General features: G+C 70.4%; 58 protein-coding genes and 1 tRNA gene (2 of these 59 running past the window's edge). 44 read left to right on the forward strand and 15 right to left on the reverse strand.

From position 1 onward, the window contains the following. A protein-coding gene (locus BV453_RS06885; protein WP_249521198.1) for a flavin reductase family protein crosses the window boundary here: on the forward strand, nt 1-421 show its 3' portion. The gene continues 203 nt to the left of window position 1, outside the view; 421 of the gene's 624 nt are visible here — the last part of the coding sequence; the start codon falls outside the window, past its left edge; the stop codon is at nt 419-421. Continuing rightward, complete coding sequence (locus tag BV453_RS06890; protein WP_199399126.1) at nt 418-1,110, forward strand: helix-turn-helix transcriptional regulator; 693 nt, start codon at nt 418-420, stop codon at nt 1,108-1,110. The genes BV453_RS06885 and BV453_RS06890 overlap by 4 nt, the downstream gene beginning before the upstream one ends. 218 nt (nt 1,111-1,328) lie before the next feature. On the opposite strand, the gene BV453_RS06895 is transcribed toward BV453_RS06890, so the two are convergent. Next, nucleotides 1,329-2,543, reverse strand: a complete 1,215-nt coding sequence (locus BV453_RS06895; protein WP_249521199.1) for an ROK family protein — start codon at nt 2,541-2,543, stop codon at nt 1,329-1,331. Between the two features lie 96 nt (nt 2,544-2,639). Here BV453_RS06895 and BV453_RS06900 point away from each other — a divergent pair, with 96 nt between their 5' ends. The 17 genes from BV453_RS06900 (at nt 2,640) to BV453_RS06980 (ending at nt 18,867) form a co-directional block, all read left to right on the forward strand. After that, nucleotides 2,640-3,965 (forward strand): ABC transporter substrate-binding protein, encoded by a 1,326-nt coding sequence (locus BV453_RS06900; RefSeq protein ID WP_249521200.1) that lies wholly within the window; start codon nt 2,640-2,642, stop codon nt 3,963-3,965. After that, nucleotides 3,962-4,906 (forward strand): carbohydrate ABC transporter permease, encoded by a 945-nt coding sequence (locus BV453_RS06905; protein ID WP_172400071.1) that lies wholly within the window; start codon nt 3,962-3,964, stop codon nt 4,904-4,906. The genes BV453_RS06900 and BV453_RS06905 overlap by 4 nt, the downstream gene beginning before the upstream one ends. Further along, nucleotides 4,906-5,784 carry a carbohydrate ABC transporter permease gene (locus tag BV453_RS06910; RefSeq protein WP_085605188.1) on the forward strand — a complete coding sequence of 293 codons (879 nt, stop codon included), beginning with the start codon at nt 4,906-4,908 and terminating at the stop codon, nt 5,782-5,784. The genes BV453_RS06905 and BV453_RS06910 overlap by 1 nt, the downstream gene beginning before the upstream one ends. 37 nt (nt 5,785-5,821) lie before the next feature. After that, nucleotides 5,822-7,513, forward strand: coding sequence for a glycoside hydrolase family 13 protein (locus tag BV453_RS06915; protein WP_249521201.1), 1,692 nt, complete (start codon nt 5,822-5,824; stop codon nt 7,511-7,513). Nucleotides 7,514-7,576: 63 nt separating this feature from the next. After that, nucleotides 7,577-8,590 carry a metal ABC transporter solute-binding protein, Zn/Mn family gene (locus BV453_RS06920; RefSeq protein ID WP_249521202.1) on the forward strand — a complete coding sequence of 338 codons (1,014 nt, stop codon included), beginning with the start codon at nt 7,577-7,579 and terminating at the stop codon, nt 8,588-8,590. Then, the gene (locus BV453_RS06925; RefSeq protein ID WP_025102736.1) at nt 8,587-9,438 is read left to right on the forward strand and encodes a metal ABC transporter ATP-binding protein; all 852 of its coding nucleotides are present in this window, start codon (nt 8,587-8,589) and stop codon (nt 9,436-9,438) included. Before BV453_RS06920 ends, BV453_RS06925 begins: the two co-directional genes overlap by 4 nt. Continuing rightward, complete coding sequence (locus BV453_RS06930) at nt 9,435-10,307, forward strand: metal ABC transporter permease (RefSeq protein ID WP_370670668.1); 873 nt, start codon at nt 9,435-9,437, stop codon at nt 10,305-10,307. Before BV453_RS06925 ends, BV453_RS06930 begins: the two co-directional genes overlap by 4 nt. 119 nt (nt 10,308-10,426) lie before the next feature. Continuing rightward, nucleotides 10,427-10,843, forward strand: coding sequence for a Fur family transcriptional regulator (locus BV453_RS06935; RefSeq protein ID WP_025102734.1), 417 nt, complete (start codon nt 10,427-10,429; stop codon nt 10,841-10,843). After that, nucleotides 10,840-11,880, forward strand: a complete 1,041-nt coding sequence (locus BV453_RS06940; RefSeq protein WP_060923446.1) for a permease — start codon at nt 10,840-10,842, stop codon at nt 11,878-11,880. The genes BV453_RS06935 and BV453_RS06940 overlap by 4 nt, the downstream gene beginning before the upstream one ends. Beyond that, nucleotides 11,873-12,685 (forward strand): TIGR03943 family protein, encoded by an 813-nt coding sequence (locus tag BV453_RS06945; RefSeq protein WP_249521203.1) that lies wholly within the window; start codon nt 11,873-11,875, stop codon nt 12,683-12,685. The genes BV453_RS06940 and BV453_RS06945 overlap by 8 nt, the downstream gene beginning before the upstream one ends. Continuing rightward, complete coding sequence (locus BV453_RS06950; RefSeq protein ID WP_249521204.1) at nt 12,675-14,531, forward strand: hypothetical protein; 1,857 nt, start codon at nt 12,675-12,677, stop codon at nt 14,529-14,531. The genes BV453_RS06945 and BV453_RS06950 overlap by 11 nt, the downstream gene beginning before the upstream one ends. A gap of 1 nt (nt 14,532) precedes the next feature. Further along, nucleotides 14,533-15,255, forward strand: a complete 723-nt coding sequence (locus BV453_RS06955) for a DNA-3-methyladenine glycosylase (RefSeq protein ID WP_308195697.1) — start codon at nt 14,533-14,535, stop codon at nt 15,253-15,255. Between the two features lie 191 nt (nt 15,256-15,446). Then, nucleotides 15,447-15,683: a 50S ribosomal protein L28 gene (gene rpmB, locus BV453_RS06960; RefSeq protein WP_025102729.1), complete on the forward strand. Its 237-nt coding sequence runs from the start codon at nt 15,447-15,449 to the stop codon at nt 15,681-15,683. Beyond that, complete coding sequence (gene rpmG / locus BV453_RS06965) at nt 15,683-15,853, forward strand: 50S ribosomal protein L33 (RefSeq protein WP_017203558.1); 171 nt, start codon at nt 15,683-15,685, stop codon at nt 15,851-15,853. Before rpmB ends, rpmG begins: the two co-directional genes overlap by 1 nt. Before the next feature lie 3 nt (nt 15,854-15,856). Continuing rightward, entirely contained in the window at nt 15,857-16,162 is a 306-nt protein-coding gene (gene rpsN / locus BV453_RS06970) for a 30S ribosomal protein S14 (RefSeq protein WP_017829734.1), read from the forward strand. Nucleotides 16,163-16,484: 322 nt separating this feature from the next. Beyond that, nucleotides 16,485-16,772, forward strand: a complete 288-nt coding sequence (locus tag BV453_RS06975; RefSeq protein WP_017203554.1) for an HU family DNA-binding protein — start codon at nt 16,485-16,487, stop codon at nt 16,770-16,772. Nucleotides 16,773-16,854: 82 nt separating this feature from the next. After that, on the forward strand, nt 16,855-18,867 hold the full coding sequence (locus BV453_RS06980; protein ID WP_249521205.1) for a cytochrome c oxidase assembly protein: 2,013 nt from the start codon (nt 16,855-16,857) through the stop codon (nt 18,865-18,867). A 10-nt stretch (nt 18,868-18,877) separates the two neighbouring features. Here BV453_RS06980 and BV453_RS06985 read toward each other — a convergent pair whose 3' ends face one another. After that, a complete protein-coding gene (locus BV453_RS06985) occupies nt 18,878-19,948 on the reverse strand; it encodes a hypothetical protein (RefSeq protein ID WP_025102727.1) in 1,071 nt (356 codons plus the stop codon). Nucleotides 19,949-20,065: 117 nt separating this feature from the next. Here BV453_RS06985 and BV453_RS06990 point away from each other — a divergent pair, with 117 nt between their 5' ends. Further along, nucleotides 20,066-21,475 carry an ATP-dependent RecD-like DNA helicase gene (locus BV453_RS06990; protein ID WP_249521206.1) on the forward strand — a complete coding sequence of 470 codons (1,410 nt, stop codon included), beginning with the start codon at nt 20,066-20,068 and terminating at the stop codon, nt 21,473-21,475. 14 nt (nt 21,476-21,489) lie between these two features. On the opposite strand, the gene BV453_RS06995 is transcribed toward BV453_RS06990, so the two are convergent. Together BV453_RS06995 and BV453_RS07000 are read right to left on the reverse strand one after the other, a co-directional pair. Next, nucleotides 21,490-22,137, reverse strand: a complete 648-nt coding sequence (locus BV453_RS06995) for a heme oxygenase (biliverdin-producing) (protein ID WP_249521207.1) — start codon at nt 22,135-22,137, stop codon at nt 21,490-21,492. 56 nt (nt 22,138-22,193) lie between these two features. Beyond that, entirely contained in the window at nt 22,194-22,508 is a 315-nt protein-coding gene (locus BV453_RS07000; RefSeq protein WP_249521208.1) for a DUF2470 domain-containing protein, read from the reverse strand. A gap of 85 nt (nt 22,509-22,593) precedes the next feature. Here BV453_RS07000 and BV453_RS07005 point away from each other — a divergent pair, with 85 nt between their 5' ends. From BV453_RS07005 to BV453_RS07015, 3 genes are all read left to right on the forward strand, one after another. Beyond that, nucleotides 22,594-23,874 (forward strand): serine hydrolase, encoded by a 1,281-nt coding sequence (locus tag BV453_RS07005; protein ID WP_025102723.1) that lies wholly within the window; start codon nt 22,594-22,596, stop codon nt 23,872-23,874. Between the two features lie 26 nt (nt 23,875-23,900). Then, complete coding sequence (gene corA, locus BV453_RS07010) at nt 23,901-24,917, forward strand: magnesium/cobalt transporter CorA (RefSeq protein ID WP_025102722.1); 1,017 nt, start codon at nt 23,901-23,903, stop codon at nt 24,915-24,917. Nucleotides 24,918-24,989: 72 nt separating this feature from the next. Next, nucleotides 24,990-26,300 carry a xylulokinase gene (locus BV453_RS07015; RefSeq protein WP_249521209.1) on the forward strand — a complete coding sequence of 437 codons (1,311 nt, stop codon included), beginning with the start codon at nt 24,990-24,992 and terminating at the stop codon, nt 26,298-26,300. A 6-nt stretch (nt 26,301-26,306) separates the two neighbouring features. Here BV453_RS07015 and BV453_RS07020 read toward each other — a convergent pair whose 3' ends face one another. Both BV453_RS07020 and BV453_RS07025 read right to left on the reverse strand, forming a co-directional pair. After that, on the reverse strand, nt 26,307-26,915 hold the full coding sequence (locus BV453_RS07020; protein WP_249521210.1) for a hypothetical protein: 609 nt from the start codon (nt 26,913-26,915) through the stop codon (nt 26,307-26,309). Next, nucleotides 26,912-27,853, reverse strand: a complete 942-nt coding sequence (locus BV453_RS07025; protein WP_249521211.1) for a sugar-binding transcriptional regulator — start codon at nt 27,851-27,853, stop codon at nt 26,912-26,914. The genes BV453_RS07020 and BV453_RS07025 overlap by 4 nt, the downstream gene beginning before the upstream one ends. Before the next feature lie 147 nt (nt 27,854-28,000). Between BV453_RS07025 and BV453_RS07030 the strand changes: the two genes are divergently transcribed. From BV453_RS07030 to BV453_RS07065, 8 genes are all read left to right on the forward strand, one after another. Then, nucleotides 28,001-28,651 carry an SIS domain-containing protein gene (locus BV453_RS07030; RefSeq protein WP_249521212.1) on the forward strand — a complete coding sequence of 217 codons (651 nt, stop codon included), beginning with the start codon at nt 28,001-28,003 and terminating at the stop codon, nt 28,649-28,651. After that, complete coding sequence (locus BV453_RS07035; protein WP_249521213.1) at nt 28,648-30,105, forward strand: xylulokinase; 1,458 nt, start codon at nt 28,648-28,650, stop codon at nt 30,103-30,105. Before BV453_RS07030 ends, BV453_RS07035 begins: the two co-directional genes overlap by 4 nt. 40 nt (nt 30,106-30,145) lie before the next feature. Further along, complete coding sequence (locus BV453_RS07040; protein ID WP_249521214.1) at nt 30,146-31,201, forward strand: NAD(P)-dependent alcohol dehydrogenase; 1,056 nt, start codon at nt 30,146-30,148, stop codon at nt 31,199-31,201. Next, nucleotides 31,198-32,697, forward strand: coding sequence for a sugar ABC transporter ATP-binding protein (locus BV453_RS07045; protein WP_025102715.1), 1,500 nt, complete (start codon nt 31,198-31,200; stop codon nt 32,695-32,697). The genes BV453_RS07040 and BV453_RS07045 overlap by 4 nt, the downstream gene beginning before the upstream one ends. A gap of 2 nt (nt 32,698-32,699) precedes the next feature. Further along, nucleotides 32,700-33,737 carry an ABC transporter permease gene (locus tag BV453_RS07050; RefSeq protein WP_025102714.1) on the forward strand — a complete coding sequence of 346 codons (1,038 nt, stop codon included), beginning with the start codon at nt 32,700-32,702 and terminating at the stop codon, nt 33,735-33,737. A gap of 49 nt (nt 33,738-33,786) precedes the next feature. Then, on the forward strand, nt 33,787-34,797 hold the full coding sequence (locus BV453_RS07055) for a sugar ABC transporter substrate-binding protein (RefSeq protein WP_249521215.1): 1,011 nt from the start codon (nt 33,787-33,789) through the stop codon (nt 34,795-34,797). Between the two features lie 68 nt (nt 34,798-34,865). Continuing rightward, nucleotides 34,866-35,480: a nucleoside/nucleotide kinase family protein gene (locus BV453_RS07060; RefSeq protein WP_025102712.1), complete on the forward strand. Its 615-nt coding sequence runs from the start codon at nt 34,866-34,868 to the stop codon at nt 35,478-35,480. Beyond that, the gene (locus BV453_RS07065) at nt 35,477-36,247 is read left to right on the forward strand and encodes an SDR family NAD(P)-dependent oxidoreductase (RefSeq protein ID WP_249521216.1); all 771 of its coding nucleotides are present in this window, start codon (nt 35,477-35,479) and stop codon (nt 36,245-36,247) included. Before BV453_RS07060 ends, BV453_RS07065 begins: the two co-directional genes overlap by 4 nt. Nucleotides 36,248-36,307: 60 nt before the next feature. Here the strand turns inward: BV453_RS07065 and BV453_RS07070 are convergent, their stop codons facing one another. Next, nucleotides 36,308-36,517 carry a multidrug transporter gene (locus tag BV453_RS07070; protein WP_126893929.1) on the reverse strand — a complete coding sequence of 70 codons (210 nt, stop codon included), beginning with the start codon at nt 36,515-36,517 and terminating at the stop codon, nt 36,308-36,310. Then, nucleotides 36,504-37,859 (reverse strand): APC family permease, encoded by a 1,356-nt coding sequence (locus tag BV453_RS07075; protein WP_025102709.1) that lies wholly within the window; start codon nt 37,857-37,859, stop codon nt 36,504-36,506. The genes BV453_RS07070 and BV453_RS07075 overlap by 14 nt, the downstream gene beginning before the upstream one ends. Before the next feature lie 171 nt (nt 37,860-38,030). Between BV453_RS07075 and BV453_RS07080 the strand changes: the two genes are divergently transcribed. Further along, nucleotides 38,031-38,684: an MIP/aquaporin family protein gene (locus BV453_RS07080; protein ID WP_025102708.1), complete on the forward strand. Its 654-nt coding sequence runs from the start codon at nt 38,031-38,033 to the stop codon at nt 38,682-38,684. Between the two features lie 55 nt (nt 38,685-38,739). Here the strand turns inward: BV453_RS07080 and BV453_RS07085 are convergent, their stop codons facing one another. Beyond that, nucleotides 38,740-39,765 carry an FUSC family protein gene (locus BV453_RS07085; RefSeq protein WP_164498171.1) on the reverse strand — a complete coding sequence of 342 codons (1,026 nt, stop codon included), beginning with the start codon at nt 39,763-39,765 and terminating at the stop codon, nt 38,740-38,742. A 50-nt stretch (nt 39,766-39,815) separates the two neighbouring features. Here BV453_RS07085 and BV453_RS07090 point away from each other — a divergent pair, with 50 nt between their 5' ends. Genes BV453_RS07090 through BV453_RS07100 form a run of 3 tightly spaced genes read left to right on the forward strand, consistent with a single transcriptional unit; the run spans nt 39,816 to nt 41,837 of the window. After that, nucleotides 39,816-40,625, forward strand: a complete 810-nt coding sequence (locus tag BV453_RS07090; RefSeq protein WP_025102706.1) for a sugar nucleotide-binding protein — start codon at nt 39,816-39,818, stop codon at nt 40,623-40,625. A gap of 40 nt (nt 40,626-40,665) precedes the next feature. Continuing rightward, on the forward strand, nt 40,666-41,280 hold the full coding sequence (locus BV453_RS07095; protein ID WP_249521217.1) for a DUF1684 domain-containing protein: 615 nt from the start codon (nt 40,666-40,668) through the stop codon (nt 41,278-41,280). Next, complete coding sequence (locus BV453_RS07100) at nt 41,277-41,837, forward strand: dihydrofolate reductase family protein (protein WP_249521218.1); 561 nt, start codon at nt 41,277-41,279, stop codon at nt 41,835-41,837. Before BV453_RS07095 ends, BV453_RS07100 begins: the two co-directional genes overlap by 4 nt. A gap of 24 nt (nt 41,838-41,861) precedes the next feature. Here BV453_RS07100 and BV453_RS07105 read toward each other — a convergent pair whose 3' ends face one another. Together BV453_RS07105 and BV453_RS07110 are read right to left on the reverse strand one after the other, a co-directional pair. After that, nucleotides 41,862-43,892: an MMPL family transporter gene (locus tag BV453_RS07105; protein ID WP_249521219.1), complete on the reverse strand. Its 2,031-nt coding sequence runs from the start codon at nt 43,890-43,892 to the stop codon at nt 41,862-41,864. 184 nt (nt 43,893-44,076) lie between these two features. Further along, nucleotides 44,077-44,472, reverse strand: coding sequence for a helix-turn-helix transcriptional regulator (locus tag BV453_RS07110; protein ID WP_197426468.1), 396 nt, complete (start codon nt 44,470-44,472; stop codon nt 44,077-44,079). 26 nt (nt 44,473-44,498) lie between these two features. On the opposite strand from BV453_RS07110, the gene BV453_RS07115 reads away from it, so the two are divergent. The 5 genes from BV453_RS07115 to BV453_RS07135 all read left to right on the forward strand — a co-directional run bounded on the left by BV453_RS07115 (nt 44,499) and on the right by BV453_RS07135 (nt 49,415). Then, the gene (locus tag BV453_RS07115) at nt 44,499-45,803 is read left to right on the forward strand and encodes an NAD(P)-binding domain-containing protein (RefSeq protein WP_085605159.1); all 1,305 of its coding nucleotides are present in this window, start codon (nt 44,499-44,501) and stop codon (nt 45,801-45,803) included. 110 nt (nt 45,804-45,913) lie between these two features. Next, on the forward strand, nt 45,914-46,897 hold the full coding sequence (trxB, locus tag BV453_RS07120; protein WP_249521220.1) for a thioredoxin-disulfide reductase: 984 nt from the start codon (nt 45,914-45,916) through the stop codon (nt 46,895-46,897). After that, nucleotides 46,894-47,991: an ACR3 family arsenite efflux transporter gene (arsB, locus tag BV453_RS07125; RefSeq protein ID WP_249521221.1), complete on the forward strand. Its 1,098-nt coding sequence runs from the start codon at nt 46,894-46,896 to the stop codon at nt 47,989-47,991. Before trxB ends, arsB begins: the two co-directional genes overlap by 4 nt. Continuing rightward, nucleotides 47,988-48,977, forward strand: a complete 990-nt coding sequence (locus BV453_RS07130; protein ID WP_025102699.1) for a metalloregulator ArsR/SmtB family transcription factor — start codon at nt 47,988-47,990, stop codon at nt 48,975-48,977. The genes arsB and BV453_RS07130 overlap by 4 nt, the downstream gene beginning before the upstream one ends. Nucleotides 48,978-49,001: 24 nt before the next feature. After that, the gene (locus BV453_RS07135) at nt 49,002-49,415 is read left to right on the forward strand and encodes an arsenate reductase ArsC (protein WP_025102698.1); all 414 of its coding nucleotides are present in this window, start codon (nt 49,002-49,004) and stop codon (nt 49,413-49,415) included. Nucleotides 49,416-49,895: 480 nt separating this feature from the next. Here BV453_RS07135 and BV453_RS07140 read toward each other — a convergent pair. Then, nucleotides 49,896-49,969, reverse strand: a tRNA-Gly gene (locus tag BV453_RS07140). Nucleotides 49,970-50,055: 86 nt separating this feature from the next. Here BV453_RS07140 and dcd point away from each other — a divergent pair. After that, nucleotides 50,056-50,661, forward strand: coding sequence for a dCTP deaminase (gene dcd, locus BV453_RS07145; RefSeq protein ID WP_025102697.1), 606 nt, complete (start codon nt 50,056-50,058; stop codon nt 50,659-50,661). A gap of 1 nt (nt 50,662) precedes the next feature. Continuing rightward, nucleotides 50,663-51,136 (forward strand): hypothetical protein, encoded by a 474-nt coding sequence (locus BV453_RS07150; protein ID WP_126893932.1) that lies wholly within the window; start codon nt 50,663-50,665, stop codon nt 51,134-51,136. Here BV453_RS07150 and BV453_RS07155 read toward each other — a convergent pair. Next, nucleotides 51,069-52,070 carry an alpha/beta fold hydrolase gene (locus tag BV453_RS07155; RefSeq protein ID WP_025102695.1) on the reverse strand — a complete coding sequence of 334 codons (1,002 nt, stop codon included), beginning with the start codon at nt 52,068-52,070 and terminating at the stop codon, nt 51,069-51,071. The two genes, BV453_RS07150 and BV453_RS07155, sit on opposite strands and share 68 nt — an antisense overlap. Nucleotides 52,071-52,142: 72 nt before the next feature. Between BV453_RS07155 and BV453_RS07160 the strand changes: the two genes are divergently transcribed. Beyond that, entirely contained in the window at nt 52,143-52,790 is a 648-nt protein-coding gene (locus BV453_RS07160; protein WP_025102694.1) for a TetR/AcrR family transcriptional regulator, read from the forward strand. Between the two features lie 794 nt (nt 52,791-53,584). On the opposite strand, the gene BV453_RS07165 is transcribed toward BV453_RS07160, so the two are convergent. Next, a complete protein-coding gene (locus BV453_RS07165; protein WP_249521222.1) occupies nt 53,585-54,475 on the reverse strand; it encodes a MarR family winged helix-turn-helix transcriptional regulator in 891 nt (296 codons plus the stop codon). A gap of 126 nt (nt 54,476-54,601) precedes the next feature. Between BV453_RS07165 and BV453_RS07170 the strand changes: the two genes are divergently transcribed. Beyond that, nucleotides 54,602-55,159, forward strand: a complete 558-nt coding sequence (locus tag BV453_RS07170) for a MarR family winged helix-turn-helix transcriptional regulator (protein ID WP_240743066.1) — start codon at nt 54,602-54,604, stop codon at nt 55,157-55,159. 6 nt (nt 55,160-55,165) lie between these two features. Here BV453_RS07170 and BV453_RS07175 read toward each other — a convergent pair whose 3' ends face one another. Continuing rightward, on the reverse strand, nt 55,166-55,550 hold the end of the coding sequence (locus BV453_RS07175; RefSeq protein WP_025102690.1) for a cation diffusion facilitator family transporter. The gene runs 533 nt beyond the window's last position; only the last 385 of its 918 coding nucleotides appear in the window; the start codon falls outside the window, past its right edge — the gene reads right to left on this strand; its stop codon occupies nt 55,166-55,168.

The following is a 55,550-nucleotide window of genomic DNA, read 5'->3' on the forward strand; positions in this document are numbered from 1 at the left end:
CCTCCCCTCCGCCGACCTCGTGCACGCCGTGGAGGCGATCGCGCCGACCACCGGCCGCTCGCCGGTTCCCGCCGAGAAGGTTCCCGCGTACCGGCATGAGCCGGACAAATGGAGTCTCGGGGGCTTCACCCCTGTGCCGTCAGACGCGGTGATCCCGTTCCGGATCGCGGAATGTCCGGTGCAGATCGAAGCGCGCGTGGTGCAGATCATCCCGATCGACGACGGCGACGCGCTGGCGGTCGAAGCGGAGGTCCTTCAGGTCCACGTGCACGAGGACATCCTGAAGGCGCACGGACCGGACCGCATCGACACGGACAAGTGGGACCCTCTCTCCTACGCCTTCCGCCACTACTTCGCCCAGGGGCGTCGGGTCGGCTCCAACTTCCGCGCCCCGCTCCTCGACGACCCCGTCGTGGCGTGATCGTCGACCCCTCGTCCGTGTCCCAGCTGGGGCACGCGCTCAGCAGCCCGACGCGGGTGCAGATGTGTCTGGCACTCCTCGACGGCCGGGCGTGGACGTCCGGCGAGCTCGCGCGTGCCGCCGGGGTGTCGAGGTCGACGGCGTCGGAGCACCTGACGACGCTCCTCGACGTCCGGCTCGTCGCACTCCGCCGACAGGGGCGGCACTCCTACGTCACCCTCGCGTCTCCCGACGCCGCGCACATCATCGAGGCCGCGACGGCATACGCCGGGAAGGCGGCTCCCGTCTCGAGCCTTCGTTCGGCGACGGCGCGAGACGGCATGGCCCTGGCCCGCACCTGCTACGACCACCTCGCCGGTCGCCTGGGGGTCGCCCTCTTCGACGCGCTCGTCGAGCGGGGGCACCTCACGCCGGACCTCGCAGTGACTGCGACGGGGCGCGACCTGTTCGAGAGCATCGCGGGGCCGGACGCGTTGGTGCCGTCGTCTCGTCGTCCTCTTGTGCGGAGCTGCCTCGACTGGACCGAACGGCGCTCGCATCTCTCGGGTCACCTCGGAGCCGTCCTCCTCCGCGCCGCGCGCGACAGGGGCTGGATCCACGCTCAGCAGACCTCGCGCGCCGTGACGATCTCTCCCGCCGGCACGGCCGCCTTCCACAGCCTCTTCGGTATTCCGCCGACACTGTCCTGACCGCGACCACCCCGTCCGTGCGACGCGTGACACAGGCGTTCGCGCGGAAACAGGCTGCCAGGGGTGGGAGAGCCTGGACTCCCGCGTTCGCCTGAGTCCGCGCGGGGGCCTGTTCTCGCGACAGGCTGGCGACACAGGCATTCGCGCGGAAACAGGCTGCCAGGGGTGGGAGAGCCTGAACTCGCGTGCTTGCCTGTTCTGGCGGGGGAGGGAGAGGGTCAGGCGGTGAGACGCTGTTCCGCGAGGCGGGGGACGGCCCGTTCCCTGGCAGCCTTCCGGGCGGTCGCGATGGCCCCGGCCGACACGACCTCCGCGCCGAGCGTCGAGGCGAGGATCTCCGGCGCGGGCAGGTGCAGCTCGTCGGGGAGGATGCGGCGGGCGGCGGCCAGCACGGGTTCGATGCTCTCCGCCACGGCGCCGCAGATGATCACGCGCGCGGGGTCGTACATGCTGCCGAGCACGCCGACGACGCGGGCGAGGGTCGCGCCCACGCGCTCGGCGACGTGGAGGGCGTCGGGGTCTCCGGAGGCGGCGAGCGTCAGCACCAGTCGGGGGTCGACCGGCCCGTCCGCCACGAGCCGGCCGAGGGCGCCGTCGGCGGGGGCCTCGCCCTCCGCGACGGCGGCCCGGGCCTGCTCTTCCAGCGCGTACCGCAGCCCGACCGCCGAGCCGACGCCGATGATGTGGTCGAACACCACGCCCTCGCCGACGCCGCCGTGGGCGCCGTGCAGCACGTGCCCGTCCACGACCACGCCGCCGCCGAAGCGCTCGCTGGCGAGCAGGGCCACGTAGTCGCGGCAGTCGCCGGCGACCCCGAGCGTCCCCTCGGCGATCGCGGCGAGCTGGGCGTCGTTCTTGACTTCGACCACCGGGGCCCAGTCGCGCAGAGCCTCCGCGAGGCCGGGGTTCGTGCGCTCCCAGAAGCCGTCGGGGTGCGGGGGCGAGATGCCGTCGCGGTTCACGGGGGCGGCGACGCCGGCGCACACCGCGAGCACGCGCTCCGGGGGCACCCCGGCCTCGTCGCGCGCGGCGGCGAGGTGCCGCAGGATCGTCGCCCGGCGGTCGTCGACGCTCTGCGCGGGGTCGACCTCCACGCGATGATGCACGAGCGTGCGATCGAGCAGATCCGCGACGGTGACCGCGAGGTGGGTGTCCCCGGCATCGATGCCCATCACCACACCGAGATCCGCCGCGAGGGCGAAGCGGCGCGCGGGGCGTCCGGAGCGGTAGTCGCCGATGGCGCGGGCGTTCGGAAGCTCGCGCAGCACCTCGGCGGTGACGAGCGTGTCGATGGCGTCGATGGCCGTGGAGCGGGTGAGCGAGGTGCCGGCCATCGCCTCGGTGGCGGTGAACTCGCCGGCCGTCCAGGCGAAGTCGAGCACCGCGCTCACACTCGCGCGGCCGGTGCCGAGTCCTGTCGAGACCTCTGCCACTCCCCTTGACCTTTCTGTCGCCCAGATGAGACAGTACCTCTAGACGGACTAAATTCGCTCACTAGATTTACTCCGCGGATCTACGAAAGGACGACGGTGTCTGCCACACGATCACGGGCGGTGCGCTGGGCCGCCGGAGCGCTCGGCCTCGTGCTGACCGGCACGGCGCTCACGAGCTGCGCCGCCGGCGGGGGAGCGGAGACCATCCGCTTCACGTTCAGCAAGCGCGAGGCCATCCCGTTCATGACGGAGCTCGTCGCGGAGTACAACGCGTCGCAGGACGACGTGCGGGTGGAGATCGACACGTCCGGCGTCGACGTCGTCTCCGCGAGCTTCGTCCGGGGCAATCCGCCCGACATCATGCTCGCCAACTACAACTACGAGGTCGCCCGGTTCGTGCAGCGCTGCGCGCTCACCGATCTCTCCGACACCGAGGCCGCCGCCGGGATCCGCGAGGACCTGCAGCCGCTCATGGACCAGTACGGCTCCTGCGCGGGCCGCACCAGCGCCCTGCCCTACTCGGTCATGGCCGCCTCGGTCATCTACAACAAGCAGATCTTCGCGGAGCAGGGCCTGGAGGTGCCGCAGACCTGGGACGAGCTCCTCGCCGTCAGCGACAGCCTCCGTGAGGCCGGGATCGATCCGTTCTACGCCACCTTCAAGGACGACTGGACGGTCGGACAGGGGTGGTACGACTACGCCGTCGGCGGCTCGCTCGACGTGCTGGCGTTCTTCGACGCGCTCGCCGCCGAGGGCACCGATGTCGGGCCGGACTCGGAGGTCTCCTTCGAGAAGGACTTCGCGGAGCCGATGGACAGGATGATGGTGCTCGCGAACGAATACACGAACGAGGACGCCGCGAGCCGGGCGTACGGAGACGGGAACCTCGCCTTCGCGAAGGGCGAGGCCGCGATGTACCTGCAGGGGCCGTGGGCGTTCAGCGAGATCGCCAAGACCGACCCCGACCTCGACCTCGGCACCTTCCCGCTGCCCATGACCGACGACCCGGACGACCTCGCGGTCCGCGTGAACATGGACCTCGCGGTCATGATCCCCGAGGAGTCCCGGCACCAGGAGGCCGCACGCGACTTCCTGGAGTACCTCTACCTTCCCGAGAACATCGAGGAGTACAACGCCTCGCAGCTGGGGTTCACCCCGACGACCGACGCGGCGCCGCCGGACGACCCGCGCATCGAGGGCATGATCCCGTACTACGACGAGGGCCGGATCTACCAGGGCCCCTCGGTGCTCGTCCCGAAGACCCTGCCGATCTTCAACTACGCGCAGGCCATGGTCCTCGGCGCCTCCCCGTCGTCCATCCTCCGCACCATGGACGCCGACTGGGCCCGCATCGCCTTCCGCGCCCCCATCCCGAGCTCCGAGGATTCCGCATCGGGCGAGACAGAGGAGTCCGCGCCATGAGCACCACCACGACCACCGGCGCCGACGCCGGGACGAGCACCACCGCCATCCTCACCGGCGGGCCGCGGAAGATCCGCCGCCACACCCGCCGCGTCGAGCCGATCTACTACCTTTTCCTCCTGCCGACCCTCGTGATCTTCACGCTCGCGATCACCGTCCCCGGTGTCATCGGCATCTTCTTCAGCTTCACCGACTCCATCGGCATCGGCGAGTGGAGCTTCAACGGGCTGACGAACTACATCGCGCTGTTCAGCGACCCGGCGATCCTGCAGAGCTACCTCTTCACCTTCGGGTTCTCGATCGCGACCGTGATCGTCGTCAACGTCATCGCGTTCCTGCTGGCGGTCGGCCTCACCTCCCGCATCCGGTTCAAGACGGGGCTGCGGACGATCTTCGTGATCCCGATGGTGATCTCGGGCATCATCATCGCCTACGTCTTCAACTTCCTGTTCTCGAACTCGATCCCCGCGGCGGGCGCGGCCACCGGCATCCCATGGCTGGAGACGAGCCTGCTCGCCAACCCCGATCTCGCCTGGGTCGCGATCGTCATCGTCACCGCCTGGCAGGCGGTCCCCGGTACCCTCCTCATCTACATCGCCGGACTCCTGTCGGTGCCGGGCGAGGTGTACGAGGCGGCGAGCATCGACGGCGCCAGCCGCACGCAGCAGCTGACCCGCATCACGATCCCCCTCGTCGCCGGGTACGTCGTCATCAACGTGATCCTCGGCTTCAAGGGCTTCCTCAACGCCTACGACATCATCGTCGGCCTCACCAACGGCGGCCCGGGCACCGCCACCCGCAGCGTCGCGATGACGATCATCGCGGGCTTCAACGGCGGCGACTACGCCTACCAGATGGCCAACGCCACGATCTTCTTCATCGTGGCCGTGCTCATCTCCGTCCTCCAGCTCTCGCTGACCCGCGGAAGGAACACGTTCTGATGTCGACGGAGACCCTCACCACCATCCCCGCGGACGGACGCCGGAAGCGGCAGAAGATGGAGCGCGTCAACTGGTCGGGCACCATCATCCTGATCCTGTGCACGGCGACGATCCTCATCCCGCTGTACGTGACGATCTCGATGGCGTTCAAGACCACCGGCCAGGCGGTCGACGGCAACGCGTTCTCGCTGCCGGCGCCGTTCAGCATCGACGGCTTCGTGCAGGCGTGGACGCTCACGAAGTTCCCGGTGGGCGCCGCGATCTCGCTGCTCGTCACGGCCGGCACGGTCATCGCGACGATCGTGCTCGCGGCCTTCGCGTCATACGCGATCGTGCGCAACTGGGACCGACGGCTGTTCCGCTACTCGTTCTTCTACCTGCTCGCGGCGATGTTCATTCCGTTCCCCGTAGTGGCCCTTCCGCAGATCCAGCTCACCGGACGCGTCGGCCTCGACAACCCGTTCGGCGTGATCATCCTCGCCACGATGTTCCAGCTCAGCTTCAGCGTGCTGCTGTTCACGGCGTTCCTGCGCTCGATCCCGATCGAGCTGGAGGAGAGCGCGCGGATCGACGGCGCCACGACCTGGCAGACGTTCTGGCGGCTCATCTTCCCGCTGCTCGCGCCGATGAGCGCCACGGTCGGCATCTTCGCCTTCCTCTACGCCTGGAACGACTTCATGATGCCGTCCTTGATCATCTCCGACCCGGCGCTGCAGACGCTCCCGGTGCGGCAGAACCTCTTCCAGAACCAGTTCAGCAACAACTACAACGTCGCCTTCGCCTCGTACCTGATGGCCATGGCTCCCGCGATCGTCGCCTATCTCTTCACTCAGCGCTGGGTGATGGAGGGCGTCACGCAGGGTGCCGTCAAGGGCTGACCCGACCCCCGCAAGAAACAAGGAGAGCCTCTTCCTCATGACCGATTCGCTGCTCACCGCGACCCGCGAAGACGACAAGACCGCGACCTGGTGGCGTCAGGCCGCCGTGTACCAGATCTATCCGCGGAGCTTCGCGGACGCCGACGGCGACGGCCTGGGTGACATCCCCGGGATCGTGTCGCGCGCCGACTACCTCGCCGAGCTCGGCATCGACGCGGTGTGGCTGAGCCCGTTCTACCCGTCGGAGCTCGCCGACGGCGGGTACGACGTGGCGGACTACCGGAACGTCGACCCCCGCCTCGGCACCCTCGACGACTTCGACGCCATGGTCGAGGCGCTGCACGCGCGGGGCATCCGCGTCGTCGTCGACATCGTCCCCAACCACACCTCCGACCAGCACGCCTGGTTCCAGGAGGCGCTCGCCGCCGGCCGCGGCTCGGCCGCCAGGGAGCGCTACATCTTCCGGGAGGGCACCGGCCCCGACGGTGCGGAGCCGCCCACCGACTGGGTCTCGGTCTTCGGCGGCAGCGCCTGGGAGCGCGTCGCGGACGGTCAGTGGTACCTGCACAACTTCGCGGTCGAGCAGCCCGACCTGAACTGGGACCACCCGGAGGTGCGCGAGGACTTCCTCACGACGCTCCGCTTCTGGTCGGACCGCGGCGTGGACGGCTTCCGCATCGATGTGGCCCACATGCTGACGAAGGACCTCACCGAGCCGCTGCCGTCCCGCGCGGAGCTCGACGCGATGGACCGCACCTCCGGCACGCATCCGATGATCGACCGCGACGACGTGCACGAGATCTACGCCCAGTGGCGGGCGGTCTTCAACGAGTACGACCCGCCGCGCACCGCGGTCGCCGAGGCGTGGGTGGAGACCCCGGAGCGCCGCGCGAAGTACGCCTCCGCGGAGGGGCTCGGGCAGGCGTTCAACTTCGACCTGCTCGTCGCCGACTTCGACGCCGCCGACTTCCAGCGCATCATCGCCGACAACCTCGCTCAGGCGCAGGCCGCAGGCTCGTCGACCACCTGGGTGCTCTCGAACCACGACGTGACGCGGCACGCCACCCGTTACGGCCTGCCGCCGCTGCGCGGCCGCGCGGTCAAGCAGGGCACCGAGTGGGTGCGCGCCGGCGGCCCGGAGGAGGGCCTCGACCGCGAGGGCGGCCTGCGCCGGGCGCACGCCGCGACGCTGCTGCTGCTCGGCCTGCCCGGCAGCGCCTACCTCTATCAGGGCGAGGAGCTGGGCCTGCACGAGGTCGCGGAGATCGCGCCCGACCAGCGTCAGGACCCCGGGTTCTTCCGCGGCGCGGACTTCGACGGCCTGGGCCGCGACGGCTGCCGCGTGCCTCTGCCATGGACGGCGTCCGGCAGCTCGTACGGCTTCGGCGCCGCCGGCGCGCACCTGCCGCAGCCCGCCTGGTTCGCGGAGCATGCGGTGGAGGTGGAGGACGCCGACCCCGGCTCGACCCTCAACCTGTACCGCGAGGCGCTGCGGCTGCGACGACTGCTGCAGACCGGGGAGACGCTCGAGTGGGTCGACACGGGTCGGGAGGACGTGCTGCGGTTCCGCCGCCCGAACGGGTGGGAGGTCGTGACCAACTTCGGCACCTCGCCGTTCGAGCTGGGCGCTGCGGCCGACGACGCCGTGCTGACGACCGTCGCGTTGGACGGGTCCGCGCTGCCGGGCGAGGCCACGGTGTGGGTCGCCCCGGGGGCGCTCACGAGCTGAGGCGGCACCGACGGGCGAGGGCCGGTTTGATAATGGTTCTCATTAGCGTTTAGAGTGGGATGCATGAAGAAGCCCGCCCTCGCCCTCACGCTCGCCTCCGTCGCCGCCCTCTCCCTGGCCGGATGCTCGTCGACCTCCGGCGCGGCGGAGGACGACGGCGCGGTGACGGTCGTCGCCAGCACCAACGTCTACGGCGACATCGCCGCGCAGGTCGGCGGAGACCGGGTCGACGTCACCTCGATCATCGACTCGGTCACCCAGGACCCGCACTCCTACGAGGCGAGCGCTCGCGACCGCCTCACGCTGCAGAAGGCCGACCTCGTGGTGGAGAACGGCGGCGGCTACGATGCGTTCATCGACAGCCTCCTGCAGGATGCGCAGGACCCGCACGTCGTCACCGCGGTGGAGTTCTCGCACGACTACCCGGGCAACGAGGGTCACGACGAGGGCGAGGACCACGATCACGGCGACGACGAGGCCGCGACCGAGGAGCCGCACGATCACGAGCACGCCGAGGGCGAAGACGAGCACGCCGGCCACGACCACATCGAGGGCTTCAACGAGCACGTGTGGTTCGACCCGCACACGATGATCCACGTCGTCGAGGCGATCGCCGACGAGCTCACCGAGATCGACCCCGACGGCGCCGACATGTTCCGCACGAACGCGGACGAGCTCGTCGCGGAGCTGGAGGGCTTCGAGGGCGACCTCGAGGCGATCAAGGCGGACGCCGCCGGTGCGACGGTGTTCATGACCGAGCCGTTGCCCGGATACCTGGCCACGGCCGCCGGGCTCACCGACGTCACCCCCGAGGGCTTCGCGGAGTCGGTGGAGGAGGGCAGCGATGTCGCGCCCGCCGTGCTGCTCGAGGCGCTGCAGGTCGTCGGGTCCGGCGATGTGACCGCCGTGCTCACCAACGCCCAGACCGGCGGCGCGGAGACGGAGCGCGTGGAGAAGGCCGCGGAGGACGCCGGGGTGCCCGTGGTCGCGTTCACGGAGCTGCTCGAGGACGGATCGTCGTACTCTGAGTGGATGAGTGACGCGATCCAGAGCCTCGCCGCCGCCGTCCAGTCGTGAGCGGAGCCCGTTCACAGGCTCAGCGACCCGCGAGGGAGACCGGTCCGGTCCTCGAGATCGCCGACGGCGCCCTGCAGCGGGGCGACCGCGAGCTCTGGTCGGGGCTCGACCTCGCGGTGCAGCCCGGCGAGTTCATCGCGGTTCTCGGTCCGTCGGGCTCCGGGAAGACGACGCTCCTGCGCAGCATCCTGGGACTCCAGCCCCTGTCCCGCGGCAGCATCCGCGTGGCCGGCGAGCCCGTGCACCGCGGCAACGCCCGCATCGGGTACATCCCGCAGCAGCGTGCGCTCGCGCCCGACACGAGCATGCGGGCCCGTGACCTCGTCGCCCTCGGCGTGCAGGGCAGCCGCTTCGGCTTCCCGGTCCCGCACCGCGGCGACCGGGCGAAGGTCGACGCGCTGCTGGCCGCAGTCGGGGCGACCTCCTACGCGGACCGCCGCGTGGGCCTGCTCTCCGGCGGGGAGCAGCAGCGCCTCCGGGTCGGACAGGCGCTGGCCGACGAGCCCGCGCTGCTGCTCTGCGACGAGCCGCTGTCGAACCTCGACCTCGCCAACCAGGTCGCCGTCACCGACATCATCGACCGCCAGCGTCGGGAGCGCGGGGCCGCCGTGCTCTTCGTCACGCACGACGTCAACCCGATCCTGAACCGCGTCGACCGCATCCTCTACATCGCCGGGGGCCGGTTCCTCCTCGGGACCCCGGAGGAGGTGCTGCAGACCCGCGTGCTGACGGATCTCTACGGCACCCCGGTGTTCGTGCTCCGGGCCGGCGACCGCCTCGTCGTGGTCGGCGTCCCCGATGCGGAGCCGCACCACGACCACGACCACGAGCACGGGGGCGCCGCATGACCGCCGCGTCCGCCCTCGTCCCGATGGTCGGCTGGGACGACATCTTCTCCTTCCAGGACTACGGCGAGCTCGTCGCCCTGCTCTCGAACTCGATCATCGCGGGTGCCGTGCTCGGCCTCGTCGGCGGCCTCATCGGGGTCTTCGTCATGCAGCGCGATCTCGCCTTCGCGGTGCACGGGGTGAGCGAACTCTCCTTCGCGGGAGCGGCGGCGGCGCTGCTGTTCGGCGGCAGTGTCGTGCTCGGCTCCCTCGGCGGAGCCCTCGTGGCGGCGATCCTCATCGGGGTCCTCGGCGCCAAGGCCAGGGACCGCAACTCGATCGTGGGCGTGCTCATGCCGTTCGGGCTCGGTCTCGGCATCCTGTTCCTGTCGCTGTACGACGGTCGGAGCGCCAACCGGTTCAGCCTCCTGACGGGGCAGATCGTGTCGGTCTCGAGCCCCGACCTCGGCTGGCTCATCGGCATCAGCCTCGTGGTGCTGCTCGGCCTGCTCGTGATGTGGAATCCGCTGCGCTTCGACTCGCTCGACCCGGAGTCGGCGGCCGCCCGCGGGGTGCCCACCCGCACCGTGAGCCTGCTGTTCATGGTGCTGCTGGGGCTCATCGTCGCGGTGAGCGTGCACATCATCGGCGCGCTGCTGGTGATGGCGCTGCTGGTGACACCGGCGGCCGCCGCCATGCGGATCACGGCGGGCCCTGTCGCGGTGCCGGTGCTGGCGGCTGTGTTCGGGTTCGTGTCGGCCGTCGGCGGGATCCTCCTCGCGCTCGCCGGAACCCTCCCGGTGAGCCCCTACATCACGACCCTGTCCTTCACGATCTACGTCGTGTGCTGGATCGTGCAGCGCGTCCGGTCCCGGGTCACCCGGGTCTGACCCTGCTTCCAATCGCGCACCTGGCTCCATTTCGGCCGGAGATGCCGCCAATCGGGCGATTCGAAGCGGGGAAGGCCGCTCCCAGCCCTCGCCAACCGTCCCGGCCTAGAATCGATGGCATGGCTCAGCGGAACACCTGGCAGCGCGAACGTGTGCGCGAAGCGCTCGCCGACGCGCGCGGTTTCGTGAGCGCGCAGAGCCTCCACGCGACGCTCCGCGACGACAACACCGGGATCGGCCTGGCCACCGTCTACCGCGCTCTCGCCGGGCTCGCGGCCGCCGGCGACGCCGACTCGCTGCAGAGCCCCGAGGGAGAGGCGCTCTACCGGGCGTGCACCACCCAGGGCCACCACCACCACCTCATCTGCCGATCCTGCGGCCTCACGGTCGAGATCGAGGCGAAGGACGTGGAGCAGTGGGCGCATCGCACCGCCGCCCTGCACGGCTTCACCGAGGCCGCCCACGTCGTCGACATCTTCGGGCTCTGCACCCCCTGCGCCAACAAGCGCGACGCCGAGAGGGCTGCGACAGCGTGACCGCCCCGGCACGAACGGCCACCCGTCCGGGCCACACGCACCGTCGAGCGCCCTCACCGCGCTCGACGTGGATTGCCGTCGGAATCGGTGCCGTGATCGTCGCGGCGCTGTTCCTCATCGACGCCTTCCTCCCCACCCTCTTCCCCGCCTCGCTGCCCACCCGAGCGCAGGACGGTCTGACGCTCGCCCTCAGTGTGCTCATCGAGGCGCTGCCGTTCGTGGTGCTCGGCGTGCTCCTGTCGATCGTCGTGCAGGTCTGGCTCCCGGCGGACGTCATCCACCGCTGGCTCCCGCGCCGCGCCTGGGCCCGTCGCGCGGTGCTCTCCCTGCTCGGCATGCTCATCCCGGTCTGCGAGTGCGGCAACGTCCCGTTCGCCCGCGGGCTCATGATGCGCGGCCTCGCCCCCGCGGAGGCGCTGACCTTCCTCATCGCGGCGCCGATCGTCAATCCGATCGTGATCCTCACGACGCACGCCGCCTTCGGGTGGGACGGCGGCATCCTCGTCGCCCGCCTCGTCGGCGGCTACCTCATCGCGAACCTGATCGGCTGGATCTACAGCCGCCACCCCTCGCCGGAGTCGCTGCTCACCCAGCGCTTCGTCGATACGTGCGAGCGCGTCACGCACGAACCGGGAACCCCCGTGCGCCGCAGCCTCACGCAGTTCCTCGTGGAGCTGCGGGCCGTGATGCCGGCGCTCGTGATCGGCTCCGCGCTCGCCGGGGCCGTCCAGGTGCTCATCCCGCGCGACGTCCTGCTCACGATCGGCGCCAACCCCGTGCTGTCGATCGTCGCGATGATGCTGCTCGCGATCGTCGTGGCGATCTGCTCCAACGTCGACGCCTTCTTCGCGCTGTCGTTCGCGTCGACCTTCTCCTCGGGTGCGCTCGTGGCGTTCCTCCTGGTCGGCCCGCTCGTCGACATCAAGATGCTCGCGCTGATGCGCACGACCTTCACCACCCGCACGCTCGTGGGCATCACCGCTGTCGTGCTGGCATCGGCCTTCGCGATCGGGATCGGGGTGAACGTCCTTGCCTGAGCTCTCCGCCCGCTCCCGCGCCCTCGCCACCCGGTGGCTGGGGATCGGCCTGGCATCCGTCGTCGCGGTCGTCACCCTCGGCCTCGCGGTGACCGACCGTCTCAGCCTCTACATCAGCCCGGAGTCGGTGTGGTTCGCGTGCGCGGCCGCCGTCGTGACGCTCGCCGGGGCGATCTGGTCGTGCGCGCTGCCGCTGGGGGCCGAGGAGGACCACGGACACGACCACGGTCCCGCGGCCTCGCGCTCCGACGAGCCGGCGGCGTCCGCGGACGACGAAGCCGACCGCCCCTCCGGGCTGTCGCGCCGGCGTCTCGCGGGCGTCGGTGCGCTGGCCGGCGGCGTCGTCGCGACCGGGGTCGTCGTCTCCGCGCTCGTCCTCCCGCCCGCTTCGCTCTCGGTGGAGCTCGCGATGTCCCGCGCCGGAGAGGAGACCGCGCTGTTCGCCGGGGCCGACACCGTCGCCCTCGGGGTCGCGGACACCTCGACCTTCGGCGTGGGTGACTGGGCGAGCGTCTTCGCCGCCGCGACGAACACCGCGGCCTACGACGGGGCCGACGTCACGCTGCAGGGCTTCGTCACGCCCGGTGAGGGAGACGGCGTCAACCTCACGCGCCTCGTCATCACGCACTGCGTCATCGACGCCCAGACCGCCGCCTTGCCGGTGAGCGTCGACGCCGACGCCTACAAGACCGGACAATGGGTCGAGATCACGGGGAAGGTCCGCGCCGACGACGACGGTTCCCTGCACATCGAGCCGACCGATGTGGTGGCGATCGACGAGCCGAAGGACCCGTATGAGTACTGACGACGAGCGGCCGGAGCCGCCCGCCGTCCCGCGGACCCGCGCCGAGCTGCGCGCCGCCCGGGAAGCGGAGGAGCGCGCCGCAGAGGAGCAGACCGCGGCCGAGCGCGCCGCCGTCGAGCAGGCCGAGGCGGAGCAGGTCGCCGAGGAGCGTGCGGCCGTGGAGCGCATGGCGGCGGAGGTCGCGGCCGAGCAGGCAGCCGTCGACCGGGAAGCCGCGGAGCGTGAAGCCGCGGAGCGTGCTGCGGCCGAGCATGCTGCGGCCGAGCGTGCCGCGGAGCGCGAAGCCGCCGAGCAGGCGGCAGGGGCGTCGGCCGCTGGCATCCCCGCGATCCCGCAGGCACCCGAACCGGTGTTCGCCCCCGCGGGCCCGACGCCCGCCTCCCGAGCAGACGGTGCCCCGGACGACGCGGCGGAGCCGGGCTGGACGCCCACGACCGACCTCCCCGCCGACGACGAGGCGCCGCGGAGCGCCCCGTGGTCCCGCCGCCGGTTCCTCGTCACGATCGGCGCCGTCGTCGGAGTGCTCGTACTCGTCGGCACGGGACTCGGAATCGTGAGCCTCCTCCAGGGCCCGCGGGTCACCGACGTGCAGGTCGACGCCGCGCAGGCCATCGAATCGTCCGGAAGCCGCGTCATCCTCACCGCGAACCAGCCCCTCTCCGCCATCGACCCCGAGCAGGTCACCGTCGAGCCCTCCGTGCCGTTCACGGTCGATGCCGCCGGCCGCGGGGTGGGCGTGCGTTTCACCGTGCCCCTCGACGACGACACGACCTACACGGTCACCGTGGCCGGGGTGACGGGAGCCGGGGGCGGCCCCGCCGCGGACCTCACGACGTCCTTCGAGACCCCGCCGTCGTCGATCTTCCTGCTGCGGCGTGACCCCGACGGCGACGACATCATCTTCCGCACCGATCTGAGCGGGGAGAACGCGCAGCCGGTGTTCTCCCACCCGCGCATCGACGACTTCCGGGCCACGTCCACGCAGCTCGTGGCCGCCGTCGAGGACGACGACCAGTCGCGGCTGCTCGTGATGGACAGGGACGGCTCTGATCAGCGCGAACTCCCGCTGCCCGGCGAGGGCTACGTGGGCGCGATCCAGGTGTCCGAGCGCGGCAACCTCGTCGGCTACAGCTACTCCGATCGCGAGCTCAGCGACACCGAGGGGCGCGCGAGCGTGCTCGTCACCCAGTCGCTGAGCGGCGACGACGAGCCCCGCATCATCGAGGTCGGCGACGAGGAGGTGAGCGTCTTCGTGTGGCAGTTCGTGCCCGACAGCGCCGCCGTGCTGTTCATCGACTTCGACGGGGCGCTCTCGCTCGTCGATCAGTCCGCCGACACCGGCGTGCAGTCCCTCGGGCTCGCGACGACCATCCAGGGCATCTCCCGCGGCACGTACACCGCCATCGTCGAGCGGTTGGACGGGTCGGTCGTCGAGCTCGACCTCGCGGACGGCTCCGAGGAGCCGCTGGCCCCCTCCGAGCCGGACTACGGCAGCGCCACCTCCATCACCCCGTTCCCCGGGGGGACCCTGCGACACGTCGTCGCCCGGGACGAGGGCGGTCTCCCGGTGGGCCAGGCCGTGATCCGCGTCGACGACTCCGGTGCGGCCACCCCGCTCGTGGAGGTGAGTGCCGCCGATTCGATCCTCCAGGCCTGCGCGTCGCCGAGCGGCCAGTACGCCGCCGTCGTGATCGCCCCCGACATGGCCGACAACGCCTATGACGGGATGCTGCTGCCCCTCCCGGAGGAGCTCGAGACGCACCTGATCGACATGAAGTCCGGGGATGAGCTCGTGGCGCTGACCGGCTTCGACGCGTCCTGGTGCCAGACGGCGCCGCGGTTCTGACGTGACGGAGCCGGAGGCCCTGCGCCGCGCCACCCGTGAGGACGTGATGCGTTCCGCCGTGGACGTCGCGCCGACGCTGCTCGGCGCGGAGCTGCGGACCGTCGTCATCGAGGACGGCCTCCCCGTCGAGGTGCGCGTGCGCATCACCGAGGTCGAGGCGTATCACGGGCAGGGCACGGGGGCGGTGGCCGACCCCGGTTCGCACGCCCGCATGGGGCGCACGGCTCGGAACGCCACGATGTGGGGAGAGCCCGGGCATCTGTACGTGTACCTGAGTCACGGCATCCACTCCTGCGTCAATGTGGCCTGTGGCCCCGAGGGGCAGGGCGACGGCGTCCTGCTGCGTGCCGGGGAGATCGTGTCCGGCGTGGAGGCGGCGGCCCGACGACGACGAGCGGTCCCGCCGCTCGGCCGCACCGCCCTCCGTGACCTCGCGCGCGGACCAGGGCGGCTGGGACAGGCGGCGGGGCTGCGGCACTCCCTGCACGACGGCATCGACGCCATCACGGGCGACGAGCAGAACGGTGCCAGGGCGGAGCTGTGGCTCGGCCTTCCCGTGGTCGACGTGGCCCAGGGCCCGCGGGTGGGGGTGGCGGGTGTCGCCGGGACGGACGCGTTCCCCTGGCGCTTCTGGATCCCCGGCGACCCCACGGTCTCCCCGTTCCGCTGGGGGCGGGGTGCCGCCGACGCTTCGAATCGCGCGAATGGCGGCTTTTCGGCCTGAGATGGGGCCATTCAGGCGATTCGAACGGCCGACCGAGGCCGTGCTAGACTGACTCTTCGTCTGCGCACGCTCCTGTGCGCAGTTCGTGTGCTCCCCCTTCTTCCGCCGAGAGATCGGCATGCGGGGCGGCGTGCAGACAAGGGATCTTGGGTGAGGCCGTCCGGTCTCACGGTAATGAAGGAGTCATCATCATGGCAGCAGTGTGCCAGGTGACCGGAGCTGTTCCCGGCTTCGGTCACAACGTCTCGCACTCGCACCGCCGGACGAAGCGTCGCTTCGACCCGAACGTGCAGAAGAAGACCTATTTCGTGCCCTCGCTCGGTCGTAAGATCACGCTCAACGTGTCCGCCAAGGGCATCAAGGTGATCGACGCGCGCGGCATCGAGAACGTCGTCAAGGACCTCCAGGCGAAGGGTGTGAAGCTCTAATGGCCAAGAAGGCTCAGGACGTCCGTCCGATCATCAAGCTGCGTTCGACGGCGGGTACGGGTTACACGTACGTGACCAAGAAGAACCGCCGCAACACCCCCGACCGCCTCGTTCTCAAGAAGTACGACCCGGTCATCCGTCAGCACGTCGAATTCCGAGAGGAGCGTTGATCCATGGCTAAGAAGAGCAAGATCGCGCGCAACGAGCAGCGCAAGGTCATCGTCGAGCGCTACGCCGAGCGTCGTGCCGAGCTGAAGAAGACCCTGGTCGACCCGAACGCCACCGACGAGGCCCGCGAGGCCGCCCGCGTCGGCCTGCAGAAGCTGCCGCGCAACGCGTCGCCGGCTCGCGTGCGTTCGCGCGACGTCATCGACGGCCGCCCCCGTGGTGTCCTCACGAAGTTCGGCATCTCGCGTGTCCGCTTCCGTGACATGGCGCACCGTGGCGAGCTGCCCGGCGTGACCAAGTCGAGCTGGTAAGCACCAGCGAAGAAGGGCGAGGATCTCGGATCCTCGCCCTTTTTGCATGCCCGGCGGCGCAGGCGATCGCGCGGGATCAGGCGCGTACGCGGGGGAGCGCCTGTTGTCGCGCGGGGGCCTGAACCGGCGAGAGGGCGACCGAAAACCTGTGACGCGAGTGGCCAATGTGACGCGACACGCCGGGAAATCGGTCGAAACCCGCGAAATGACGCGGAAATCCGGGTGGCCGTTGGTACATTCGAGGCGGTCACACGACCAACGGGGAGCACCCGCTCCTCGCACCCACACACGATGCGACGGTCCTTCGTCGCTGGAGGATGACATGGCTGACAAGTCCATCACCAAGACCGAGCTCGTCGCGAGCATCGCTTCCGCCACCGGCCAGAGCCAGGCCACCGTCTCCGGTGTCCTCGACTCGCTGTTCGCCACGGTCTCCGACGCTGTCGCCAAGGGCAGCAAGGTCTCCATCCCGGGCTGGATCTCGTTCGAGCAGGTCGACACGGCCGCCCGCACGGGTCGCAACCCGCAGACCGGCGCCGAGATCAAGATCCCGGCCGGCAAGCGCGTCAAGGTGACCGCCGGTTCCAAGCTCAAGGCTGCCGTCAAGTAAGACCGCACCCTTTCGAAGGCCGCCCCCGCTCCGGGGGCGGCCTTCGTGCATCCTCCCTGCTGGGCGCGCCTAGGCTGGAGGGGTGAGTTCCCGCACCGAGACGCCGCGCTCGACGTCGGCGTACCGTCTCGCCGGCATCGTCATCCTCCTCGCCGCCGCCGGCGTCGCCCTCGTCTGGGCGCTGCTCGTCGGGGGAGGGGCGAACCCGCCGCTGCTGCAGGACCCCGGACCCGTGGTGCTGTGGGGCACACCGCTCGCGAAGCTCGTCATGAACCTCGCCGGTGCGCTCATGCTCGGATCGCTCGTGCTGGCCCTGTTCGGACTGCGAGCGGGAGAGCGCACGTTCGACACGGCCCTGAACATCGCCTCGGTCGGCGCCGCCGTCTTCACCGTCTCCGCGGGTCTCGCCGGCTTCTTCTCCTTCATGGCGGCCTTCAACCCGCAGCTCAGCATCGAGCGCGAGTTCGGCTCGCAGCTCGGGCGCTTCCTGCTGGAGCTCCCGCTGGGGCAGTCGTGGTTGATCACGACCATCCTCGGTGCGGTCATCACGGTGCTCGCGTTCGCCTGGCGCACCTGGACGCCCACGCTGCTCACCGCCCTGCTGGCCGCGGTGTCGTTCCTGCCGCTCGCCACGCAGGGACACGCCGGCGACCTCGACGGACACAACATGGCCGTCAACTCCATCCTCCTGCACACGATCGGCGCGGCCGTGTGGCTGGGCGGACTGCTCCTCCTCGTGCTCCTCCGCGGGCAGCAGGGTCTCGATCTGAGCACGCTCGTCGGCCGGTACTCCTCCCTCGCGATCGCGGCCTTCGCGGTCGTCGCCGTCTCCGGCTTCACCCGCTCCATCGTCGCCGTCGGAAGCTGGGAGGCCGTGTGGACCACCCCCTACGGACTCATCGTCGTCGTCAAGGCCGCTCTGCTCGTCGGGATGGGGCTGCTCGGCGCCTGGTACCGCACGCGTCTGATCCCGAAGCTGAGCGGGGACCGCGCGTCCCGGTGGTTCTGGGCGCTCGTCCTCGGTGAGGTGGCGCTGATGGGACTCGCCTCCGGCGCCGCGGCCGCGCTCGCGCGCACGCCCCCGCCCACCGGCGAGGTCGCGGCGTTCGCGCAGACCCCGGCGCAGATCCTCACCGGATCGCTGCTGCCGCCCGAGCTCACCCTGGAGCGCTGGTTCACGGCGTGGGACGTCGACGTGCTGTGGCTCGTCGCGGCGGGTTTCGGACTCTTCCTCTATCTCGCGGGCGTGCGCCGGCTCCGGCTCCGCGGCGACCGCTGGCCGATCCACCGCACCGTCTTCTGGGTGCTCGGCCTGCTGCTGCTGGTGTGGGTCACGGGTGGCCCCATCAACGCCTACCAGGAGTACCTCTTCAGCGTGCACATGCTCGGGCACATGATGCTCTCGATGGCGATCCCGCTGCTGCTGGTCTCCGGGGCGCCGATCACCCTCGCCCTGCGCGCCATCCACAAGCGCGACGACGGCACGCGCGGCGGCAGGGAGTGGATCATGTGGGCCGTGCACTCGCCGTTCGCGCGGGTCGTCACGCACCCCATCGTGGCGGCGGCGATCTTCATCCTGTCGCTCTGGGCGTTCTACTTCACCGACCTCGTGCGCTGGTCGATGTACGAGCACCTCGGGCACGAGTGGATGGTCATCCACTTCCTGATCTCGGGCTACCTGTTCGTGATGAGCCTGATCGGCGCCGACCCCGTGCCGTACCGCCTGCCGTACCCCGGCCGGCTCATCACCCTCATCGCGGTGATGGCGATGCACGCGTTCTTCGGCATGGCGATCATGATGCAGGAAGGGCTGATGGTCGCGGACTGGTTCGGCGCGATGGGCCGCGACTGGGGCGCCGACCCGATGACCGACCAGTACGTGGGCGGCGGCATCGCGTGGTCGATCGGGGAGATCCCCACGCTCATCCTCGCCATCACGGTCGCGATCCAGTGGAGCCGGAGCGACACCAAGCTCCAGCGCCGTCGCGATCGGCATGCCGACCGCACGGGCGACGCCGAGCTGGAGGAGTACAACGCCCGGCTGGCCGACCTCGCGGCCCGCGACCAGCGCGCCGCGGAGCGTCAGCGCCGCTGACGCGACGGCCTCACTGCCCGAGGTCGTCCGGCGATCCGACGCGGATCGAGGCGGAGCCGTCGGGGAGGATCGCGATCGATCCGTTCACGCGGAACGGCACGTCTTCGGAGACCGGCTCGACGGAGCCGTCGAACAGCGACTGGATCTCGACCTCGACGTGCGCCACGGCGGTCGTGGGCGGGATCTGCCAGTGGCCGTCGTCGGAGGGCGCGACCATGATCTCGGGCTGCTGGGCGATCGACCACTTCGGGGGCGACGCGATCCGGTTCTCGACGCGGAGCCCGAACGGGCAGGCCGTGGGCTGGAGCACCTCCTGCGTGGTGCAGCCGGTGAGGAACTCCTCGACGCGCTCCTGGACGACCTCGACGAACTCCTCCGTCGGCTCCGACTGCACGTCCAACGGGGTCACGGCGAGCGGCTTGTCGGCGAGGACGCCGTGGCCGGACGACTCCGAGATCGCGGTGTCCACGGTGACGGAGTAGACACCGGGGGTGAAGACCAGCAGGGGCAGCGGCTCGAGCGGAGCGGCGGCGGCGCCGGCGGCGGAGACCTGGCGACGGTCGACCTCGAAGCCGTTCACGGCGAAGCTGTCGGAGCCGCGCACCGTGAGCTCGACCACCGCCAGGGGGCTCGTCGTGAAGCGCCAGTTCGGGGTGACCCCCGCCCAGCCGTCCTGCGTGACGTGGAAGGTGGTCGTCCCGGAATGGCCGCCCGCCCGGTAGCTGACCGTGACCGCGGTGTCGTCGCCGGAGGTCTCTTCCGACTCGACCTCGATGTCGGTGAGCGGGCCGAGGGCGGAGCGGCGCAGCATCGCCTCGGATGCGGCGGGGTCGATCCCGGCCTCGTCGAGGGTCTCCCGATCGATCGCGACGCCGGGGACCCGGAGGGCGTCGGCCGCGCGCCCCTCGGCGAGCAGATCGAGATAGCGGACCACGAAGGCCGACGGACCGTAGAACTGCCGGTAGAGGGTCGCACCCCCGGCGCCGATCGCGGCCAGCAGGAGGACGCCGATGAGCCCGAGGATCGCCAGATCGGCGCCCAGGCGCGACCGCCGGGGCGCGCGCGTCCCGGCCCGCTCCATGCCGGTCAGTCTAGGAGGGCGTCCTGAGGGGACGCCGAGCGTCGGCGAGCCCCCACCGGACGGGGCACGTACCATGGGGGAGCGTCCCGTGTCCGACCCGCCAGCCCTGTGAGAACCGTGTCCCTTCCCGCCCTGTCCGAGGAGCAGCAGGAGTTGTTCCGGCTCATCGAGGACACCAGGGAGCACGTCTTCATCACGGGACGCGCGGGCACCGGCAAGTCCACGCTGCTGCAGCATTTCGCCTGGAACACGAAGAAGCAGATCGCGATCTGCGCCCCCACCGGCGTCGCGGCCCTGAACGTCGAGGGGCAGACGATCCACTCTCTCTTCCGGCTGCCGATCGGGCTGATCGGGGACGGGGACATCGACCAGAACGATGCGACCCGCCGCATCCTCAACGCGATCGAGACCCTCGTCATCGACGAGATCTCCATGGTCAACGCCGACCTCATGGACGCGATCGACCGCTCCCTCCGGCAGGCCAGGGGCCGACGGGGCGAGCCCTTCGGCGGCGTGCAGATCGTCATGTTCGGCGACCCGTACCAGCTCGCCCCCGTCCCCCCGCGCGGGGACGAGGCCCGGTACGTGAAGGATCACTACCGCTCTTTCTGGTTCTTCGACGCGAAGGTGTGGGCGGGCCCTTCGACAGGCCCTTCGACAGGCTCGGGGACCCAGGGGGGCCAGGGGGCGCTGTTCGAGGTGGACACCCGGGCCGAGCTGCACGTGCGGGAGCTCGTGCAGATCCACCGCCAGTCGGACGACGGCTTCAAGTCCATGCTCAACGCGGTCCGCTACGGCCGGGTGACGGCGGAGATCGCCGGGATCCTCAACGCCCAGGGCGCGCGCATCCCTCCGGACCCCGAGCCGGGCGAGGTGCCGATGATCACCCTCGCCACCCGCAACGACATCGTGAACAGCATCAACAGCCGGCATCTGGCCGCGCTCCCCGGCAAGGAGCAGACCGCGCGGGCGGAGGTCAGCGGCGACTTCGGACGCGGAGAGGCCTCCCTCCCCGCCGAGTCCGAGCTCAAGCTCAAGGTGGGGGCGCAGGTGATGTTCCTGCGCAACGACACCGCGATGACCGGAGAGCCGCCGCGCTGGGTCAACGGCACCATCGGGACGGTGACCCGCATCCTCGGCGGGACCGTGCGCGTGGAGATCGACGGCGAGGAGGTCGACGTCGAGCCGGCCGTCTGGGAGCGGTTCCGGTACGCCTACGACCCGAACACGAAGAAGCTCTCCCGGGACGTCGTGGCCGAGTTCACCCAGTTCCCGTTGCGCCTGGCCTGGGCCGTGACGATCCACAAGTCGCAGGGCAAGACCTACGACCGGGCCGTGATCGACCTGGGCTCCGGGGCGTTCGCGCCGGGGCAGACCTACGTCGCCCTCAGCCGTCTCACGTCGCTGGACGGCCTCTACCTCTCCCGACCCCTGCGGCCGAGCGACATCCGCGTGGACGAGGACGTGCGGCGGTTCATGCGCGATGCGTGGCTCGCCGCCTCGACGCCCGAGCTGCCGCGGACCTGACGGCGACCGCCGGGTCAGGCGGCGGCGCGGGCGCGGTCGAGGTCTTCGAACAGCTCGGTGTTGAAGCGGTACGCGAGGAGCACCTCGTCGATGACGCGCTCGCGCTCGGCCTCGTCCCACGGAGCGGCGTCGAGCTGCTCGCGATACACGTCCTTGAAGGCGGAGGGGTCGGCGATGTCGTCGAAGAGGTAGAAGCCGATGCCGTTCGTCTCGAAGCCGAAGCGCCGCGCCATCACCCGGCCGATGAAGATGCCGCCGGAGAGGTCGCCGAGGTAGCGGGTGTAGTGGTGGGCGACGAAACCGCCCGCCCACGTCGCGCCGACCTGACGGATGCGCTCGACGTAGCGCTCCGTGGTGGGCAGCGGGGCGATCCGCTCGCGCCACTCGGGCCCGAGGAGGAAGGCGAGGTCGGCCTCGAGCGCGGGGAGGCGCGTGAGCTTGTCGCTCAGGAACACCGACGCCACCGGGTCCTGGCGCATCCGCTCGCCGGCGCCCTCGAGCGCGTCGTAGATGAAGTAGTGCTGCGCGACGAGCGCGATGTAGTCCTCGCGCGACCCCTCGCCCTTGAGGAGATCGGACATGAAGCCCGCCGTCTCGCTGCGGGAATGCGAACCGGAGGAGCGCTCCCGGAGGGCGGCGGAGAAGGAGAGGATCTCGGGCATGGCTTCAGTGTAAGGGCAGCCTAACCTTGGAGGGAAGCCCGGGGCGCCGCCGGCGGTCAGTCGTGAGGTCGGGGCTCCACGCCGAGGCGGGCGCAGGCGTCGTCGTACAGCGCCACGATCTCCCGGCGGACCTCCCGGCGCTCGGTGATGGGACCGCCCGGCCACGGCACCCGGAGCTCCGACGCCGCGCCGCCACGCGAGACCTCCCACACTCCGGCCTCCCCGTCGAAGCCCGTCATCACGGCGCCGTCGACGTCGTCCACGGGCGGTGCGGAGAAGGCGCGGGCTATGAGCAGGTTGTCGTCGGTGTGGTCGTCGTTCATGTGGCGGAGGACGGCGGCGATCACGTCGGCAGTGAAGTCATGGGGCACAGGGACACCCTACGACGGCTCGCGGGGCCGACTTTCAGCATCCGCGCTCTAGACTCAGGAGACACGTCTTCGGGGGTTCCCACACATGCAGCTTCTCTCGTCGCGCCGGTGGCGCGCCGCAGCGGCCACGGCGGCCGTCCTCGGTCTCGTCCTCACCGGATGCTCCTCTGAGGAGACCTTCAGCTATACACCGCCCGAGCAGGTCGACGCGACCCTGCCCGACGAGACCGTCGCCGCGCTCCAGGGCGCCGTCGACAACGCGATCGCGGCCTCCGGTGCAAGCGGCGCGATCGTCGGCGTCTGGGTGCCGTGGAGCGGGACCTGGGTCGCCGCCACGGGCACGCAGAGCAAGGCGGACGGCGGCGAGCTCTCCACCGACATGTCGTTCCGCATCGCCGACGTGACCCGCCTGATGACCTGCGACGTGCTCTACGCGCTCGCCGACGAGGGCACGGTCGAGCTGGACGCGAAGGTGCCGGAGTACGTCTCCGGCGTCGCCGACATGGACGACATCACCCTGCTCGACCTCTGCAACGGGACCAGTGGAGCCGGCTCCTCGGAGAAGACGGTCAAGGCGGCGTGGAAGAACACCCCCGACCGTGTGTGGGCGCCGCTCGAGCTCGCCGGGTACGGCCTCGGTCGCACCCGCGTGGCTCCGCACACGACGTTCCGCGACTCCGACGCCGGGTACCTCCTGCTCGGGCTCGCCCTCGAGCGCGCGTCCGGGATGAGCGCGCGTGAGCTCATCGCGGAGTACGTCACCGAGCCGCTCGAGCTGGCCGAGACGTCGCTTCCGCCCGCGGCCGCCGCGCCGCCCTCGGACGGCCCCGTGCTCGAGGGGCACTACATGAACAAGGGCGAGGGCGGGTACGACTGCGCCGCCCCCGTCGACATCACCACGCTGTCGTCGAGCACCGGCTTCACCGACTCCGGGGCCGTGTCGACCATCACCGATCTCGGTCGCTACATCCAGGCCGAGGCCACGCAGGCCCTGCGCACGAAGGACGATCCCGACCGGTTCGCCACTCCGCTGCCCGTGGCCGAGGACGCGCCGACCTGGTACCAGGCGACCGGGGGAGCGTACATCGCCGGGTCGATGATCGGTCAGCACGGGTGGACGCCCGGGTACGCGACCGCGGCCTACTCCGATCCGACCACGGGGTTCACGGTCGCGGTCGTGCTGAACGACTCCACCGCCGGAGCGGTGTTCGCTCAGCAGCTCTCGTGGGAGCTCGCGGCGATCGCCTCCAAGGCGCCGGCCGCGTCCGGGGAGACGGCACCCGAGTTCGGTCTCCCCTTCACCGCGGAGCAGTACCACGCGGCGACGGCGGAGGCGGCTCTTCCCTGCATTCCGCCGGCGGAGTGATCCCGGCCCGAGCGAGCGAGGTCCGGATGGCGATCGTCGACAACGCGATCTACGTGGACGGAGTGCGCGCCGAGAACCCGCGCAGCTTGAACGAGACGTTCGAGCGGATCCGTGAACGGCGGGGGATGGGGTGGATCGGCCTCTACCGCCCGAGCGCGGAGGAGGTCCGGGCCGTCGCCGACGAGTTCGGCATCCACGAGCTCGTGGTCGAGGACGCCCTGTCCGGCCATCAGCGCGCCAAGCTGGAGCGGTACGGCGACGTGCTGTTCATGGTGCTGCGGCCCGCGCGCTACCTCGACGAGCGCGAGGAGGTCGAGTTCGGCGAGGTGCACGTGCTGGTCGGGCCGGACTTCGTCGTGACGATCCGTCATGCGGAGTCGCCCGACCTCGGCCGCGTGCGGCGGCGGCTCGAGGCCGACCCGGCGCTGCTCGCCCACGGTCCCGAGGCGGTGCTCTACGCGATCCTCGACGAGGTGGTCGACGAGTACTCCCCGGTCCTGGCCGGTCTCGAGAACGACATCGACGAGATCGAGGGTCAGCTCTTCGAGGAGGACGCCGACGCGACCCAGCGGATCTACGACCTCGGCCGCGAGGTGATCGACTTCCAGCGGGCGACCCAGCCGCTGGCCGGCATGCTGGAGGCGCTGCTGCGCGGCTCCGAGAAGTACCGCGTGAGCGAGGAGCTCCAACGGTACCTGCGCGACGTGCTCGACCACACCCTGCGCGTGAGCGACAAGGCGGCCACCTTCCGCTCCGTGCTCGACAACGCCCTCACGGTCGAGTCGACCATCGTCGCGCGGCGCCAGAACGACGAGATGCGCCGGATGACGGAGCTGAGCATCCGCCAGAACGACGAGGTGAAGAAGATCTCCGGCTGGGCCGCGATCCTCTTCGCCCCGACGCTCGTCGGCACGGTCTACGGCATGAACTTCGACCACATGCCCGAGCTGCACTGGGTGTTCGGGTACCCGATGGCGGTGCTGCTCATGGTCGCGATGGGGGTCGGGCTGTACGCGGCCTTCAAGCGCAAGGGCTGGCTGTAAGCCGGTCCGCAGCGGGACCCGGGTCGCGGCCGTCGCGACGGGCGGTGAGGTCGGGCATGGGATGATCGCACCATGGAACTCGTGGCGGGAATCGACTCCTCGACGCAGTCCTGCAAGGTCGTCATCGTCGATGCGGTCTCCGGCCGGGTGATCCGGGAGGGTCGCGCTCCCCACCCGCCGGGGACCGAGGTCGATCCCGAGGAGTGGTGGCGTGCTCTGCAGGCGGCGATCGCAGTCGCAGGCGGCTTCGACGACGTGGAGGCCTGGGCGATCAGCGGTCAGCAGCACGGAATGGTCGCGCTGGACGCACAGGGCCGGGTCGTCCGGCCTGCTCTGCTGTGGAATGACTTGCGCTCGGCCGACGCCGCCGCCGCGCTCATCGCCGAGCACGGTGCCGCGGTTCTCGCCGCGCGTACGGGACTCGTGCCCGTGCCCTCCTTCACGCTCACCAAGGTGCGCTGGCTGCGGGAGCACGAGCCCGCGAACGCGCGCCGGGTGGCCTCGGTGGCGCTCCCGCACGACTGGCTCACGTGGCGCCTGCGCGGCTTCGGACCGGAGAGCGAGCGCGGCGCCGTGCTGGAAGAGCTCGTCACCGATCGCTCGGAGGCGTCCGGCACCGGGTACTGGACCGATGCCGGGTACGACCGCGAACTGTTCTGCGCGGCGCTCGGACAGGATGCGATCCTGCCGCGGGTGCTCGCGCACGACGCAGCCGTCGACGACGCCCGGGGGCGCCCGGTCGGTTCCGGGTCCGGGGACAACGCCGGCGCGGCGCTCGGTCTGGGCGCGGGCGTCGGCGACGTGGTGCTCTCGCTCGGCACGAGCGGCACCGTCTTCGCCACGAGTGCGCACCGCACGGTCGATCCCACCGGAACTGTGGCGGGCTTCGCGGATGCGGCCGGCGGCCATCTGCCCCTCGTCGCCACGGTGAACGCCGCCCGGGTGCTCGACGTGGTCGCGGCCCTTCTCGGCGTCGACCACGATGGGCTCGGCCGACTCGCCCTCGCCGCGGAGCCCGGCGCGGGCGGACTGATGCTCGAACCGTACTTTGAGGGAGAGCGCACGCCGAACCTCCCGGATGCGACCGGGACGCTCTTCGGCATGACACTCGGGTCGACGACGCGGGAGAACCTTGCCCGCGCGGCGTTCGAAGGGGTGCTCGGCGGTCTGCGCTACGGCCTCGACGCCATCCGGGACCTCCGGGTGCCGGCTGAACGCGGGATACTCATCGGCGGCGGTGCGCGGTCGGCGGCGGTGCGGGCGATCGCGCCGCTGATCCTCGACATCCCGATCGACGCGCCGCCGCCCGGCGAGTACGTGGCGTGGGGCATGGCCCGTCAGGCGGCGCGGGCGCTGGGGCGGGATCTGCCTCCGGCCGCCTGACCGCGATCAGGCGAGGATGTCGGCCCAGGCCGCGGTCCGGTCGCCGACGAGATCGGTGCCGACGACGACCCAGTCCGCCCCCGCCGCGGCGAGGGCTGCGGCGTCAGCCCGGCGCACGCCGCCGTCGACGCCGATGCGACGCGACGGCGAGGATTCCCGCAGGGCGGTGACCTTGGCGAGGACGGCGCGGTCGAAGGCACTGCCGGCCTGACCCGGCACGATCGACATGCAGAGCACCGCCATGTCCGCCGGCACGCTCGTCGCCGGCGTCTGCGGTGACACTGCCAGGCCGGGCGTGCCGCCGCGCCGCGCGATGCGATCGACGGCGGCCTCCCAGTCGTCGCTCTCGACGTGCACGATCACGAGGTCGCAGAAATCGGTCCACGGATCGACCTCCACCGCCGAACGCCGCGCCATGACGTGTGCCTCCGCCGTCAGACCGGTCTCAGCGGCGAGGGTCGCCGCCTCCTCGGGGCGAAAGCCGCCTGCCGCGGCGAACCGTCCGTCGGTCGTGTCCCAGTGCAGGCGGCGCAGTCCGGCCGCCCGCAGCCGCTCGGCGGTCGCCCGTCGTTCGGTCGCGGGCACCGACCACAGCGACCCGGCGACCTGGATCACGCCTCCTCCGCGAGCACGGCCTGGGCGAGCGCGTGATCGGTGAACAGCTCGGTGATGAGGCCTACCCGGGAGACCGTGCGGATCGCGTCGGCTTTGGCGGCGCCGCCCGCCACCGCGACGACGCGGGGCACCTTCTGCAGCTCGGCGTAGGAGATGTTCACGCAGCGGTCCTGGAACTCCTCGTCGACCGGGGTGCCGTCGCTGCCGATGAGGATCCCTGCGATATCGGCCACGCATCCCTTCTTCAGGGCATTCGCCAGATCGTCGATGGGGAGCACGTCCCGCACCTGCGACACGGGCGGGTCCCACGCGCCGACCGAGAGCAGGGCTGTCGTGACGGAGGGGAACAGGTCCATCGCGGAGCGGATGTCGGGGTGATTGCGCAGGCTCGCCGCGGTCTCGCGATCCCCGACGATGAGCGGCGAGAAGATCGGGTAGACCGCGCCGCCCGCGCGCCGCGAGGTCTGTCGGACAACCTCGATGGGGGAGGAGGCGAGATCGCCGGCGACCACGCCGGTGAGCTGCACGATCGACAGGCGCGGCAGATGGGCGAACTGGCTCGCGGTGGCCGTGAGCGTGCGCCCCCAGGTGACGCCCAGCACCTCGTCCTCATGGAGGGTGTCGCTGAGAGCGCGAGCCGCGGCAGCGCCGATCTGGCGGCGGACGTCGTCGTCGTCGCCATGGGAACGGACGACGAGGCAGTTCTCGAGGCCGAGCTTGTCCTGCAGGCGCTGACTGAGCTCGACGTCCGGCAGGCCCCAGTCGTGGATCTCGATCGTGACCACGCCCTCCTCCTTGGCGCGAGCGAGCAGCCGGGCCACCTTGAAGCGGGAGATACCGAGGGCATCGGAGATCTCGACCCGGGATCGATCCTCCAGATAGTGCGCCCTGGCCACCGCCGCTATCAGTGCGCGCTCGTGTTCCAGGCCCTTGGGCACATCGCTCGTTTGAGCGCTGAAATCACGAAATTGTGACATATGTGATTCTGCCTTCCTCCGGCTCCGACCGCTTTCCTATGCTCAAACGTACATCCAAGCATCACAGATGAGCGAAGTGAATCTTCACGCGCGATCAAAGGAGACGTGTTGACGGTCAATGACGACATCCTGGCGGTGGCGCGCGAGCGCTTGCGGGCCGAGGCCGATGCCGTGACGGCGCTCATCGACACGCTCGACGACACCCTCGTGACTGCCGCGTCGCTGATCCTCGCCGGTACGGGCAAGCTCTTCGTCGGCGGCTCGGGGACGTCCGGCACCGTGGCCCGTCGCATGGCGCACATCCTGTCCGTCACCGGCACTCCCGCACTGCCGTTCTCCCCGATGGACGGCCTTCACGGCGCGTCCGGAGCGATCACGGCCGACGACATCGTCCTGCTCATCTCGAACGGCGGGGCCTCCGACGAGGTCGTGCAGCTCGCCCGCATCACCCGCGGTCGCGGTGCCCGTGTCATCGCGCTCACCCGGAGCCACACGACCCCGCTGGCACAGCTCGCCGACCACAGCGTGGCCGTCGCGGTGTCGCCCTCCGCCGACATCGGCGGCATCGTGGCCACCGGCATCACCATCGCCCAGTCCGCCTGGGGCGACGCGCTCGCCGAGGTGCTCATGCGCGGCCGCGGGTACACGTGGGCGGAGTTCATGACCACGCACCCCGCCGGTGCGGTCGGTCGCCTCGAGGACCTGCCGTCGGACCCGGCGCGCATCGTCATCCCCGCTCCCGGCGGAGGTGCGCGATGATCGACGTCGTCGCCGGAGTCGACAGCTCGACGCAGTCCTGCACCGTCGAGCTCAGGGACGCCACGACTGGAGCCCTCATCGGCACCGGTCGGGCGCCGCACCCGATCACCCACCCGCCCGTGAGCGCGCAGGACCCCCAGGCGTGGTGGGAGGCGCTCGTCCTCGCCATGGCCGAGGCGCGGGCCGACCACGACGTCCGCATCGTCGGCGTCGGCGTCGGAGCGCAGTGCCACGGACTCGTCGTCTCCGATGCCGACGGAGGGGTGCTGCGTCCCGCGCGCCTGTGGAACGACACGACCTCCGCCGGTCAGGCGGCCGCGCTGGTCCAGGCCCGCCCCGCATCCTGGTGGGCCGAGGAGATCGGCATCGTGCCGTCGGCGGCGCTCACCCTGCCCAAGCTCGTCCAGCTCGCCGAGACGGATGCCGAGACGTGGGGCCGTACCCGCCACCTCGCCGTGCCGCACGACTGGCTGACCTTCCGCCTCACCGGCCGTCACGTCACGGACCGCTCCGATGCGTCGGGCACCGGCTACTACGCGGCCGCCGCAGGGCGGTGGCGCACCGACATCCTGGACGAGTTCGTAGGACCCCGCGACTGGGCGGCCCTGCTGCCCGAGGTCCTGGGACCCGACGAGGCCGCCGGACGCATCCTCCCCGAGGCCGCCGCGGCGCTGGGCATCGATCCTGCGGCCGTCGTCAGCGCGGGCGGAGGCGACCAGCACCTCGCGGCGCAGGGCATCGGTCTCGGCACCGGCGACATCGCCTACAGCCTCGGCACCTCCGGCGTGGTATTCGCCACCACGCCCGACCCGGTCGTCGACCCCCGCGGAGCCGTCGACGGCGTGGCCAACGTCACCGGCGGGTACCTGCCGCTCGTCTGCACGCTCAACGCCACCAAGGTCACCGACACGATGGCCGGGCTGCTCGCCGTCGACCATGCGACGCTGACGGCCCTCGCCCTCGACGCGCCGCTCGATCCCGAGCGTCCCGTGCTCGCCGCCTACCTCGACGGGGAGCGCTCGCCGCGGCTCCCCGCCGCGCGGGGCATGCTCGCCGGACTCACCACCGCGACGAGCCGCGAGCAGCTCGCCCTCGCCGCCTTCGAGGGCGTCGTGCTCGGCCTGGTCCGCGGCGAGCGGGCCCTCGCCGACCTCGGCATCGCGGTGACGGGGAACACCATCGCCATCGGTGGCGGCGCGCGGTCGCTCGCCTACCGGCAGGTGATCGCCGACCTCACGGGTCGCCCGGTGCACACCGTCGACGCGCCCGAGGGCACCGCCCGCGGCGCCGCCGTGCAGGCCGCGGCCGTGTGGCGCGGGACCACGGTCGCCGCCGTGACCGCGGAGTGGCGGCCGGAGGTCACCTCCGTCACCGCCCCCGCCGCCGATCGCACCGACATCGCGGACCGCTACCTCGAGCTCGCCGAGCTCCAGGCCGACGGCCAACGGTTCTAGGCGGACGCATGCCCGCTTCCACAGGAGAGAGAGGACACCCATGACGGAGATCCCCACCACCATGACCGCCAGCGTGCTGCGGGGGGTGAAGGACCTGGCGCTCGAGGAGCGCCCCGTCCCGGTCCCCGCGGCCGATGAGGTGCTGATCGAGGTCGCCAGCGTCGGCGTCTGCGGCTCCGACGTGCACTACTACGAGCACGGCCGCATCGGCCCGTACGTCGTCGACAGCCCGCTCATCCTCGGCCACGAGGTGAGCGGACGAATCGTCGCGGTGGGTGCGGACGTCGAGCCGGCGCGGATCGGCCGGCGCGTCGCCATCGAGCCGCAGCGGCCCTGTCGCCGCTGCGACTTCTGCCGGGCGGGCGACTACAACCTCTGCCCGCAGATGGCCTTCTACGCCACCCCGCCCGTGGACGGTGCGTTCTGCGACTACGTGCTCATCCAGGACGACTTCGCCTACGACGTCCCCGACTCGATCAGCGATCACGCCGCCGCCCTCATGGAGCCGCTGTCGGTCGGGATCGCGGCCGCGCAGAAGGGCGGCATCAAGGTCGGCGACACCGTGCTGATCGCCGGAGGCGGTCCCATCGGCATCATCACGGCGCAGGTCGCGAAGGCGTTCGGTGCGGTCGACGTCGTGATCGCCGACATCAACCCGGCCCGCCGCGAGCTCGCCGCGTCGTACGGTGCGCGCACGATCGATCCGGCCGCCGACTCCACGGTGGAGCTGAAGGCGAACGTGTTCATCGACGCCTCCGGCGCGACGCCCGCCATCGTCAACGGCATCCGCTCCACCCGGGCCGGCGGCACGGTCGTGCTCGTGGGCAGCGCCGACGAGTTCCCGCTGTCGGTGCCCGAGGTCGCCATGCGCGAGCTCAACGTCACCGGCATCTTCCGGTACACCGGCACGTGGCCCATCGCCCGCGCGCTCCTCGAATCCGGTCAGGTGGAGCTCGACTCGCTCGTGACCCACGTCTACGGCATCGAGCAGGTGGAGGAGGCGCTGTCGGGCGAGGGATCGATCGACTCCCTCAAGCGCATCGTCCTGCCCCGCGTCCGGCGCGTCGACGAGCCCGCCGTGAAGGCGGCGTCATGACCGAGGCCCTGCTCTCGGTCGAGGGCGTCTCGAAGTCGTTCCCCGGGGTGAAGGCCCTGGACGACGTCTCGTTCGACGTGCGTCCCGGCACCGTCCACGCCCTGTGCGGAGAGAACGGCGCCGGCAAGTCGACGCTGATGAAGATCATCAACGGCATCTACCAGCCCGACGCCGGGACCATCCGGGTGCGCGGCGAGGAGGTGCGGATCAAGAACCCCATCGACGCCCGCGCCCGCGGCATCGCGATGATCTCGCAGGAGCTCAACTACGTGCCCGGCATGACCATCGCCGAGAGCTTCTTCCTGGGCCGCTTGCCGATGAAGTTCGGCAAGGTCGACTGGCGGTTCATCCGCAGCGAGGCCCGGCGCATCCTCGCAGAGGAGGGGCTCGACTTCTCCATCAACCGCCGTCTCGGCACCCTCACCGTGTCGGAGATCCAGACGCTCGAGATCCTCCGCGCCGTGTACCACAGCGCGGACGTGCTGATCATGGACGAGCCGACCTCGGCGATCGCGCACAAGGAGGTCGAGTCGCTGTTCGCGAAGATCCGCGACCTGCGCGCCCAGGGCAAGTCGATCATCTACATCTCGCACAAGATGGACGAGGTCTTCGAGCTGGCCGACGACATCAGCGTGCTGCGGGACGGCACGGTGGTGAGCTCGCAGCCGGCCTCCGAGATCACGTCGAGCCAGGTGATCGCGCAGATGGTGGGCCGTGACCTCGACCACCAGTCCTACCCGAAGGAGCGCGTCGAGATCGGCGACACGGTCTTCCGGGCCACCGGGCTGTCCGCCGAGCACATGTTCGAGGACATCGACCTGCACATCCGCGCCGGCGAGATCGTCGGGCTCGCCGGGCTCATCGGCGCCGGGCGCAGCGAGGTCATCCGCGCCGTGTTCGGCCTCGACAAGCTGGACGCCGGGGAGATCGAGGTCGACACGCAGACCGTGAAGATCAAGAACCCGACCCAGGCGATCAAGGCGGGCGTCGCGATGCTGTCCGAGGACCGCCGGCTGGTGGGGATCGTCCCGCAGCTGAGCATCATGAAGAACGCCACCCTCGCCAGCCTCCGCAAGGTGATCCACGGCGGCTTCGCCCGGCGTCGGGAGGAGGAGGAGCTCGTCACCGAGTACTTCCGGAAGATGAACGTCAAGGCGCCGAGCCTGCAGACGCGCATCGCGAACCTCAGCGGCGGCAACCAGCAGAAGGTGCTCCTGGCCCGCTGGCTGATCGCCGATCCGAAGGTGCTCCTCCTCGACGAGCCGACGCGCGGCATCGATGTGGGCGCGAAGTTCGAGATCTACAAGATCATGACCGAGCTCGCCCGCCAGGGACGCGGCATCCTCATGATCTCGTCCGAGCTCCCCGAGCTCATCGGCATGTGCGACCGCATCTACGTGATGTCGGCCGGACGCCTCACCGCGGAGCTGACGCCCGATCAGTTCTCGCAGGAAACCATCCTCACCTACGCCATGAATGAAATCGAGGTGGCATGACAATGCTCCAGACACTGAAGAGACTCGAGGTGAACCGCTTCTCGATCTACATCATCCTGCTGGTGGTGATCGTCGCGGCGAGCTTCCTGAGCCCGAACTTCCTGAGTTCGGACAACATCTTCAACGTGCTGCGCCAGGTCGCGGTGATCACGATCCTCGCCTTCGGCGCGATGACGCTGATCATCGGCGGCATGATCGACCTGTCCGCCGGCGCCGTCATGGCGTTCGCGGGTGTCGTGTCGGTGCTGGTCTACAAGTCGACGGGCAACCTGCTGCTCGCGATCCTCGCCGGCATCCTCATCGGCATGCTGTGCAACCTGGTGAACGCCTTCCTCGTCGCGACGTTGAAGACCCCCGCGTTCATCGTGACGCTCGGGATGATGCTGATGGCCCGCGGCGCGGTGCTGGAGCTGACCCAGGGGCAGAACGTCCTCCAGCTGGGCGACTTCATCCTCATCGGCCAGGGCAACCTCGGCTGGCTGCCGATCCCGGTGCTCGTGCTGATCGGCGTGACGATCGTGATCTGGTATCTCATGAACCAGACCAGGTACGGCCGCTCGGTCTACGCGGTGGGCGGCAACGAGGAGGCGGCACGCGCCGCCGGAATCTCCGTGGAGCGCGTGAAGTACCAGGCGTTCCTCGTGAACGGCGCCCTGGTCGGCATCGCCGGTGTCATCTTCATGTCCCGCGTCAACGCCGGTCTCCCCAACGCGGGCGTCGGCTACGAGCTGCAGGCCATCACCGCCCCGATCATCGGTGGCACGAGCTTCTCCGGCGGCGTCGGCACCGTGATGGGCACCCTCGCCGGTGCGCTCATCGTCGGCATCCTCGGCAACATCATGAACCTCATCGGGATCGGCTCGTACATCCAGCAGATCGTGATGGGCGCGATCATCGTCGTCGCCGTCGCCTACGACGTGTTCAGCAAGCGCGGCAAGGCCAAGACCACGATCCTCAAGTCCGACGCGAAGGGCGATCCCTTCCCTGTCGGAGCATCCGCATCCGCATCCGACCCGGGAGGCGGCAGGACGTCGTCCTGACCGCGCCCACCCGACCGCTTCACCCCACCTAGAGAAACAGGAGAAGACAATGAAGAGTCTTACCCGCAGGATCATCGCGTTCGGCGCCGCTGCCGCCGCGGCGATCAGCCTCGCCGGCTGCGCCGTCACCACCGGGAACCCGACCGGGAACGGCGGAGGCCGTGGCTCCGAGGACAAGGACGAGTACCGCGTCGCGTACATCGCCCGTGCGCAGGCCGACTCGTTCGCCGCCTGGCTCGCGAACGAGATGAAGACGGCCGCCGGCGAGTACGACGACATCACCCTCGAGGTCTTCGACGGCCAGGCCGACGACGAGATCGAGAACAAGATGATCGAGAACGCGATCGCGAACAAGTTCGACGCGATCATCGTCCAGGCCAACAACGCCGACGCACAGCTGCCGTACATCCAGCAGGCCATCGACGCGGGCATCGTGACCATCACGACCAACCCGCGCGTGGAGGGCCTGACCGGTGGCGACTCGGTCGACGCCGACCCCTACAAGCAGGGCGCGGTCGTCGCCGAGCTCGCGGTGGAGCAGATCCCGGACGGGGCCAACGTCGTGGTGCTGAACGGCCCGGCCGGCAACTTCCACAGCACGGCTCGCCGCGACGCCTGGGAGAAGGAGTTCTTCGCCGAGCGTCCCGACGTGACCATCGTCGCCGAGGACATCGCGAACTGGAACAAGGACGAGGCGATGACCCTGATGGAGGACTGGTCGCTGGCCAACTCCGACATCGACGCGATCATCTCGATGAACGACAACATGGCCTCCGGTGCGCTGGAGGCGGTGAAGGGCAAGGGCGGCTTCGACGGCATCCTCGCCTACGGCGTCGACGGCACCCCCGAGGCCGTCCTGCTGATCGAGGCCGGCACCATGACCGCCACCTCCCTGCAGAACGCCCGCGAGCTGGCGGAGCTCAACCTCAAGGCCGTGCACGATCTCCTGACGGGCGCGGAGGACGAGGTGAACGTCGACATCGGCAACCCGCTCATCACGAAGGACGGCGTCCAGGAGTACATCGACCTGTACAAGGAAGCCGGACTGCTCGACCAGTGACACCGGCCGGGGGAGCGGGCACCCGCCCGCTCCCCCGATCCGTGCCCGACCACCGCCGAGGACCGCTGATGCACGCACTCACCGCCGCCGATGCCCTGACCCGGGTGCGGGAACTGTCCCGCGACGGGCGGCCGTTCCTGCTCGGCGTCGTCGGGCCGCCCGGGGCCGGCAAGTCCACCCTCGCCGAGCGGCTCGGGATGCCGGTCCTCCCGATGGACGGGTTCCACCTCGCTAACGACGACCTCGATCGCCGCGGACTCCGCGACCGCAAAGGGGCACCGGAGACGTTCGACGTCGCCGGTTTCGCGGCCCTCCTCGGCCGCCTCCGCGCGGGGGAGGACGTGCGCGCCCCGCGGTTCGACCGCGACATCGACGCCGCGGTCGCCGAGATGCTGCCGCTCTCCGCCCGGGATCGCGTGATCGTGGTGGAGGGCAACTACCTGCTGCACGACGCCGACGGGTGGGAGCACGTGCGCCCCCTGCTCGACGAGACCTGGTACCTCGACGTGCCCGAGGACCTGCGGCTGCGTCGTCTCGTCGCCCGCCACGAGGCGTACGGGAGGTCGCACACCGACGCCGTCGCCTGGGCGACCGACGTCGACGGCCCCAACGCCGTCCTCATCCGCGCGACCCGGCATCGGGCCGACGCCATCATCACCCTGAACGAAGGAGACGACGCATGAGCGTCATGGATGCATTCGCCCTCACCGGCAAGACCGCGCTGGTCACCGGCGCCACCCGCGGCCTCGGGCGCGAGTTCGCCCGTGCCCTCGCCGAGGCCGGCGCCGACGTGGTCGTCCACGGCCGGGACGAGGCCGCAGCGAAGGAGACCGCGGCCGAGATCGAGGCCGTCGGCCGGCGGGCCTGGGTCGTGCTCGGCGACCTCACCGAGCGCTCCTCCGTGGACCGCATCGCGGCGGAGGCGATCGAGGCTGTGGGCGGGCGTCTCGACATCCTCATCAACAACGCGGGCGCCTGCATCCACCGCCCGGCGCTCGAGGTGACGGACGACGAGTGGGCGCACGTCATCGACACGAACCTCACCGCCTTGTGGCGACTGTCGCAGACGGTCGGTGCGCACATGGTGGCGCGCGGCTCCGGGTCGATCGTGAACGTCGGCTCCATCTCGGCCCAGATCGTCAACCGCCCGCAGATGCAGCCCGCCTACAACGCCTCCAAGGCCGCGGTGCACCACCTCACCAAGTCGCTGGCGGCCGAGTGGGCGCCGGCGGGGGTGCGCGTGAACGCCGTGGCGCCCGGCTACATCAAGACCGACATGTCGCCGGTGGACGAGCCGCGCTTCCGACGGTTCTGGATCGAGGACTCCGCGCAGCAGCGCTACGCCACGCCGAGCGAGGTCAGCCCGTCGGTGGTCTTCCTCGCGTCGGATGCCGCGAGCTTCATGTCCGGCACCGTCCTGGTGGTCGACGGCGGCTACACACTGTTCTGACCCCGCACGTGCGAGCGCCCGCTTCCGGGGAGGAGAGCGGGCGCTCGTGCGTGTACGGACTCAGTCGTCGCCGTCGGCCTCGGGCATGCCAGGACCGGGGCCCGGACGCACCTCGGCATCGTCCCGGATGTCGATACGGGTGTTGCCGTCGTGCTCCGAGACGTCCACGCGCGGCGCGGCGTCGGCCTCCGTGGCGTCGGGGGCCGAGGTCAGCTGGTCGTGACGGTTCTCCTCGAACGTCTCGTCGGCGGTGTCGTCAGGCGTGCTCATGGCTCTCCTTCGTGTCGGCGGTCTTCGAGCGGTTGCGGGTCCACCGGGCGACAGCGTAGAGCACGCCGCCGACGGCGAGCAGGATGGCGCCGAAGAGCCACACCTGCGGGCGCTGCTGGGTGAGCAGCAGGATGCACGACGCGATGCCGAGCACCGGGACGAACGTCCACACGCGGAAGTGGTCGTGCTCGACCTTGTCGCGGCGCAGGACCAGCACCGAGATGTTCACGCTGAGGAACACGACGAGCAGCAGCAGCACGACGGTCTCGGCGAGCGTCGCGAGGTCTCCGACCAGCGTGAGGCCCATGGCCACGAGCGTCGTGGTGAGGATCGCCACCCACGGGGTCTTCCGCTTCGGCAGCACGCGTCCGAGCACCGACGGCAGGAGGTTCTGCTCGGCCATTCCGTAGGTGAGGCGGCTGACCATGATCATCGTCAGCAGGGCGCCGTTGGCGACGGCGATGAGCGCGATGAGGCTGAACATCCAGGACGGGACGCTGACCCCGGTGGCCTCGACGACCGCGAGCAGCGGGCCGCTGGACTCCTGCAGCTCGGAGGCCGGCAGCGCGACGGCGCTGGCGATGCCGACGAGCACGTACACGACGCCGGCGGTGAGGAGCGCGCCGAACAACGCGCGCGGGTAGGTCCGCCGGGGGTTCTTGACCTCTTCGATCATGTTGGCCGAGGTCTCGAAGCCGACGAACGAGTAGTACGCGATCACTGCGCCGGAGAGCACCGCGAGGGCGACGTTCGCCCCCTCGGGCACCTGCGTCGCCCGGGACAGATCGCCGCCTCCGCCGCCGACGAACACCGCGACGACGACGATCACGATCACGAGGCCGCTGAGTTCGATCGCCGTCATCACGAGGTTCGCGCCCATCGATTCGCGGATGCCGCGGGCGTTGAGCAGGCCGACGATCGCGAGGAAGACGATCGCGACCGGGATCGTCGGCAGGTCGATGAAGGTGCTGAGGTAGTCGCCGGCGAAGGCGATGGCGAGACCGGCCGCGCTCGTCACGCCGGCCGCGAGCATGCTGAAGCCGACGAGGAAGGAGACCAGCGGGCTGCGGAACGCCCGCTCGGCGAACACCGCGGCGCCGCCCGCGCGGGGGTACTTGGTGACGAGCTCGGCATACGACCCTGCGGTGAGCATGGCGAGGAGGAGCGCGAGGACGAGCGGTGCCCAGAGCAGGCCGCCCACGTCCTCCGAGAGCACACCCATCAGCGCGTAGATCCCCGCCCCCAGCACGTCGCCGAGGATGAACGCGAACAACAGGGGGCCGGTGATGGCGCGGCGCAGCCGGGTTGGGTTCTCGGCGCGCGGCTCGGTCTGGACGGTCATCCTTGCACGGTAGGGGCCGGGACTCCGGCGGGCGACGGGCTTGACAGTTCCGCCGCCAATGAGCCAGCGAGAGCCGACCGCGCGCTATCCTCGGTGCCGCAAGGCGGGTCGTCGCCCGGGCCGTTCCGGGGAGACGGGGGGCCGCCTGCGATCCCACAGAAGGACACCATCATGACCGGTACACCTCGAAAGGCGCTCGCAGAAGCGGTCGCCACGTTCCTCTTCGTCCTCGCCATCATCGCCGCGGTGAACAGCGGAAGCCCGCTCACCCCGCTCGCGATCGGCTTCACGCTGATGGTGCTCGTGTACTCCACGGGCCACATCTCCGGCGCCCACCTCAACCCGGCGGTCTCGCTGGGCGTGTTCCTGCGCGGTGGGCTCAGCGTCGCCGACTTCGTCTCCTACCTCGTCGCGCAGTTCGCCGGTGGGGCGCTCGCGGCTCTCGTGGCCCTCGCCGTCTGGCCGGCAGGGGAGAAGGCGATGGTCATCGAGGTCGGCCCGGCATTCCTCGTCGAGGCGCTGTTCACGCTGATCCTCGTCTGGGTCGTGCTGAACTCCGCCACCTCGAAGGACACTGCGGGCAACTCGTTCTACGGGCTCGCGATCGGTGCGACCGTCTTCGTCGGTGCGGCGACGGTCGGCTCCATCTCGGGCGGCGGATTCAACCCGGCGGTGGCCCTCGGCCTCTCGGTCAGCGGGCACTTCGCGTGGGGCTCGCTCTGGCTGTACATCGTGGCCCCCGCGGTCGGTGCCATCATCGCCGCCCTGCTGTTCCGGGTGCTCAACGCCGACGATGCGCGGAAGATCGCCGCGGACGCCGAGTAGAAGCCTCGCCTCGGAGCGCCGCATCCCTCCCGGGGTGCGGCGCTTCGTCGTCTCGTCAGCGGCGTCGGCTCCGTCGGCGCAGCGCGGCGGACGTGACGGCCACCACCGTTCCGACCACGACGCCGATGATCGTCTCCAGCACACGGTCGGTCAGCAGGTCGGCGACAGGAGTCGGCGCGGCCAGGTGCACCATCAGGAGCGCGAGCGGGGTGACGAACACCATCGCGATGCCGTAGTTGCGGCCGATGAACAGTTCGGCCGTCCCCTGCAGGACCACCACGACGGCGATCACGGCGAGCGGCGGCATGTCGAGGGCGAGGATCCCGGCGGCGACCAGCACGCCGAGCAGCGTGCCGACGAGGCGCTGGATGCCGCGGATCACGCGGGCGTTGAGCTGTGCGCCGCTGACCGCCGCGACCGCGCCGACCGCCGCCCAGTACCAGTGGGTGCCGCCGAGGAGCAGGCCGACCACACCCGCTCCGACGATCGCGGCGGCGACCGAGGCGGCCATCTCGGCGGCGACCGGCCCGACGGCCGGGCGTGCCTTCGGTGCCGCCTCCGCCGTGGTCCGGGTGACGACGGCGACCAGGGCGGTGAGCGCGAGGCCGAAGAGCACGCTCGCCCCGCCGACCAGCAGGACCGCGCCGAAGGAGGCGCCGGTGGCGGGGATGGTCGCGCACGCCCCGGTCGCGAAGACCGTGAACAGCGGACCGGGCGGGTGCCACTGGAGGACGTAGGCCAGCAGCGTCACGGCCGACGCGACGAGTGCGACGACGACGATGCTCAGCACGGCGGGGGCGGCGAGGACCGATAGGGCCGTGCCGATCAGCATCGCGCCGAGCAGCACGCCGCCGGCGCTGGCCTGCATGCGGATCCGGTCGCGGAAGACGTCGTGCCGGCCGTAGAGTGCGGCGAAGGCGCCGAAGCTCGCATAGATGCTGAGGTCGAGCCGGCCGACGGCCCACAGCACGAGGAGCGGGACGGCGACACTGACCGCGGCGCGCAGGGCGACCCGGTGATCCCCGCGGTGCGGACCGACGCGGAGGACTCCCGTCCACACCCGTCCCTGCGATTCCGTCACCGATCAAGCCTACGTCCGTCGCTCGGCGACGATGTGCGAGGGTGGGAGGGATGACCACTCCGCCTCCGCCGCGCCGCACCCTCCTGGTCGGCTTCGGGAAACTCGGCACCCGGCTCGCTCCGCTGCTCCTCGCGGACGGTGGTGAGGTCCTGGCCCTCCGCCGCAGTGACGGACCCGTGCCGGACGGGGTGACGGCGCTCGCAGCCGATCTGACCGTTCCGCTCACCACGCCGCTGCCCGAGGTCGACGCGGTTGTGATGACCCTGCCGCCCGGTCCGGACGTGTCGTCGTATCGCACGGCGCTCGCGCATCTCGCGGCGGCGTTGCCGGCCCGGCCGACGCGGACGGTCTTCGTCTCGTCCACCGGGGTGTTCGACGGCGCCGGGAGCTCCGAGCCCGTGACCGAGCGGGTCGAGCCGGCACCCACCACCGACCGGGGCCGCGGTCTGCGGGACGGCGAGAAGGCGGCCGTCGAGCTCTTCAACGCGGTGGTCGTGCGCCCCGCGGGCATCTACGGTCCCGGGCGCGAGTTCCTCCTCCGGAAGGTCAGGGAGGGGGCACCCGTCACGCACCGCCGCCGCACGAACCGGATCCACGAGACCGATCTCGTACGCATTCTCGACCTGCTGCTGCGGATGCCGGAGCCCCCGGCGCTCGTGCACGCCGTCGACCAGGCGCCCGCCCCCCTGGGAGACGTCGTGACCTTCCTCGCCGACCGCCTCGGCGTGCCCGTGCCCCCGGACGACGGCGGTGCGGTGAGCGGCTTCGTCTACGACGGCTCGCTGGTGCATGCGGTCCTCGGCAGGCTGGACTACCCGACCTACGAGGACGGCTACGCGGACATGATCGACCGGGACTGAGGCCGTTCCGAGCGTCCGTCGTCCGGCGTACCGTGGGCGCATGACGAATGCGCAGACGGCCGTCGAGGTCGTCGACTGGCGGCGGCGGGTGTTCGCCCTGTACGAAGCGGTGCGACGGGCCGACTCCCCGGAGGAGGCGCACGAGCTGTGGCGGATCGAGCGCGACGAGCTGCTGCTGCGGCACCCGGCGACGCCCCTCCTCCCGCAGGACAGGGCGCTGTTCGAGGGGCTGCCGATCGCCTCGTACGACCCCGCCTGGCGGTTCGAGCTCCCGATCCTCGACACGGAGCCGGCCACGTTCGAGTTCGCCACGGGGACGGACGGCATCGTGCCGTTCGAGCGCGTCGGCGTCGTGGAGATCCCTGACGTCGGGTCTCTCGACGTGTGGCGGCTCGCCTCCTACGGCGGCGGCCTGTTCGTGCCAGTGCGCGATTCCTCCGCCGGGCAGAGCGGGGGGACGTACGGCGGCGGGCGGTACCTCATCGACACGATCAAGGGTGCCGACCTCGGGGCCGACCCGCGCCGCGGCACGCTCGTGCTCGACTTCAACTTCGCGTACAACCCGTCCTGCGCCTACGACTCGGCGTGGGCGTGCCCGCTGGCGCCACCCGGCAACGTGCTGACGGTGCCGGTCCCGGTCGGAGAGCTCCGATGAGGCCGCTGCGGTACGCGATCAACGTGACGCTCGACGGCTGCTGCCATCACGAAGCGGGACTCCCGCCCGACGAGGAGTCGATGCGCTTCTGGACCGCGGAGCTGCAGCGCGCCGACGCTCTGCTCTACGGCCGGGTGACATACGACATGATGCGGGCCGCGTGGCGGCGTCCGGAATCCGGGGTCTGGCCGGGCTGGATGGAGGAATGGGAGACGCCCTTCGCCGAGACCATCGATCGCCTGCCGAAGCATGTGGTGTCGGCGACGCTCGATGCCGTCGACTGGAACGCGGACCTCGTGCGCGGCGACCTCGCCGAGGCGGTGCGGGGGTTGATGGATCAGCCGGGGGAGGGCTTGTCGGTCGGCGGAGTGGCTCTGCCCGCGGCGCTCGCCGACCTCGGGTTGATCGACGAGTACCTGTTCGTGGTCCACCCGGTCGTCGCGGGGCATGGTCCTCGGCTGCTCGACGGCGTGCGCGAGCGTCTTCGGCTCGAGCTCGTGGAGCGGCGGGAGTTCCGCTCCGGCGCCGTCGCGCAGCGGTACCGTCCGGTGGCGTGAGCGACGCACAGCGACCCCGACGCATCAGCCGGCATCAGCGTTGCGTCCGGAGGCCGGTCGCCCCGGCCACCAGATGCGGTCGCCGACGAGAGCGAACAGCGCCGGGACGATCACCGTCCTGACCACCAGCGTGTCGACGATCACGCCGACCCCGACGATCAGGCCGAGCTGCCCGAGGGTGACCAGCGGCAGGACGCCGAGCGCCGCGAACACGGCGGCGAGGACGATCCCGGCGCTCGTGATGACGCCGCCGGTGTGGGCGACCGCTTCCACCATGCCGTCCCGGGTACCCCGCAGCGCCGCTTCGCTCCGGGCGCGGTGGACGAGGAAGATGGTGTAGTCGATGCCGAGGGCGACCAGGAACAGGAAGGCCAGCAGCGGTACCGGGAGATCGAGCGCGTGCTGCCCGAACAGCACGCGACTGAGCCAGGCTCCGGCGCCGATGGCGGCCACGGCGCTCGCCACATTGACGGCGAGCAGCAGCAGCGGCGCGACCAGCGACCGCAGCAGGAACGCCAGCACCAGGAAGCTCACGGCCAGCACCAGCGGCACCACGACGCCGAGGTCCGCGAGGTTCCCGGCACGGGCGTCGAGATCCGTCGCCACCGCGCCGCCGACGACAGCCCCCGCCCGGGGCACATCGTGCACGGCGTCCCGGAGATCCGTGATCTGAGCCAGGCTCTCGTCGGTGCTGGGCGCATACTCGCTGGTCACCAGGATCTTCGTGAGCTTCTCATCGTCCGTCGTCCCGACAGGAGCGGCGCGGACGATGCCCTCCACGTCGCGCGCCGCGGTGAGGACGGCTTCGGCTTCGCCGCTGTCCGTGACGATGAGGATCGGCTGCGCCTCTCCTGCCGGGAAGTGGTTCGAGAGCACCTCGAGACCCGTCGCGGACTCGGACGGGACCCGGAACTTGTCGACCTGGTCGAGTCCGACGGTCGTCCCGACGAGGCCGACCGTCATCACGGCCAGCAGGGCCGCACCCCCGAGGAGGCTCACGACCGGCCGGCTCACGACGCGCGTCGCGATCGTCCGCCACACCCCGTCGCGTCGTGCGGCAGCTCCGGGACGAGGGACGAACGGCCAGAACACCTTCCGTCCGCACACCGCCAGCAGCGGAGGCAGCAGGAAGAGGCCGGACGCCAGGGCGACCAACAGCCCGATGGCGGACGAGACGCCGAGTCCGTGCGTGCCGGGGATCACCGCCAGGGCGAGTGTCAGGAGGGCGAGGACGACCGTGAGGTTCGAGGCGAGGATCGCCGGAGCGGTCCGGCGCCAGGCCGTGCTGAGCGCGCGGCGGTGGTTCGTCGTGGTGGTGAGCTCCTCCCGATATCTCGAGATCAGGAGCAGGGCGTAGTTGGTCCCGGCGCCGAAGACGAGGACGCTGATGATCCCGGCATCGAACTGCAGGTCCCACGCGGAACCGGCAGCCGCGGTCAGTCGCCCGGCGAGTCCGTCGGCCAGGCCGACGGCGGCGAGCGGCAGCAGCCACAGCACCGGTGACCGGTACGTGACGATGAGGAGCACGGCGACGATCAGGACGGTCACGAGGAGCAGGGTGAAGTCGGCGCCTTCGAAGGAGGCGGCGATATCGGCGCCGAACGCCGGACCGCCGGTCACGAGTAGCGTCATCCCGTCCGGTGCGTGCTCGTTGGTGTCGGCGCGGAGCGCCGCGATCACCGCGGCGGTGTCGGTGCTCGTCTGGCCGACCGCGATCGGCGTCACGAGAACCGCGGCCTTCTCGTCCTCGCTCACGAGAGGCCCGGTCGGATCCGCGTCCGCGTGCGCGTCGAGCACCGGGAGGAGACCTTCGAGGGCGGTGACGTCCTCTGCCGAGAGCGTCGCGCCGTCGTCGCGTGACGCGACCACGATCACGGACTGCCGATCCGCGTTCGGGAACTCGGCCAGCAGGTCGCTCGTGTGCGCCGACTCCGACCCCGCGGGGGCCTGCTCGTTGCCGGCGGGTGCCTTCGCCGACCCGAACAGGCCGAAGAGAGTCATCATGATCAGGACGACCGCTCCGAGCGTGATCCACGCTCCGCCACGGGAGGTCATCCACTCGGGAAAGCGCCGAAGAGCGCGAGAATCTGCCATACCCGTCACTCCACCAGGAGCGCCGGGCGGCGACATCGTCAAGACGATGGAGGGAAGTCTCCCTCTTTCGATGGATGCCGGTCGGGCACGCGTCCGCACGGGCGGGCATCACGAAGAGCCAGCTCCAGCCGGCTCGGTGCGCTGGTCACACCGCGCGGAGCGCACTGGCGGCAGCATCCATCGCCCCCGCGTCCAGAGCGAAGTAGGCCCACTTGCCGCGCTGCTCACGTGTGACCAGGCCCGCTTCCACCAGTAGTTTCATGTGATGCGACACTGTGCCCTGTGAGAGTCCCACGGGTTCGGTCAGGTCGCAGATGCACGCTTCCCCGCCGGCTCCGGCGGCGATGAGCGACAACAGTCGGACGCGCGTGGGGTCGCCCAGCGCTTTGAAGACCCGGGCGACACGCTCGGCGTCCGCGACGGTCATCGACGGCGCTATAGGCGGAACGCAACAGCTGGTCGCTTCGATTGTCGTCGGCAAGCTCACGGGTCTAGTGTGACACGTATTGACAATCTTCGATAGGTGGGCGACAGTCTTCATATTGAAGTTTGTCAATTTGAGGAGACATGATGTCCGAGCTTCCTGTCGTCGTCATCGGAGCGGGTCCGCAGGGTCTCGCCGCAGCGGCGCGTCTTGTCGAACGCGACGAGAACGTGATTGTCGTCGAGCGCGGGCAGGGGCCTGCTGCTGCGGTCGCTGAATGGGGGCATGTGCGCCTCTTCTCGGCATGGCCAGAGCTCACTGACGCGGCGGCACGACGTCTTCTTGAGCCGACCGGATGGACCGCACCCGACTCGGGGTACCCGACCGGCGCCGAATGGGTGGACAGCTACCTGGCGCCTCTCGCGGATGCCTTGGGCGAGCGGGTTCACTACGCGACCACCGTTACTGGAGTCGCTCGTCAAGGTCGTGACAAGGTCGTCGACGGCGGACGCAAGGGCCAGCCCTTCGTCGTGCATACGGTCAGCGCGGACGGCCAAGAGTCGCGAGTTCTCGCTCGCGCGGTCATCGACGCGAGCGGCACCTGGGCGCTTCCGAATCCGGCGGGCGCGGATGGATATCCCGCCCTCGGGGAGGCCGCAGCATCCGATCTGATCTCGTACCGCATCCCGGCCGATGTGTCAGAACTCGCGGGGTCGCACGTCGTCGTCGTGGGAGCGGGGCACTCCGCCGCGCACGCTGTCCTGAGATTGAGCGAGCTGGCACGCCGGGCCCCTGGCACCCGCGTCACCTGGATTCTCCGTAGGGGGGAGGCAACGAACGTCTTTGGGGGTGGCGCCAGAGATGAACTTCCCGAACGGGCCGCGCTCGGCTCTCGTGCGCGCAAGATGGTCGACGAGGGTGTCGTGGAGCTGGTGACCGGATTCCGTGTCGCCGAGTTCCGGCAAGCCGCTGACGGCCTGACCGTGGTCGCCGAAGACGGGCGCGAGGTCGCGGGTGTCGGGCGTGTATTCGCACTCACGGGCTTTCGGCCGGACACGGAGATGCTGCGAGAGCTCCGTATCGATCTTGATCCCGCGCTCGAGGCGGTCGTGGGCATCGCGTCCGAGATTGACCCGAACATCCACTCCTGCGGATCTGTGGGTGCCACGGGGGCGCGAGAGCTCGCGCAGCCGGAGCAGGGGTTCTTCATCGTCGGCGCGAAGTCCTACGGTCGGGCGCCGACCTTCCTCGCGTTGACCGGCTTCGAGCAGGTGCGAAGTGTTGCCGCGCACCTCGTGGGAGATCACGAGGCCGCCGGGCGCAGCGAACTCGTCCTCCCCGACACCGGGGTGTGCGGGGGGTCCGGCGACTTCGATGACAACGCGGGCAGCTGCTGTGCGGCTCCTTCAACCATCCAGATCGGCGCACGGCCCGTCACCGTCAGCTGATCTCCGCTGACGGAAGGGCGGGGCTCATGAGTGGAGCCCCGCCCTTCCGTGTCAGACCAACGCGGATCGTAGCGGTTGCCTCAGGCATTGATGAGTGTCAATATAGACACATGTCGATACAAGAAGTCGAGCTTGCGGTCATCGGGTCCGGCCCTTCGGGCTACACCGCAGCCATCTATGCTGCGCGAGCTGGCCTCGCGCCCGTGGTGCTTGCCGGATCCGTGACGGCGGGTGGCGCGCTGATGACGACGACCGAGGTCGAGAACTTCCCTGGGTTCGTTGACGGCGTACAGGGGCCCGAACTGATGGAGTCGATGCGCGCGCAGGCGGAGCGTTTCGGTGCCCGCATCCTCCTGGACGACGCGATCCGGGTCGACCTCGACGGGCGCACCAAGACCATCGAGACCGGCACGGGGAACACTATCCATGCTCGCGCCGTCATTCTCGCGATGGGCTCCGCCTATCGCAAGCTGGGACTGCCAGACGAGGAGCGCCTCACTGGCCGCGGCGTGTCCTGGTGTGCCACGTGTGACGGCTTCTTCTTCCGTGACCAGGAGATCGTCGTCGTCGGCGGCGGGGATTCCGCAATGGAGGAGGCGCTGTTCCTCACCCGCTTCGCATCGAAGGTGACTATCGTGCACCGCCGCGGCGAGTTCCGCGCATCGAAGATCATGGCCCAGCGCGTGCTCGACCACCCGAAGATCGAAGTCGCCTGGAACGCGGAAGTCGCGGGCCTCATCGGCGCCGAGAAGGTCGAGGCGGTCGCACTCCGCGACAGCGTCACCGGTGCGGAACGGGAACTGCCCGCCACCGGAGTGTTCGTCGCCATCGGTCACGACCCGCGCTCCGAGATCGTCACCGGGCTCGTCGAAACCGACGCCGATGGATATGTCCTCGTCGACCACCCCTCCACCCACACGAACGTGTCGGGAGTCTTCGCCGCCGGCGACCCGGTGGATCATACCTACCGTCAGGCGATCACTGCGGCGGGCACCGGATGCGCCGCGGCTCAGGATGCCCAGCACTACCTGGCCGCGCTTGACGAAACCGCACCCATCGAGGCTGACGCCGCCGCAGAGGCGCTCCTCGCATGAGCACCGCAACTGTTCCCACTACTGCTCCAGCCACTCGACGTCTGTCGACTCTCGACCGGTGGTTGCCACTGTGGATCGGCCTGGCCATGGTCGGTGGAATCCTCGTCGGCCGCTTCATCCCCGGCGTCTCCGATCTCCTGGCCGCTCTCGAACTCGGTGGAATCTCCATTCCCATCGCGCTCGGCCTGCTGGTGATGATGTATCCAGTCCTCGCGAAGGTCCGCTACGACAGGATCGCTGCCGTCACCGGAGACAAGAGACTGCTCATCTCGTCGCTGGTGCTCAACTGGCTCGTCGGTCCTGCGCTGATGTTCCTCCTCGCCTGGGCGTTCCTCCCCGATCTGCCCGAGTATCGCACGGGGCTCATCATCGTCGGGCTCGCGCGCTGCATCGCCATGGTCGTCATCTGGAATGACCTCGCCTGCGGCGACCGGGAGGCGGCAGCCGTTCTGGTCGCCATCAACTCGGTCTTCCAAGTCGTCGCATTCTCGCTGCTCGGATGGTTCTACCTGACCGTCCTCCCCGGCTGGCTCGGGTTCGATTCGCAAGGCCTGGAGATATCGGTCTGGCAGATCGCATTGAACGTCCTGATCTTCCTGGGCATCCCCCTCATCGCCGGCTTCGCTTCCCGCCTCATCGGAGAGCGTGCGAAGGGACGCGACTGGTACGAAGGTCGTTTCCTGCCGAAGATCGGTCCCTGGGCCCTCTACGGTCTGCTCTTCACCATCGTGCTGCTGTTCGCTCTTCAGGGGGAACAGGTCACCAGCCGCCCGTGGGACGTCGCGCGGATCGCGCTTCCTCTGCTGGCCTACTTCGCGGTCATGTGGTTCATCGGTCTCTTCACCGGGAAAGCACTTGGACTCGGCTACGCCCGCTCATCGACCTTGGCGTTCACCGCGGCCGGCAACAACTTCGAGCTCGCCATCGCTGTCGCCATCGGCACGTTCGGAGCGACGTCCGGACAGGCCCTGGCAGGCGTCGTCGGTCCGTTGATCGAGGTCCCGGTTCTCGTCGGGCTCGTGTATGTCTCGCTCTGGGCAGCCCGCCGCTGGTTCCACACGGACCCGTACGCGGCTGAAAGGATGCAGTCATGAACGTCACTGCAACGACGGACATCGACACGTGCAGTCCGGTCGCGACGCACGCCATCGGGCTGGAAGCAGCCTCCACAGTCGCCGTGACGCTGAAGGCGCTGTCGGATCCGCTGCGCCTACGGATGCTGTCGGCCATCGCCTCCGACCCGCGAGGAGAATCGTGCGTGTGCGACCTCGCTGAGCTCGCCGACGTCTCCCAGCCCACCGTCTCCCACCACCTCAAGGTGCTCAGGGACGTCGAGGTGCTCACATCTGAGCGACGCGGCACATGGGTCTGGTATCGGATCAACCCGACGCGACGTGGTGCCGTCACCGCACTGCTGGACTCCTTCGCGCCGGCTTCGGTCGCGCCCGGCCGCGTCGACGAAGAAAGCCCGCTACGGCCGGACTTCGACGCGCGCGTGACCCGCCTCGCCGAGGAGCTCGCGGCAGAAGTGCCCGAGCTCGACCCAGATGTCGTCCTCACGACCGTCCGAGAGTCTTACACCGCGCTCGCGCGGACCGCCCGCGTTACCTCGACGCTCATCCCTCTCACCGAGCGCTTCGCGCGGCAACGGCTCGCGGACTTGACCCGAGACCGCGGCTCGGCCCTCCCGCAAGTGCTGTTCGTCTGTGTCGCCAATGCGGGACGGTCGCAGCTCGCCGCCGCGCTCGTCAACCAGCTCGCCCCCGGCAAGGTCGTCGCACGCTCCGCCGGTTCCGCTCCCGCCGACGTCGTCCACCCCCACGTCCGCTCGCTCCTAGCGGAGATCGAAGGTGACGGGGCTGCTGAGCGATTCCCGAAGCCGCTCACCGACGATGCCGTCCGCGCGGCCGACGTCGTCATCACCATGGGGTGTGGCGACGTCTGCCCCATCATTCCCGGCGTCCGCTACGACGACTGGGCGGTCGGCGATCCCGCCCTCGCCTCCCGCGAAGGCGTCGAGGCCATCCGCGACGAGATCGCCCAACGCGTTCGCGCACTCGTCGACGACCTCGTCCACTGACCACGCCTCTCACCAGGAGCACCAATGACTGACACGACCACGAGCACCAAGCCCTCGGTCCTCTTCGTCTGCGTCCACAACGCCGGACGCTCACAGATGGCCGCCGGTTTCCTCCGTGACATCGCCGGCGACCGCATCGAAGTGCGCTCCGCTGGCTCCATGCCAGCCGACCAGATCAACCCGATCGCCGTGGAGGCGATGGGCGAGCTCGGCATCGACATCACGGCCGAACAGCCCAAGGTGCTCACAACCGAAGCCGTGCAGGCATCTGACGTCGTCATCACGATGGGATGCGGCGACGCTTGCCCGTTCTTCCCGGGCAAGCGCTACGAGGACTGGAAGCTCGAGGACCCGGCCGGACAGGGAATCGACGCAGTCCGCCCGATACGCGACGACATCCGCGCGCGCATTCAGAAGCTGGTGGCCGAACTGCTGTGATCCCTGGGCCGGCTGAACACCACGGCGCATTCTTATTGCAGCTGCCGTCGGACATCGGGATGAACTCGGCCTCCGGCGGGCAGTCTGCCTGAGAACGGGTACACCCGGAGCCCCGCCACGGAACGTCGGGGTCGGAACGGCAGGGTCGCGATTCGGCGACGAACCATCCGTCCGGGAGTGGCCCGTACCTTGCGACACGATGCGGCGTTCTTCGCGGCATCGCTCGTAGCTCGGCGATGTCCCCTACCTCGCCTCGGGCGCGGGAGCCTGGGTGCCTCCCTGCCGCAAGCTCACTCCTCCGAGAACCCTGACCCATTCCAGGCCACCTTCCAGACCCTGCTGCTCATCACGACGACCGTCAGCATCATCAGCGTCATCAGGGAGGATCGACGCAACAAGCGGGCAACCGCGGGAGCACAAGAGGCGAGCTCCGGTCTGGAGTATCTCCGGAATGTCCGGATCAGCTGTGGAAGTCACATATGGAGGGGCTGACGGGAATCGAACCCGCGCTGTCTGCTTGGGAAGCAGAAGTTCTACCATTGAACTACAGCCCCGCACCCGCCCGAGAGCAGGTGGAGCAAGCCTACCTGTCGCGGGCCGGATGGCCAAAGCGCGGGTCGCTCATGACTAGGCTTGTGCCGTGCTTCTCAGCGATCGCGACATCAGAGCAGAACTCGCCTCCGGCCGCGTCGGCCTGGAACCGCATGCGCCGGAGATGATCCAGCCGTCGAGCATCGACGTGCGACTGGACCGCTACTTCCGCCTCTTCGACAATCACAAGTACCCGTTCATCGACCCCTCGGTCGACCAGCCCGAGCTGACGCGGCTGATCGAGGTCGATCCGGACGAGCCCTTCATCCTCCACCCCGGCGAGTTCGCGCTGGGGGCCACGTTCGAGCAGGTCACCCTGCCGGACGACATCGCCGCGCGGCTGGAGGGGAAGTCGTCGCTCGGGCGCCTCGGGCTCATCACCCACTCGACCGCCGGCTTCATCGACCCGGGCTTCTCCGGGCATGTGACGCTGGAGCTCGCGAACGTGGCGACGCTGCCGATCAAGCTGTGGCCCGGCATGAAGATCGGCCAGCTCTGCTTCTTCCGGCTCACCTCACCGGCGGAGAACCCGTACGGCTCCGGTCCCTACGGCAACCGCTACCAGGGTCAGCGGGGTCCGACGGCGTCCCGGTCGTTCCAGAACTTCCACCGCACCGACGTGGGTGTGACTGACATCGGAGCCGTCGGAGGCTGACATGAGCGACGCGAGCGGGACGAGTTCCGACGAGTCCGCGGTGCCCGAGGGGGCGGCGCCGCCGGATGCTTCGGGGCCGGACATCGCTCCCGCCGACGCGGTGATCCCGCCGGCCGACGCCGTCATCCCGCCTCCACCGCCGGAGACACCGATCCCGGAGGGGCTCTTGACAGCACCGGACGCCGCAGGCGATGCGCTTCCGGCACCGACCCGTCGCTCGGAGCGATCCCGCCCGACGCCCGCGATCCTCCAGGGCGAGCAGCCCGCGGCGGCTGCGGACGACTGGGCGCAGCGATCGATCGCCCCGGAGGTCGCCGACACCGGCAGCTACCGGATGCTCGCGGTCGTCGTCTTCGTCGTGCTCTTCCTCCTGCTCGCGGCGGCTGTGGTGACGCTCGTCGTGCTGATCACCACTGTCGGGCTGCCGTTCGCGGCCGTCGACCCGGGCGCGGGCTTCCTGCCGACCCGGGTGTAGGGCTCCGAAGGGCGGCGGGCGGGTCCGCCGGTGCGGCATCAATGTCGGCTCGTCCCGTGGCGGTGCCGAGCGCATCCACGGCGTCGAGACCCCCGGTCACGAGAGCGACCACGGCGTCGAGGGTCGGATCAGCCGACAGCACTCTCGTATGACCGAGACCCACCGTGCGGACGAGACGGGAGCGGCCGGGATGAGCGGCGTGCAGCCGGAGGGCGTCGTGGTCGGGCATCCGGCGGTCGCCCCGGTCGTGCACGATGAGCAGTGTGGTGCCGGCGGGGAGTGGATGCGCGCCCGCGTCATACCGTTCGACGGCGGTTGCGGGATCGAGCCGGAGGCGGCGGTGGAAGCGGGTGCGGAGTCGGTCCGCGGTGGCGGGGTCGAGCCGGAGGTCACGGACGAACTGGGCGAGGAACGCCTCGGGTGCGGCGGCCCCGGCGACGACGGCGACGGCGGGGACCGAGCCGGACGACCGGGCGACGGTCAGCGCCGCGAGCCCGCCGAAGGAGTGTCCGATGAGAGCGGAGAAGGGGCCGTGGGTGCGGTCCAGCTGCTCCGCGGCATCGACCCAGTCGCGGATATCGGTGTGCCGCCCGCCGGAGGAGCCGTGCGCCGGGGCATCGAAGGCGACGACCCGGAATCCCTCGGCGACGAGTTCCCGCACGAGCGGGGCGAACTGGGAGGCGCGGCCCCGCCAGCCGTGCAGGAGCAGCACGGTGCGCGGACCCGTGCCCCACGTGTAGGTCGTGACGGGGATGCCGCGCACGAGGAGCGTCCCGCGGCGGGCGTCGTCGTGGGTGGCGGCGTCGGCGGCACGCACGGCCATCCGTGGGCGGGTGGAGAAGAACAGCCGGTAGGCGAGATCGCCGGCGAGGAGAGGGGAGAGGCGTCCCACAGTCGGGAGGGCGCGGACGAGGAGAGAGGACGCGGACGGCATGGAGGCTCCTTCACCGAACTATACGAACGATCATCCGTATACTAGGCGAACGGTCGTTCGTATACTAGGGCCATGGTGGATGGTGTAATTCAGGACGGCCGGCGGGCACGCGGCGACGCCTCCCGCCGCATCGTGCTGGAGAGCGCGACCGACCTCGCCTCCGTCGAGGGTCTGGACGGCGTGACGATCGGACGCCTCGCGACCGCCTCGGGGTCGAGCAAGAGCAGCATCGCGACGCTGTTCCAGAGCAAGGAGGGCCTGCAGCTCGCGACGGTCGCCGCCGCTCAGGACATCTTCGTCGAGCGGATCATCGGGCCCGCCCGCGCCCAGCCAAGGGGAGCGCACCGCCTGGCCGCGCTCCTCCACAACGCCTTGGTCTACTCGAAGGACCGCGTCTTCACGGGCGGCTGCTTCTTCGCGGCGACCGCGGCGGACGTCGACTCCAAGCCCGGTCCCGTGAGCGATGCCGTGCGTGCAGCCCTCGTCGACTGGTACGGATACATCGAGGCCCAGCTGCGGTTCGCGGCCGCGGAGGGGGAGGTCGACGCGGCTGACGTCGAGGTGCTGGCGTTCGAGCTCGTCGCCCTCAATGAGCAGGCCAACGCGCGGTCGCTCCTCCTGCGGAGCGACAGGCCGTATGCGCTTGCGGCGGCCGCGATGCGCTCACGCCTCCGTGACGCGGGCGCCCCCGAAACCGCACTCGCCCTCCTCGACCTCTAGCCCCGTCCCGCGCCCGGGCCCCACGCCCCCGTTCCCCCTGCGGGCTCAGAAACGCACCGCAATCCCGTGTTGACGGCCCGTTTCTGATCCCGCCCCACGGTTGGGCCCGGCCCCCTTTTGCGTGCGGGATGGGAAATGCGCGCCGCGGTCCGTCGGAAGGATCGTTTCTGATCCCGCCCGACGGTCGGGCCGTCCGCTCTTTCGCTCGCGGGATGGGAATCGGCCCCCGAGGTCCGTCGGGAGGGCGTTACTGATCCCTCCCGACGGTCGGGCCCCGTTGCGTGCGGGGCGAGAATCGGGTCCCGAGGTCCGTCGGGAGGGGCGTTTCTAATCCCGCCCGACGGTCGGGCCCCGTTGCGTGCGGGGCGAGAATCGGGTCCCGAGGTCCGTCGGGAGCGGCGTTTCCGATCCTGCCTAACGGTCGGGGCCTGCCGTCTTGCGTGCGGGATGAGAAGTGGCCCGCGAGGTGCGACGGAGGGCTGTTCTTGATCCGCGCACGCGCCTTCCCTGTACCTGTCACCTCAGGCCCTTGCGCTTCCACCGGGCGCCTCGTTCCTCGTCCCTCCCGCGCCGCCTGGCTGCATAACCCTGCGAGATGGAAAACGTGCCGCTGGGGTGTTCGGGAGGGGCGATTCTGATCCCGTCCGCAGAGTGGGCGCTCGCGTCGCCGCGGCGGGGGATCGAAGACGTGCCTCGAGTGCGCTCGGGGGGTGCGGAAGTGATCCCGGAGGGGCGTCCCGGTGCGCGGAAGCGCCCCAGCCGGGGTTCCGGTGGGGCGCTTCGAGGAGGTGAGGTCAGGCGGCGCGGCCGTGGCGGAATCCGGCGTCGAAGCCACGCTCGAATGCGCGCTCCGCCATCCGCTGCGCGCGGTGGCCGCGCCCGTGCCCGTGCCCGTGCCCGTGGCCGCGGCCGTGGTCGCGGTGTGCGTGACCGTGGTCACGGTGCCCGTGGCCGTCGTGGTGACCGCGCCCGCGGTACCCGCCTTCCTCGGCTCCGTCGTGACGGTCGAAGCCGCGCCGGGGCCCGAAGTCCCCGCGGTCGAAGCCGTGCCGGGACTCGAGGCCATGCCGGGGGCCGAAGCCGTGCCGGGACTCGAAGTCCCCGTGCCCGAAGCCGTCCCCGGGGCCGAAGCTGTGCCCGAAGCCGTGCCGGGGCCCGAAGTCCCCGCGGCCGAAGCCCTCCCCGGGACCGAAGCCGCGCCCGTGCCCGTGCCCGTGCCGGCGAGCGAAGCCGCCGCGGGGGCCGAAGCCGAACCCGGGGCGCTGCTTCCGGGGGAGAGGGGTCTCCTCGTCCCACCCGAAGGCGCGGGCGATCTTCTCGAGCGCCGCGAGGGTCGTCGCCATCTCCTCGTCGGAGACCGCGTCGGCGACCTTCGCGCGGATGCCGTCGACGGCGGCGCCGAGACGCTCCTTCGCCGCGCGGCCCTCGTCGGTCAGCGCCCATCCGTCGCCGTCCGCCTCGACCCAGCCGCGGTCGATGAGATCGTGCAGCTTGTGCGGGTTCAACGGGCGGCGGGCGGGTACCGAGCCATCGACGACGTTCAGCAGCCGCCAGTCGCCGCGGGTCGCGCCCTCCGCGGCGAAGACAGTGGCGAAGTCCTGTGCCATCAGGCGGTCGATGGCCTTGAGCCAGAAACCGAACGGGCGGGAGGTGTTGTCCAAAGTGCTGTCTGCAGTGGTGTTCATGGTGATCCTTCGTGGTCTGTGGTGCACCGATGACGGATGTCATCCGACATATCAATGTCACTGTGCATGTACATGCAGTGTGACATGGAACCGAGACGCATGTCAAGCTGCATGTAAAATCGGGGCATGGCCACCGATCCGATCGACCCCGCGTCCCCCGACGCTGCTGAAGCGATCGCGCAGGCGCTCTCCCGACTGCGCGGACGTCGACCAGGGCCCGGCGGTCGCGAGCACGGCGGGCCACGCGGTGCACACGGGCACGGGCCCCATGGTGACCCGCGCGAGCACTTCGCCCATCACCGCGGCCACCCGGGGATGCCGCCGTGGATGGCCGACGGCGGCCGCCTCGGCGGACCGGCCCGTCTCCGCATGCTCGAAGCCCTCGCCGCCGCGCCGGAACCCCTCAGCGTGAGCGCGCTCGGGCAGGCGATCGGCGTGGATCAGCCGCGGGCGTCCCGGCTCGTGCAGCAGGGCGTGCAGGCCGGGTTCGTGCGGCGCGAGGCCGATCCGGACGACGCCCGCCGCACCCGTATCGCGCTGACCGACGAGGGGCGCCGACTGGCCCGCGGGATGCGGGGCGAACGCCGCGAGCTGCTCGGCCGCGCGCTCGAGTCGTTCACCCCGGAGGAGCGCACGGAGCTCGCGCGGCTGCTCACCAAGCTCGCCGACAACTGGCGCGCCTGACCGGCCTCACGCGCGGGCGAAGTCCAGCGAGGGCTCGTCGTCCACCGAGAGGGACAGCACGACGGTCTCCACCGCGTCGTGCGCCTCGATCCGCCGCTCCACCTCCCGCAGTCGCCGGGCCACGTCGTGCTCGCGCGCATCGCCCGCGAGGTCGACCTCGGCGACGAGGAACAGCCGGTTCGGCCCCACGTACTCGATATGCAGGTAGGTGACCCGCTCGATGTCGTCCATGCCGAGGAGGGCCGCGCCGACCCGGGAGCGCAGTGCGGGGGACACCGACGTGCCGACGAGGAACGCGATGTTCCGTCCGATCAGGATCACGGCGACGACGCCCAGCAGGATCCCGACGAGGATCGACCCGATCGCATCCCACGCGGCGACACCGGTGAGC

Source organism: Microbacterium sp. ER1 (assembly GCF_023383675.1).
Classification (GTDB): domain Bacteria; phylum Actinomycetota; class Actinomycetes; order Actinomycetales; family Microbacteriaceae; genus Microbacterium.

Coding starts and splice junctions, on each gene's coding strand:
- BV453_RS06905 (WP_172400071.1), top strand. CDS start 3,962: ATGAGCACCACCACGACCACCGGCGCCGACGCCGGGACGAGCACCACC.
- BV453_RS06910 (WP_085605188.1), top strand. CDS start 4,906: ATGTCGACGGAGACCCTCACCACCATCCCCGCGGACGGACGCCGGAAG.
- BV453_RS06915 (WP_249521201.1), top strand. CDS start 5,822: ATGACCGATTCGCTGCTCACCGCGACCCGCGAAGACGACAAGACCGCG.
- BV453_RS06920 (WP_249521202.1), top strand. CDS start 7,577: ATGAAGAAGCCCGCCCTCGCCCTCACGCTCGCCTCCGTCGCCGCCCTC.
- BV453_RS06930 (WP_370670668.1), top strand. CDS start 9,435: ATGACCGCCGCGTCCGCCCTCGTCCCGATGGTCGGCTGGGACGACATC.
- BV453_RS06935 (WP_025102734.1), top strand. CDS start 10,427: ATGGCTCAGCGGAACACCTGGCAGCGCGAACGTGTGCGCGAAGCGCTC.
- BV453_RS06950 (WP_249521204.1), top strand. CDS start 12,675: ATGAGTACTGACGACGAGCGGCCGGAGCCGCCCGCCGTCCCGCGGACC.
- rpmB (WP_025102729.1), top strand. CDS start 15,447: ATGGCAGCAGTGTGCCAGGTGACCGGAGCTGTTCCCGGCTTCGGTCAC.
- rpmG (WP_017203558.1), top strand. CDS start 15,683: ATGGCCAAGAAGGCTCAGGACGTCCGTCCGATCATCAAGCTGCGTTCG.
- rpsN (WP_017829734.1), top strand. CDS start 15,857: ATGGCTAAGAAGAGCAAGATCGCGCGCAACGAGCAGCGCAAGGTCATC.
- BV453_RS06975 (WP_017203554.1), top strand. CDS start 16,485: ATGGCTGACAAGTCCATCACCAAGACCGAGCTCGTCGCGAGCATCGCT.
- BV453_RS06985 (WP_025102727.1), bottom strand. CDS start 19,948: ATGGAGCGGGCCGGGACGCGCGCGCCCCGGCGGTCGCGCCTGGGCGCC.
- BV453_RS06995 (WP_249521207.1), bottom strand. CDS start 22,137: ATGCCCGAGATCCTCTCCTTCTCCGCCGCCCTCCGGGAGCGCTCCTCC.
- BV453_RS07005 (WP_025102723.1), top strand. CDS start 22,594: ATGCAGCTTCTCTCGTCGCGCCGGTGGCGCGCCGCAGCGGCCACGGCG.
- corA (WP_025102722.1), top strand. CDS start 23,901: ATGGCGATCGTCGACAACGCGATCTACGTGGACGGAGTGCGCGCCGAG.
- BV453_RS07015 (WP_249521209.1), top strand. CDS start 24,990: ATGGAACTCGTGGCGGGAATCGACTCCTCGACGCAGTCCTGCAAGGTC.
- BV453_RS07035 (WP_249521213.1), top strand. CDS start 28,648: ATGATCGACGTCGTCGCCGGAGTCGACAGCTCGACGCAGTCCTGCACC.
- BV453_RS07040 (WP_249521214.1), top strand. CDS start 30,146: ATGACGGAGATCCCCACCACCATGACCGCCAGCGTGCTGCGGGGGGTG.
- BV453_RS07045 (WP_025102715.1), top strand. CDS start 31,198: ATGACCGAGGCCCTGCTCTCGGTCGAGGGCGTCTCGAAGTCGTTCCCC.
- BV453_RS07050 (WP_025102714.1), top strand. CDS start 32,700: ATGCTCCAGACACTGAAGAGACTCGAGGTGAACCGCTTCTCGATCTAC.
- BV453_RS07055 (WP_249521215.1), top strand. CDS start 33,787: ATGAAGAGTCTTACCCGCAGGATCATCGCGTTCGGCGCCGCTGCCGCC.
- BV453_RS07060 (WP_025102712.1), top strand. CDS start 34,866: ATGCACGCACTCACCGCCGCCGATGCCCTGACCCGGGTGCGGGAACTG.
- BV453_RS07065 (WP_249521216.1), top strand. CDS start 35,477: ATGAGCGTCATGGATGCATTCGCCCTCACCGGCAAGACCGCGCTGGTC.
- BV453_RS07070 (WP_126893929.1), bottom strand. CDS start 36,517: ATGAGCACGCCTGACGACACCGCCGACGAGACGTTCGAGGAGAACCGT.
- BV453_RS07075 (WP_025102709.1), bottom strand. CDS start 37,859: ATGACCGTCCAGACCGAGCCGCGCGCCGAGAACCCAACCCGGCTGCGC.
- BV453_RS07080 (WP_025102708.1), top strand. CDS start 38,031: ATGACCGGTACACCTCGAAAGGCGCTCGCAGAAGCGGTCGCCACGTTC.
- BV453_RS07090 (WP_025102706.1), top strand. CDS start 39,816: ATGACCACTCCGCCTCCGCCGCGCCGCACCCTCCTGGTCGGCTTCGGG.
- BV453_RS07095 (WP_249521217.1), top strand. CDS start 40,666: ATGACGAATGCGCAGACGGCCGTCGAGGTCGTCGACTGGCGGCGGCGG.
- BV453_RS07100 (WP_249521218.1), top strand. CDS start 41,277: ATGAGGCCGCTGCGGTACGCGATCAACGTGACGCTCGACGGCTGCTGC.
- BV453_RS07105 (WP_249521219.1), bottom strand. CDS start 43,892: ATGACCTCCCGTGGCGGAGCGTGGATCACGCTCGGAGCGGTCGTCCTG.
- BV453_RS07110 (WP_197426468.1), bottom strand. CDS start 44,472: ATGAAGACTGTCGCCCACCTATCGAAGATTGTCAATACGTGTCACACT.
- BV453_RS07115 (WP_085605159.1), top strand. CDS start 44,499: ATGATGTCCGAGCTTCCTGTCGTCGTCATCGGAGCGGGTCCGCAGGGT.
- trxB (WP_249521220.1), top strand. CDS start 45,914: ATGTCGATACAAGAAGTCGAGCTTGCGGTCATCGGGTCCGGCCCTTCG.
- arsB (WP_249521221.1), top strand. CDS start 46,894: ATGAGCACCGCAACTGTTCCCACTACTGCTCCAGCCACTCGACGTCTG.
- BV453_RS07130 (WP_025102699.1), top strand. CDS start 47,988: ATGAACGTCACTGCAACGACGGACATCGACACGTGCAGTCCGGTCGCG.
- BV453_RS07135 (WP_025102698.1), top strand. CDS start 49,002: ATGACTGACACGACCACGAGCACCAAGCCCTCGGTCCTCTTCGTCTGC.
- BV453_RS07150 (WP_126893932.1), top strand. CDS start 50,663: ATGAGCGACGCGAGCGGGACGAGTTCCGACGAGTCCGCGGTGCCCGAG.
- BV453_RS07155 (WP_025102695.1), bottom strand. CDS start 52,070: ATGCCGTCCGCGTCCTCTCTCCTCGTCCGCGCCCTCCCGACTGTGGGA.
- BV453_RS07160 (WP_025102694.1), top strand. CDS start 52,143: ATGGTGGATGGTGTAATTCAGGACGGCCGGCGGGCACGCGGCGACGCC.
- BV453_RS07165 (WP_249521222.1), bottom strand. CDS start 54,475: ATGAACACCACTGCAGACAGCACTTTGGACAACACCTCCCGCCCGTTC.
- BV453_RS07170 (WP_240743066.1), top strand. CDS start 54,602: ATGGCCACCGATCCGATCGACCCCGCGTCCCCCGACGCTGCTGAAGCG.